General features: G+C 63.2%; 3 protein-coding genes. All 3 read left to right on the top strand.

From position 1 onward, the window contains the following. The first annotated feature begins 30 nt into the window (after positions 1-30). A complete protein-coding gene (locus tag ACKWJN_RS13975; RefSeq protein ID WP_408597869.1) occupies positions 31-38,268 on the top strand; it encodes a beta strand repeat-containing protein in 38,238 nt (12,745 codons plus the stop codon). Between the two features lie 26 nt (positions 38,269-38,294). Further along, positions 38,295-39,275 (top strand): DUF1566 domain-containing protein, encoded by a 981-nt coding sequence (locus tag ACKWJN_RS13970; RefSeq protein WP_408597867.1) that lies wholly within the window; start codon positions 38,295-38,297, stop codon positions 39,273-39,275. Positions 39,276-39,295: 20 nt separating this feature from the next. Next, the coding region (locus ACKWJN_RS13965) for a beta strand repeat-containing protein (protein WP_408597865.1) at positions 39,296-45,413 on the top strand (6,118 nt) is incomplete at its 3' end.

Here is a 45,413-nt window from a genome sequence, read left to right as displayed (position 1 = left end):
TCCTTCGTGGGCTTGGGCAACGACGTCAAAGTGGCGGCCACGAATGTGGCCGTGGCGGTCAACCAAGCCGATGGCGCAGCGACCACGGTGGTCGACTACGGCCTGAGCGACCCGGCCAACGCCAACAGCGCGCGCAACACGGTGATGCACATTGCCACCGGCACCACCAGCACGATGGCGCTCAAGATCGATGGCGCCAAGGGCGAGATGAAGCGTGCCAGCGGCCACTTGGTGCTGGACGTGTACGGCTTCTTCCAAGTCGAAGGTGACCTGGCGATCGAGAGCAGCACCGCCGCCGTCAAGCTGGCCAAACAAACCGGACAGAACACAGGCGAAGCGGTCAATGTCGATTTGCTGAGCGTGGGCGGCAGCAACTTGAGCGCCTTCGCGGGCATCAACGGCGGCACCGCCAACCAGCTGGGCCTGTCGATGACGGGCGTGAACTTCGGCTTGGCGCTGATGACCGAGCAGTTGGCCCCCAACAGCAACGCCGCCGCCCGCAAATGGACCACCTTGCAAGCCGATGCCGCGTTTGTGGGCTTTGTGGGCCTGGGCAACAACATCAAATTGCAAGCCACGGGCATCACCGTGGGCGTCAACCAAGCCGATGGCGCTGCGACCACGGTGGTCGACTACGGCTTGAGCGACCCGGCCAATGCCAACAGCGCACGCAACACGGTGATGAACATTGCCACTGGCACCACCAGCACGATGGCGCTCAAGATCGATGGCGCCAAGGGCGAGATGAAGCGCGCCAGCGGCCACTTGGTGCTGGACGTGTACGGCTTCTTCCAAGTTGAAGGCGACTTGGCGGTCGAGAGCAGCAGCACCCAAGTGACCTTGGCCAAGAAGGCCAACCAAGCCACGGCCGAGACGGTGAATGTGGACCTGCTGAGTGTGGGCGGCAGCAACTTGACGGCCTTCGCTGGTATCAACGGCGGCACGGCCAACCAGCTGGGTCTGTCGATGACGGGCGTGAACTTCGGCTTGGCCATGCTGACCGAAAAAATGGCCTCAGGCAGCACCACCCCAGCGCGCAAGTGGACCACCTTGCAAGCCAATGCCGGTTTTGTCGGCTTTGTGGGCCTGGGCAGCAGCGTCACGGTGCAGGCCACGGGCATCACCGTGGGGGTGAACCAGGCCGACGGCGACGCCACCACCGTGGTGGACTACGGCTTGACCGACCCATCGAACGCCAACAGCGCGCGCAAGACGGCGCTCAGCATTGCCACCGGCAGCACCAGCGCCATGGCGCTGACCCTCGATGGGTCCTTGGGTGAATACGTCCGCGCCACGGGCCATTTGAAGATTGATTTGTTTGGCTTTGTCCAAGTCGAAGGTGACTTGGCGGTCGAGTCGCGCGACACCAGCGTCAAGCTCGCGGCCAAGCCCGGCAAAACCGCCGAGGTGGTGGCTGTGGATGCGCTCACCATTGGCGGCTCGCACCTCAATGTGTTTGTCGGTGTCAACGGCGGCACCTCAGACGCCATCGGCTTGCAGTTGGTGGACATCGATTTCGGTTTGGCCATGTTGTCGTCCAAGAGCGATCCATCGCGCACCTGGACCGCGCTGTCAGCCAGTGCCAGCACGGTGGGCTTTGTCGGCTTCCTCGACTTCTTGCCCACGGTGCGCAACCTCCAGGTTGACCTCAACCAAGCTGGCCGTGACGGCGACCAAGTGGTCGACTTCAAAGCCCAAAACCTCGACATCCTCACCGGCACCGGCAGCCATGTGACCCTCAAGCTCGACGGCTCGGCGGGCGAGTTGTTGCGCGCCGAAGGCGACGTGACCCTCAAGTTGCTCGACTTTGCTTTGTTCCAAGGCCGCATCGGTTTTGAGAAGTACACCCCGTCATCGCCCTTGATCGTCAAGAACTCGAACGGCAGCGAAAGCTCGGTGCAAGCCGAGTCGATGATGGCCATCACCGGCACCAACATCACCGCGTTTGTGGGCTATGCCGATGGCGGTTTTGACACCAGCAAAACCCTGACCCAGCAAGCCGACCACCTGTATGGCTTTGGCGTTCAGGGGGTGGACTTTGGGGTCTTGATGACCAACGCCGGCGGCCAGTCCTACACCGCCGTCAAAGCGCGCATGGACAACGCCCGCTTGTATGGCATAGACCCCAGCATCTTTGAGTTGTCTGCCGATGGCCTGAGCTTCAACTACGCCAGCGCCAACCCCAGCAAAGGCGTCATCGACTACGCCAAGTCTTTCAACGGCGGCTTGGCCTTGGGCTCGGCTGGCCACATCGTGATTGACTTCAACAACCAAAAGATGGGGGTCTATGCAGAGCGTGCCACGCTGGCGATCTCGGACTTCTTGTACTTCAGCGGTGCCATCGGTTTTGAGAATGTCGATTACGCCGACCGACTCAAAAACAGCGCCGGTGCCACCGTGCGCGGTGCCAAGGGCTTCTCGATCGGCGGCGCCAACATCACCGCGTTTGTGGGTTATGCCGACGGCGGCATTGACCGCACCAAGACCTTGGCCCAGCAGGCCGACCATCTGTATGGCTTTGGCGTCGACAAGCTGAGCTTTGGCTTCTTGAGCCTGCAAGACCAAAGCGGCATCAGCTACGACTCGCTCAAGGCCCATGCCGACACGGTGGCGGTGTACGGCTTCAACCCCAATGACTTCCAGTTGACTGTGTCTGGCTTGGACATTGAATACAACAGCGCCTCCACCCCCGGCAAAGAGCTGGACTTCACGGGTGACAAACACCTGTCGGTGGCCACCGGTGCCACCCCGATCGATTTGGACTTCAAGGGCGACCGCTTGGGGGTCTTTGCCAACGATGCGTTGCTCAAAATTTCCAAATTCGTTTATGTGCGCGGCGCCATCGGCTTCCAAAAGGGCAGCTTTGGCGACATGGTCGACAGCTCCGGCAGCACGATTCGCGGCTTGGAGGGCTTCACCATCGGCGGCGACCACATCGACGTCTTTGTCGGCTTTGCCTCGGACGGCATCGATGGCTCCAAAACCTTTGCCGAGCAAGCCAGCAGCCTGTACGGCGTCGGTGCCGAGGGCATCAGCTTTGGCTTGATGAGTGTCAAGTCCAAGGCGGGCACCGAGTACACCGCCTTGAAGGCCCATGCCGACAGCGTGGCCATTTACGGCTTCAACCCCAACGACTTCCAGTTGTCGGCCACCGGCATTGACATCGCGGTCAACAACGCCTCGAACGAGCAAAAGACGATCGACTTCGCCGCCAGCTTTGCCAGCACCCACGGCTACTCTGTGCGCACCGGCGGCACCCCGGTGTTGCTGGACATGCGCAACGAGGTGTTGTCGGCCTCGGTGGCCAACGCCACCTTGCGGATTTCGGAGTTTGTCTACATCTCGGGTTCGTTCGCGTTCGAGAAAGGGGCCGAAGTCGAGCTGGCCGCCAACACCTTCTTGGGCACCATCGACCACGTCAAGGCCGAGGCCATGACCATCGGTGCCAGCCACGTCCAAGCCTTTGTGGGCGTGGGCGGGCCTTACCGCACCGACACCAACGGCGATGGCCACATCACCGTCGCGGATGAGATCAACCCCGCCGCCATGGGCTTGGTGGTGGACGACTTCAGCTTCGGCATGGGCATCTACAAAGCCAAGACGAACCTGGATGCGCCGCTGTCCAACGTGGTGGTGGGCACCAAGTTCACCGCCTTGCGTGCCACCGCCAACAAGATTGGCTTGGTGGGCATTGGCGACGCGTTCAAGTTCTCCCTGGACGATGTGGTGGTCGAGGTCAACTCCAGCAGCAACAAGTTGTTTGTGGCCGACTTCACCCGTGGCGGCAAGGTGGCGGGCTTGAGCGTGCCCACCGGTGACCCCGCGTCCCCGGTGTTGCTCAACTACACCAACGAGATCATCAGCGCCACCGTGGGCCATGCGGTGGCCAAAGTGGCTGGCGTGCTCTACCTGGAAGGCGGCTTCACCTTCCAAAAACGCATCATCGATGCGGTGGACTTCCACATCCCCGGCACCGCGATCCGCATGTCGGGCGACGCCTTGGTGGTCGCCGGTTTGAACGTCAGCGCTTTTGCCGGTATCCGTGGCCCCTACATCACCGACAGCAACCACAACGGCTCGTTCGCCGACGAAACGCCCAACACCGACGCCATTGGTTTTGCCATCGCCGACCTTGACTTTGCCTTGGTCATGATGTCGCCGTCTTTGGCAGGACAAACGGCCACCCAGGTGCAGTTCTTTGGCTTGACCGCCACGGCGGGCTATGCCGGTCTGGTGGGCACCGACCCCTACCTGACCCTCAACGCGCAAGACGTGGTGTTCCAGTTCAACGGCGCCTTTGCAGCGGGCTACCCCATCCCCATGGTGTACGCCGACTTCTCGTCCATCCACACGGGCGACCACACCGGCTTGGACATCCCGATTGGCAGCAACACGACGGCCTTCAACGTGAACTTCGATTCGAACTTCTTGCGGGTCGGCATGACAGCCAACCTCGGGGTGTTCAATTTGTTCACCCTGCACACGCATTTCGACTTCAGCTTCACGCTGCCGTCGACCGGCAGTTTGATTCCGACCATCGACCTCTCGAGCCTCAAAAACTTGTTGCCAGAAGTCTCGCCCTCGACGCCAGACTGGCTCAAGGACGCGATGTCGACCATCAAGAACATCAACTTGTCGATCGGGATCGATGGCATCAGCGGGGACATTGAAATCCCCAACATGAACATCAACCTGGGTGGCTTTGTTTACATCCAGGGTGACTTCAAGCTGAGCTTGGGCGTCAACTTCACCGCCGACGCCGCCACCGGCTTGGACCCCTTGATTGGCAAGTTGGTCGACAAAGCGGTCAATGCGGCGGCCAGCGCCATCATCCCGGGTCTGCCAGGCGACAAGGTCTTGAAGTACTTGCTGGATGTGTCCGACGACTACTCGGTCATGCACAACGTCAAGTTCAAAGGCGTGTCCTTTGGTGCCAGCGACGTCAACATCTTCGTCGGTGGCGGTCGCCCCGATTTCAGCCAACCCTTGGCCAACCAATCGGGCTTGGTGGGTTTTGGTTTGCAACACCTGGACTTGGCGATTGGCGTGTTCACCGCGCAGTTGCCCCAGTTCTTCAATGCCCAGTCGGTCACCTCGATTTACGCCAAAGCCGACGAGTTGGGTGCCTATGGCTTTGGCAACGTCCTCAAACTCTTGGGCCGCGACGTCAAGGTCGAGGTCAACACCGGCGGTGAAGTCTTGGGCGGCCTGTTCCGCGCCATGCCGGTGTACTCGGGCATGCGCAAGACCGACCCGATCTCGGGCATCACCACCGTCGGCTTGCCTGTGGGGGCAGGTGCCCACCCGATCACGCTCAACTTTGATGGCCATGAACTGATTGGTTTGGACATTGGTCTGGCCGACATCGTGGTGGCCGACTTCTTGTACTTGCGGGGTTCCTTGGCTTTCCGCAAGGGCGATGTGTTCAACGTCAAGGTGGAGATGAACGGCTTGAAGCCGCTGCTGCAAGACCTCAGTGCGGTCACTGGCTTGGGCATGGACTTCAACGACCTCAACATCAACGTCACCGCCATGACCTTGGGCGGCGCCAACCTGAGTGGTTTTGCCGGCGTGGGCGGGCCATACCGCTACGGCCCCGACCTGAACCACGACGGCATGTTGGACAACATCAACGCCGGTGCCGTCGGCTTGGCGATTGACAACGTCGACTTCGGCTTGGCCTTGATGAAGCCCTCCATCTTTGCCAACATCCAAGCGCTGGAAGCGTCCTCGCCTCAGTTTGTCTCGGCCAAGGCCAACATCGCCAACGCGGCCTTGGTGGGCATCGACCCATCGTTGATCTCGGCCAAGATGCAAGACATCGAGGTCAACATCAACACTTTCATGATGGGCATGACCTATGTGGACGCGGTGTTGCAGGTCTTAGGCCCACCTTACATCGACTTCAAACACAGCCAGTCTTTCAAAGACTTCACCGAAGACACCAACCACAACGGCGTGTTGGACTTGGGCGAAGACTTGAACGCCAACTTGCGCCTCGACCCGGGTGAAGACCTCAACGGCGACGGCATCTTGCAGCTCAGCGAAGACCGCAACCAAAACGGCATCATCGACACCGCCGGCTTTGCGCTGCCTGCGGGCGGCAACAACATGGTGTTCCTGGACTTCAACAGCGAGATCATCCAGGCCAAAGTGGGCTATGCCGAAATCAACTTGGCGGGCTTCTTGCAAATGTCGGCGTCGATGGCCTTCACCAAGCGCAGCGGCGAAGTGGTCACGCTCTCCAACGGCGAGCAAACCACCGTCACCACCTTGGCCATTGGCATCAGCAACGGCAACGCCTTCATTGGCATTCCAAGCTTCGAGGGCGGCAAGCCACGGGGCTACTTCTACGACAAGAACGGCGACGGCCGCATCCACGGCGACGAAACCAACCCCAACGCCGTGGGCATGGCCATCGTCAACCTGAACCTCGGTTTGTTGGTGGCGGCCGAAACCGTGATCAGCATGGCCGGCATGAAGTTGGGCGTCTACATCGCAGGCCAAGCCACGATCGACAAAGTGGGCCTGGTGGGCGTGCCCGATTCGGTGGTGCTCGAAGCCACCGGCTTGCGCTTGGACATCAACATGGGCGCGCGCTTGACCATCGCCACCGGTTTCCACCGCGACGAGGCCACCAATGCCGTGTCTTACGACAGTGGCAACGCAGGCGCCTCGTTCTCGCTGACCACCATCGATTTTTCCAAGAGCACCTGGATCGACCCGGGCACCACCAAGTACGACACCTCGGACGACGTGGTGCGCAAAGGCTATGCGATTGAAACCGGCGATCCTCAGCACCCCATCGTGCTGGACTACTCGGGCATTTACCTTCGCGTGTATGGCCAGGCCAATTTGAGCTTGTTTGGCTTGGTCAAAGCCCACGGTGTGCTGGACTTCCGCTTCAGCGAAGCCGATGGCTTGGTGGTGTTTGCCGACGTGGGCATTCAAATTGGACCGGACGCGTTCAACATCAGCTCGCACGCCACGGGCTTGTTGGTCATCAATTCCAAGGGCATTGCGGCCCGCTTGAAGATCGACCAAAGCATCGACCTCGGGCCGGTGGCCAAGATCTCGGTGCAGTTCGATCTGTCGCTCAACTCGTTTGGCACCCGCGTGGTCTACAACGTGCCGCCCGAGTTTGTCAAAACCGTGGGCTTCAGCGAATTCGTCATCGAGGCCTACCCACCCGGCAAGCCCACCTGGGTCGGCCCGTACGTGGCCTTGACGGGCAAGGGCGATCTGGACTTGTTCAGCGGCGCCTTGACCCTCAAGGGCGACTTTGCGCTGATTGCCTCGTTCTCCAATGGCGTGTTCCGCCTTGAGTTGGGTGTGTCCGCCGAACTGGCCATCGAGCCGATTGCCAAGTTGAATGCCACTGGCACCTTGGGCCTGGTGGTCGACGGCGACCATTCAGGCATTTACGGCAGCTTGGAGATTGGTGGCGCGGGGGCCGAGTCGATCTTGATCAACGGCGGCGACGCCTTCAAGGTCAAGGGCCGCTTCCTGCTGCAAATCAACACCACCAACCAAATTCAAAAAGCCCGTGGCCGCGATGCCAAGGGCAATATTTACGACCCCGTGACCGGCGACGTGGTGATGGTCGACCTGACGCCGCAGTCGCTGCGCATTTCGGGCCGCACCGAAATTGACATCGGCCCGCTGGCCATGAAGGGCGCCATCGATTTGCTGATCGACAGCCACGGCATCCAAGCCGCCATGGACGTGTCTCTTGACTTGGGTGCCTTTGGCGAAGTGGCCGTCACCGGCGCGGCCGCGTTTGGCCTGGACGCCAACAACGACCCCTACTTTGCGCTGTACCTGGGCTTCAAGATCCAGCTCGACATTGCCATCATCAAGATCAAGGGCAGTGCGATCTTGCAGATCAACACCAGCTCGCTGCCCTACACCACCTTGAACGGCCACACCATCGCGGCCCAAACCTACTTCGACCTGGCCATCATCGGCTCGGCCGATCTGTATTTGTTCAAGATCGAATTTGCCGGCCACATGAGCGTCATTGGTGACGTCTTCACCTTGTCGCTGGACGGCAAGCTGGACTTCTTTGGCGTGATGGAAGTCGAAGTCGGTGGCTACATCGACTCGCACGGCTTCTTCGAGTTCCACGGCAAGATCGAAATCGACATCCACCTGGGCCCCTTGCACCTGAATGCCGGCGCCAGCATGTTGCTGAGCAACCACCCCACACGCTTCCACGCGGCGGTGTGGGGCTCGCTGGACTTTGAGCTGCATATTGGTTTCATCAACATCGACTTCACCTTGGCGGGCTTCCGTGGCGAGATCGACATCACGCCTTCCAGCGCCTACTTGGCCGCCCGCGTCACCGTCATGGGCATCTCGGTGTCGGGCAGTTACCTGTGGTCGTGGGCCGATCCTCCGCGCATCAGCTACTTGCAAGACGACGGCACCTTGGTGCTCAACACCGGCGATGCATCGGGCCGCTACGGCGACAAGACCTACGACGACATCACCAACGAAGGCACCTCGGTCGAGTACGACGTGGCGACCGACAGCTACTTGGTGCGCTCTTTGGGCGTGGTCAACTACTACGCACGCAATAGCGTCAAGCGCGTCTATGCGCGCGGCGGTGCGGGCAACGACTCGTTCTACATTTCTGAAGGCGTCAATGCGGTGCTCGACATCGACGGCGGCGCGGGCAACGACAGCTTCCTCATCATGGGTGGCGCCGCAGGCAGCCGGGTGGTGGGCAATGTGGGCAACGACGAGTTCGTGGGTGGCGCGGTCAACGGCATCCAGTACTTTGGCGATGACCCGACCAATGTCTTGTCCAGCGGCAACGACCACTTCGCCGGTGGCCGCGCCGACGAGTACATCGACATGGGGGCGGGCAACGACACCATCTCGGGCGGCCCCGGCAGCGACACCATCATCGTGCGCGGTGGCAACACCAGCATCGAGACTGGCCCGGACAGCGATTTGATTTTGCTCACCCCCAATGCGGGCCACATCTCGATCAAAGGCGGCACTGGGTACGACACCTTGCGCGTCCTGCCGATGAACACCGAGGTGCCGCTGGAGTTGGGCGACCACAAGCTGCGCTACGGCGTGTCGTCGGGCGAGCTGGTCATCACCTTCAACGACGCCCTCGATGTGATCGAGATGAGCGACACCGCCGCCGTCACCCGCCTGACCACCACCACCGACGTCAACTGGGGCGCCACCGGTTTGTCTCTGTATGCCGCTGGCACAGTCGATGTCAGCCAGGCCCATTTCAAGGCCTCTGAGGGCTTGTTGAGCATCAGCGCCGACCGCTTTGTCGGCACCTTCAACACCGAGGTGGGTTCGATCAGCTTGGAGTCGCGTGGCACCCACGCCCAGGCGTCGGACATCACCGTCATCGAGCGCGACAGCTTGCGCGTGATCAACGACCGCTGGAATGCGGGCGGCTTGACCACCCACGACGGCCGCGTGTCGGTGTTGCTGCAAGACGCCGAGTCGCTGTTGTCCTTGGATTCGGGGTCGATCAGCACCTTCTCGTCGGGTCAAAACATCTCGGTGGTGGCCGACGACATCGACTTTGCCTCCGGCGACAACCACGTCTCGGGCACCGGCGTCTTGAGCCTGATGGCCCACACCCCAGGCCAGGGCTACCAAATTGGCGGTGCGGGCCAGTCGCTGTATGGCCGCGACCAGTCGATCGCCGGCAAAACCGGTTCCATGGCCTTGGGCATGCGCGACTTGTCGGCCTTGAAAGACGGCTTCACCGAGATCGACATTGGCGCCAAGACCACCGGTTCCAAGATGGTCATCGGTGACGTCAACGACATCACCGTGGGCGTGTTCGACTTCAACGCCAAATTCACCGACGTCGTCAAACTGGCCGCCGATGAAATCGTGGTCGCGGGCGATGTGGAAACCGCTGCCGCGCTGTACACCAACAGCCGTTTGCTGGAAGTGCGTCGCCAAAACTTCTACTCCCAACTCGGCGCCAACTCGGGCTTGAATGGCCCCACCTTGGACATCACGGTGTCCGAGCAAGCGCTGATCAGCGGTGTGTTGGTGGCCGACGCGTCGGTGCGCATCAACGTCAGCGGCAGCACGGGCCAAGGCGGCTATGTCTCGTATGGCGCTGAGGCCAACAGCTTGACCGCCGACGTGGGCTCGGTCATCCACACCACCCAAGCAGGCGGTCACATCAGTGTGCAGACCTCGGGCTCGGTCATCAGTGCCGCCGGTGTGTTTGCCGATGGGGCAGGGGCCTCCATCGTGATGGATGCGGGCGGCAGCATGACCCTGCTGAGCGGCGCCACCGTGGCCGCTGCGGGCAGCAACGCGTCGATCACGATGTCCTCGCAGGACTTCATGCACATGAACCCCGGCAGTGCGGTCACCGCCGGCGCCATCTTTGCCAACGGGTCACCCACCCCCACCCTGACCGGACCGGGCGCTTCGGCCTCTTTGACCTCGGTCGGTGAGATGACCTTGAGCGGCGACCTCACGGTGGCCGGTGCGTTGACGGTGTCTGCGGGCGAAACCCTCAATGCAGGCGCCAGCTACTTTGACAACATCGACGGCAAAGCCGTGCAAGTGGTGGCCACCAACCTGCCTGCTGCGCTCACCCAAAGCGGCCAAATCACCACCGGCCTGAGCCAGCTGGCCCAGGGCAACCTGAGCAGCGACTTGACGGCCCTGGTGCAGTCCACCGCCTTGGGCGTGAGCGGCTCGCTCAGCGTCACTTCGCTGGCCAACTTCACGCCCTTTGCCACCTTGAGCGACTCGCAAAAAGCCTTGGTGGCCACGCAACTCGGTTACACCCCGTATGCCAGTGGCTTTTACAACCCGGTCACCGGCGTGTTCCGCCAAACCTTGCAACAGGGTGGGGCGGTGGCCGCCACCGGGTACACCCAGTACAACGGGCTGACCTTGGTCAAAACCGACGCGGCAGGTCACATCCAAGTGGTGCAGGGCTTGGCGCAAGGCGTCTCGGCCGACTACAACAACGCCCAAATCGATTGGGCTGCGGCCGGTGTGTCCGCGCCTGCGGCAGGGGCTGGGTTTGACAGCCTGACCGGTGCCCAAAAACTGGTGGTGGCAGCGCACCTGGGCTATGTGTTTGACTACTACGCCATGCCTGGCGACCTGTGGGACGGTGGCGGCGATGTGCCGGTCAACCCGGTGGCCCGCCCCGATGTGAACGCCTCGTGGTTTGAGTTGACGAACCAACAAAAAGCCATCGTCACCGATTTCATCGACCACGTCACCAGCACGCCAGCACGTGCCACCGACCCGGCGCACCCGAACGACCCGACCAAGTACATCATGGTCGACCGTCCGGTGGTCAAGAACTTCTTCAACCTCAGCGCGGCGGCGGGCAAGCAGTTTGTCCAGACCTTCCAGCAAGGGGCGATGACCGACTACCAAAACGACAGCGTTTCCTGGGGCAGCGTGGCCAAGCCTGCGGCCAACACCAGCTTTGCCCAACTCAGCGATGCGCAGCAGCAAGTGGTGGCGTCTTCGTTGGGTTACACGGTTTACCGCAACGGCGTGTGGGTCAACCCCAATGCCTTGCCGCTCAACCAAGTGGTCACGGCGGTGGGCACGGCCGACTTCTCGATCGAGAGCATCGACTGGGGCGGCGTGGCCGCACCGGCCACCCATGCCACCTTCCAAGACCTCACGGCGGCGCAACAAAACTTGGTGCTCAAGTCGCTGGGCTATGCCGCCTTGCACAAAGAGGTGTTCGTCAATGCCAATGCCGAGCCGGGCAAGCAAATCCTCACCAGCCTCAAACAAGAAGCCGCCACCGACTACAGCCTGCAACACCTGAGCTGGGGCGCGGTCACCGTGCCGGTCGATGGCTTGCCGTTTGATGCGCTGACCGCCGAGCAACAAAGCGTGGTCATGGCCAAGTTGGGCTACACCCGCTGGAACGGCACCGTTTACTACAACGCCGACCAAGTGGTGGCCAAGCAATACCGCCTGAGCTTTGAGGAAGGCGCTGGCAAGGACTACACCAACGCGGGCATCCGATGGAACGATGTGGACGTGCCCGCCGCCGGCACCGACTTTGCCCATTTGACGGTCGAGCAACAAGCCCGCGTCTTGGGCCAAACCGGTTTTGTGCAGTACGGCTCAACGGTTTACGTGCGTGAGGCCAATGGCAGCACCCCCGCCAGTTTGCGCACCTCCTTCGTCGAGGGCCAAGGCGGCGACTACCGCAACAGCGACATGACCTGGGGCAGTGGCGACGCGGTCAAGACCAACCGCTGGTTGGTCACCGACAACGCCGATGCCTCGCGCCGCTTCATCGTGTATGCGCTCGACGCCAACAACGACGGCACCGCCGAAGCCCTGCAAATCCGCGAGGTCCATCCCTTGGTGGGTCAGCGTGGCTACGGCTTCTTGATGACGGGCACGGTCAACACCTTCGAGGCCAACACGGCGCTGGACATTTCGGTGAAAAACGCCGCCATCGTGCGCGGCAGCTTCAACCTGATGGGCGAGGGCTCCAGCCTGTCGATCCAGTCCGACACCTGGACCTACTGGGAAGGTGAAGCCACCGTGCCGGGCAACATCAGCCTGATCGGTGGCGTCAGCAGCGCGGGCGTCAACCTGAGCCACGGCAATGCCGATGGCACCAGCCTGTATGTGCACGCCGCGTCGAGCCTGTACTCGAGCGCCGCCGCTGGCCAAATCTTGTTGCAGGGCGGACGCGATGTCGAGATCCATGGCCGTGTGGTGGCCGGTGGCGTCAACAGCGCGCAAAACGGCATCGAGTGGACGGGCGACGACGCGCGCATCACGGTGGTGGCCGGAGAACAAATCTTGGTCGACACCGCGCTCACCGCCACCGGCACCGTGAGTTTGACCACCACCGTCGCCACCAGCTCCGACGATGCCGGCATTGGCGTGTTGGTCACCGCCGCAGGCGGCTTGACCGCCATGGCCCAAACCAGCAGCAACAGCGTGGGGGCTTCGGTCTTGGTGGATGCGGTGGGCGACATCAGCATCATGGGCCATGTCACCGCAGGGGGCGAGGTCAAGCAGGTGTATGCCAACGGACATTTGGTGTCTGAGACCGTGGACTGGGTCGACAAAACCTCCAACATCAACCTGCGCTCCTTGGGCGCGGTCTACTTGGGCGGCACCACCACGGCGCGCGACGGCAGCACGGCCGAGTTGGGCGGCACCTTCCAGGCGCACGACAACATCACCGTGACGGCAGGCATCAACAGCCACTACCTGGGTGTGCGCTTGCCAGGCAGCGGCAAGGTCAGCACCTACAACCCCGATGGCCGCATCGACATCACCGCCAGCGGCGACGCCTTGATCGACGGGCGCATGGTGGCTGGCGGCGAAATCGTCGACTACTACGACACCACCGGCGCCTACCTGGGCAGCATCCCGCGCTATTTCGAGGGCGACTCCACCATCACCATCGATGCGCGTGGCCAAGTGACCTTGGGCAAAGGCCTGGTCGCTGGCAAGCTGATCGCTGTGCGCGGCGGCGTGGGCCACACGACGGCCACCGTGCTGCACCCCGAGTTGGACGACGGCGTGGTCTTGGGCGGCAATGTGCGCTTGAGCACCTTCCGCGAAAACAGCGAAGTGCGCCTGAGCGCCGATGGCGACCTGACGGTGTCCACCCCCGCCTGGACGCAGGAAATTGTGGCCGACGGCTTTGCCGAGTTGGCCAGCGGCGCACTCGGTGGCAACGCATCGTTTGGCATCCACGTCCACACAGGCGCTCTGGCCAGCGACAACATCTTGGCCCAGGGTGTTGTCAACGTCAGCACCAGCCTGACCCAAGGCAACACTGACCTGCTGGCCCTGGTGGCCGATGTCCAAGCGGCGCTGTCGAGCATCGGCATCGCCGACACCGTGGTCAAGGTCCGCTTGGTGGACGGTCGCTTGCAACTGACCAGCAGTGGTTATCTGTTTGACATCTACACGGTGGCCGGCGGCAACGCCGAGCGCTTGGGTTTCAACCAGATCGCCACCGCTGTTTCCCTGCGCACCACCGGCGCCACCACCTCGGCCCGCATGGCGGCTTTGGAAGCCAGTGCCCGCGGCTCCTTGGTGACCATTGGCGACCCCTCCAAAGAAAGCGGCTCCATCAGCTTGATGGGCTACGTCAAAGCCTACGACGCCATCCACCTCAACACCTTGGTGCGTGCATCGGGCGCCCAAAGCGTGTTGTTGTCGTCCACCAGCGTGATGGAAACCTTGAGCGGCGGCATGGTGCTGACCCCGGCCGGCAACGCGGTGCTCGAAGGTGACCTGATCGCCCGTGGCCGCTACGCCGACATCGTGGTGCAAGCCAAGCAAACGCTGGTGATCAAGGGCAGCTTGACCGCGCAGCGCGACATCTTGATCAGCGCCGGCACCGAAGCCGCCGTGCGTGCGGGCGAGGTGAGTTTGCGCACCGAGGGCACCAGCCAGTTGCTGACCCTCGACGCCGGTGGCCGCATTGTGCTGACCGGCCTCAACGACGTGGTGATCGACAGCACCATTGGCAAAGGCAACCCCACCTTGGGTCGCTTGGACATCACCTCACAACAAGGCACCTTGACCCTGGCCCGCACCAGCGGCTGGTTGGAAACCGGGGCCTTGATGACCCTCAACGGCAAGAACGTGGTGGTCAACGGCGTGCTCAAGAGCAGCTTGGCCACGGCCGCGGCTTACGATGACGAAGTGACCATCCGCGCCACCGACGACGTGACCTTGTCGGGCACCTTCACCCTCAAGGGTTCGTTGCGGGTCGACGCGGGCGGCAACTTGTTTGCCTACGACACCCGCATCTTGAGCGACGCCGTGGGCCAGCATTTGCTGCTGAGCGCGGGTGGCAACGTGGGTGTGGGCACGGCCTACGGCAAGAGCGGCGGCGCGGTGATCGAAGCCAACACCGATTTGAAAGTGCAGGCCAAGGGCAACATCTTGATGGGGGCCGACAGCCAGCTGGCCACCATGGCCCACAGCAGCACCGCCTTGATCTCGGGCGCCAACGTGCAAATTTTGGGCGCGGTCATGGCCGGCGCTACGTTTGACCCCGCGCACGCCACCTTCAGCTGGAGCGGCAAGCTGGCGAGCTTGGACATCCAAGCCTCGGCGGGCTTGGTGCTGGGCAACACCAACGTGGGCGGCTCGTTGCGGGCCACCGGCCGCATCAATGTGCAGGCCGCTGGCGACAACCGGGGTGTGGGCATCGACATGTCGCGCGCCAGCGCCATCGTGTCGGACACCACGGGCAAATTTGACAGCCTGACAGCGGCATGGACCGAAGTCCAGGCCGGCGGCGACGGCAACATCGTGCTCAACAGCGACGGCAACATTTGGTTGCGCGGCAATGTCTCGACACCTGACGTGGGCGGCGACATCACCATCACCTCGCGCAGCCAGGTCATGATCGACGGCCTGATCTCGGCCAACGACCTCTTGACCATCACCGCTGGCACCCACAGCAGCAAAGTGGCGGTCTTGGTCAGCACCTTGGTGATGGACGGCGGCACCTATGTGTCGGGCGGTACCTTGGACACGGCAGCAGGCGGCACCATCAACGTGCTGGCCACCGACAGCGTGGTGATCAGCGGCGTGGTCGGCCAGCGCGATTTGGGTCTGGCCAAAGTCGGCTTGTTGCACATCGAGTCCACCGCCCAAGACGTCAGCGTCTACCGCAACATCGACGTGCGCGACCATGTGGAATTGCTGGGCGGCACCATCAGCGTGTTGGCCGGCAGCTATGTGTACGCCACAGGCCTGAACTCGGATGTGTTCATCCGCGCGCGCACCCAGTTGTTTGTCTCGGGCAGCACCAATGTGTCGCCCGCACCGTCCAACGACGCGCTGATCAAGGCCGACAAACTGGTGCACTTGGTGGCCCCCAACATGACGGTCAACGGCATTGTGCAAGCGGGCATCGCCGGCTTGGGCGCGGCCAACGGCTTGGTGTTGTTCAACGCCAACCAGTCGATCACCATCAACGGTGGCTTGGTGTCGTCCGATGGCGACATCCAGCTCAATGCCGGTGTCGACATGTCGTGGAGCCGCACCCGCCTGGAACAGGCCATCACGCAAGACCAGTTGATTGGCGGCAACATCACCATCAAGAGCGATGCCGTGTTGTCCACCGCCACCGGCAAGGTGCAGGTGTTTGCCGGCGGCGATGTCACGCTGGATGCGGCGGCCTCGGTGTCGGGCACCCGCACGGTCAATGTGCAGTCTTACCGCACGGTGGCCGAGACCATCGAAACCGTGACCGGTTACCAACAGGTGGCCGTGGGTCAGGTGCAAGTGCCCGAAATCACCTGGGTGCAAACCCCGATCACCGAGATCACCGAATACAAAGAGTTCAAGGTCGGCAGCGAGTACACGACCATGGACGTGACCCTGACGCAAATCGGCTACTACAACCCGAATGCCCCGGTCAACCGCCGCTTTGTCGAGTACTTGGTGGAAGGCCTTGACTACACCAACGCCAACGTCAACTGGGCCAATGCGGCCAGCGAGGCCTTGCCAACCCAAACTTCTACAGGCCCGGGCACGAACTACAAAGACCTGAACACCTACAAAGATTTCTCGCAGCTGTCCGATGCCCAACGCCAGGCGGTGTTGAACTTCACCGGCTACAAGCCGATCTTCCAATTCGACTACGCCAACGCGGTCATCAAGAAAACCGTCAACGGCACCGCTGCGGCCGATCAGGCCTGGACCCCCACCTGGGCGGGTGCTGCGCAAGTGGTGTACTTCATCGACGTGGCGGGTTGGAAAGACCGCTACATCCGCATGCCCAAGGGCGCCAACGTGGACATCTTGCGCGTCGAGAGCCAGGGCCAAACCCAGTACCTCACGGGCGACACCACCAAGGCCACCGCCGCCACCTGGGCCAGCGCGTCTGCGACCGCCGCCCAAGCCGCTGCCAACGACACCCAAAGCGATGGCACCTGGGTCACCGTGCGTCCCGCCACCAACAGCGCGGGTGAATACGTGGGGCAGTTCAAAGAGTACGGCCAGGTCGACTACACCCAGCAAACCTCGAACTACTACTTCCCGGTCAACGGTTACCCAGCGGGTTACAACGAACCCCACGCCGCCAACGAAGACGGTCGCGGCATGTGGCTGGAAACCTATGTCACCAACAGCGGCATCAAGACGATTGACATCCAAGGCCGTGACCCCGACTTGGCCACCACCTTGGCGCGCGACCCGATGTGGCAATACACCACACCGGGCAACATCACGGCCTACAAGGACGACAAGAACACGGGCGAAGCCGACTTGGCGAGCGCAGCCATTCGCACAGCCATGGATGCCTACCAGGGCACGCGCTTCACCGACCGCATCACTGCGGCCAGCACCTTTGTCGACGCACTGGCCCTGGACACCTCTGGTTTTGCGCTGGTGGCCAGCCGCAACCGCGCCAACCAGTTCAGTTTCGAGTTCCGTTACTGGAGCGACTGGTCTCAGTTGGCACGCTGGCAACAGGACAACCAAGGCAACGGGGGTGAGTACAACCAGGTCTTGTTCTACAGCGCCTACACCGGCAACGACCAACACGCGGTGAAACCTGACATGACAGGTTCGCGTGTGGCCGTCCTGATCAAAGACAGTGGCGGCTACAACTACCCCTCCATCGTGGACGGCAACGTCACCAATGGCGGCACAACCTTGCCTTCTTCGGGCCAAGGCTGGGACGAGCTCAAGGGCTCGGTGGATTACACCGACAACACCGGTAAAAAAGGCGGTTCTGAATTCAACATCTATGAGGTCTATGGCCGCAAAGAAATTCAGAAGTACATCACCGAGACCTACACCGACTACACCTACAACTGGAATTCCAACTGGCACCCGATTTACGACCAGCGGATCAAGCAAAACTTCAAGATGGTGTCGCAAGACCGCGACATCTTCCAGAAACTGCCGGTGGAACAAACCACCTACCAAGATGTGATGGTGCTCAACTTCAAAGACGTCACCGTTTTTGAAACACGTCCGATCACGCAAACCCAAACGGTGCTCAAGACCGAGGTGTTCAATGACACCGCCTCGGCCCGTTCCTTTGGCAGTGCTGGCAGTTCGCTGGCGGCCAACCAGATCAGCATCAGCGCTGGGGGCAAGGTCAACCTGAGCGGCAAGATCGAAGCCACCACCACCTTGACCATCGACGCCAAAGACCTCTTGAGCGTCAAAGGCCTGGCCACCACCACGGTGACCGATGGCAATGGCAACACACAAACCGTGCCGATCACGTCCACCCTCAGTGGCGACACGGTGTCTGTGCGTGCAGGCCGTTTGTTGAATGTGGACGACTCGGGGCAAATCATCTCGACCCATGTGGGCAGCAGCGTCAACCCGGTGATCTCGATCACCTCGGGGCGCGACATCACCTTGGGCGGCGTGGTGCAAACCGACACCAGCACCGACCTCTTGGTCAGCGCCGGCCGCGATTTGGCCCTCTCGGCCAAGGTCACGGCAGGCGGGGTCAACTTGCAAGCGGGGCAGGGCGTCTCGCAAGACGGCAGTGTGTCGGCCGACGCCGACACCGTGGTCACCGCCACCCGTGTGGGCCTGGCCCTCACCGCAGGTTCGGCCGGCGGCAACATCGTGCTCAACAACGCCACCTTCTCGGCCACCCATGTGAACGCGGGCCTGCTGGACCAAAGCATCGTGCTGACCGCCGCCATGGGCCGCATCGAGCAAGTGCAAACACTGCGCTCGGTGACCAGTGGCGGTGTGACCACGCAGCAGACCTTGCCCAGCGGTTTGTTGACCGCCAACAAGGTGCAAGCCCGCGCCGCCTTGGGCATCGTGCTCAACACCCAAGTCAGCGAGGCCGTGATGGCCCTGACCGATGTGGGCGACATCGTGCTCAACAACGCCGGTGCCTTGCTGTTGTCGGATGTGCAGGTGCTCGACGGCGCTATCTCGGTGACCAACGCGGGCAACCTGAATGCCCTCAAAGTGCTGGCCTTGGGCAACAGCGACAAAAACGACATCAGCTTGCGCACCCAGTCGCGCACCGGTGTCTCGGGTGCCAACAGCTCAGACTTGCTGATCGGCGCGGTCAACACCGGCGCCAGCAGCGGCGTGATCCGTGGTGACTTGGCGTTCTACGTGCAAGGCACGATCGCTTTTGCCAATGCCACTTCGCCGATCAAGGCCGATGAGTTGACGCTCGAAGTGGTGGGGCCGTTGGGCACCGCCTTGCTGCCGGTCTACACCTTGGTCAACAGCCTGAACGTGCAGACCAACGGCGTGGGCGATGTGTATGTGACCCAAGGCGCCCAAAACTTGAAGCTCAACAGCGTCAAAGTGGCCAAGGGCTCTTTGACGGTGGTGGGTGGCGCCAACTTGGACTTGGTCGATGTGCGCTCCATGTCCAACAGCGACGCCAACGACATCGCGATCCAGGCGCAAGGCTCGATCTTTGTGCGCAGCATCTCGGCCGGTGTGTACGCCACCAGTGCAACCGACAAACCCGTGATCTACAACGCCGATGGCAGCGTGGCCACCTACACCGCGCTGACCTCGTATGGCGACATCAGTTTGCGCGCCATCACCGGTCAAGTGATCGAGACCTACACCGACGCCGCGCCCGACATCGTGGCCGATGTGCTGACGATCCAGGCCGCCACCGGGGTGACCGGCATCGAGATCGCCGTCAACCGTTTGGACGTGGTGACCAACGCGGGCGACATCCAACTGACCGACTTGGACGGTTACTTGGAGAACACCACCGGCTTGGACGTGGTGCGCGCGGTGGTGACCACCGCACTGGCAGGCCAAGACGCCACCCACAACGCCAGTGTGAGCCTGAGCGCGGTCAACGAACTGCGCGTGGGCCAGCGCACCACCTTGGGCACCGGCGACTACAGCGGTCAGGTGCGCGGCAACAGCATTGCCTTGACCAGCCAAACCGGCAGCGTGATGGTGAGCCGTCCCACCACCGGGCCTGCGGCGCTGGTCTACAGCCGTGCGGTGTCGTTTGTGGCGGGCGACTCGGTCCAGCTCTACCAGTACTTCGGCGCACCCGAGAAAACCGAATACCGCGCCGGCACCTACTTCCAGTTTGGCGATGCCAGCACCCAGATCACACGGGCTTTGCCGAGCGTGATCAGTTCTGACACGGTGATCTTCCAAACCGGTGGCAGCTTGAGCCTGTCCGGCACGATCTCGGCCAACTTGAAGCTCGAGTTGGTGGCCGGCGAAGACTTGACCGTCAGTGGCAGCGTGTTGGTCAAGTCACCGCACTTCGACACCACCGTCGACAGCGACGGCAAGATCGACCAAGTCATCTTGACCGCCAAGGGCGAGCGCGCGGTCATCAAGACCTTTGACACCTCGACCGCGGTGTCCATGCCGACCGGCTTCATCAACATTCAAACCAATGACTTGCCGGCCTTGGACTTTGAGATCCGTGCCAAGCGCGACATCTTCATCGAGCTCACCGACAACGCAGCACCGGGCGGCAAGCGCAATTGGTTGCTCAACGGTTTCGTTGGCGGCTTGACCGGCTTTGACGCCGCCTCCAACATCACCTTGCGCGTGCAAGGTGACCTGACCGTGCAAGGCGGCATCGTGGCGGCTGATGTCACGGCGGGTCAGTTGTCGCTGCGCGCCAATGCCATCAGCTCAGACGGCGCCTCGGTCTTCATTGCGCAAAACCTGGTGGTCGACGTGCAAGGTTCGGCGCAGCTCAACACCTTGGTCGAGCACATCACGGTGGATTCGCGCAACGCGGGCGACATCAGCGTCAACGAAGCCACCGACTTGATCGTCGACCGCATGGTGGCCAACAACGGCCGCATCGATGTGATCGCGGGCGGCAACTTGTACGCCCGTGACATCCGCAACACCGCCGACTACAAAGACATCGTGGTCAAGTCGGGTGCGGACATTTATGTGGACTACATCGAAGCGGCCACCTCGGTCGGCGCGCTCAAGCGCGCTGGCACGGTCACGGTCGATGGCAAGGGCACGCTCTACGAATGGCAGACGGCCCAGTTGCCCACCGCTGCGGCGGTGACCCCCCTGGTCTTAGCGTCGGCCTCTGCGGCCCAATCGACCCAGGTGGTGTTCGCCAGCCGCACCGTGGTTGTGGCCGATACCTATGGCATTCAAATTGACAACCGCAAGTACGAGGTGGTGGCCACGGTCGGCAGCACGGTCAACAGCTTGTTGACGGCTTTGGCGGTCAAGATCACCGCAGGCGAGGCCAATGTGTCGGCCAAAACGGCCAGCGTGTCGGGCACCACTTTGACCCTCACCTCTGGCGTGCGCAACCTGGTGTTCACGCTCTCGGGCTATGCCTTGACGGCCTATGACCAGCGCTCGGCCGACCTGTATGGTTACCAAGTCAATGTGCTGGGCACCACCACGCTGGCTCCGTTGTACCTGTCTGACCCCTCCAAAGTGGGCAGCGGCGCGGAGATGGAAGTGCTGTTCACGGCACAGGGCAACACAGGCTTGACGACCGGCCCAACCACAGTCAGACAAACCGCGGCCTTTGCCTCGGGCGGCGGCATCCAAAGCAGCACGGCCACTTCGTCGGTGGCTGCGGGCAGCAACACCGCCCAGGTGTCCACGGTGCAGTTTGCCCGTGTCTTGGGTTCGCAGTACGCGTACTCGTTCACCGTCACCTCGGGTGGTGTGGCCCACAGCTACACCGTGCAACCCGGCACCGGCGGTTTGTCCAGCAGCGCCAGCTGGAGCGATGTGTTGGCGGTCTTCAAGTCCACCATCGAAGCCGACAATGTGCTGCACGTCGATGCCGACGACACCACCCGCACCTTGACCTTGACGGCCCTCACGGCCAACCAAGCTTTCACCGTGTCGGGCTTGCAAATTTTTGAATCGGCCAACACCCCGGTCGACAACGCCTTGGACTCGGTGGGCAACATCCCAACGCAGGCGGCGGGCACGGGCGGCTTGCAAGTGTCTGACCTGGCCTTCGCGCCGGCGGCCTTGTCGGCCACGGGCGTTTACAGCGTGGTGGTCAACGGCAATCTGTACGCGACCCGCGTGGGCACCGACACCCGCCTGGTCCTCACCGGCGCTTCGTTGGACGAGCGGTCCGTGAAATTCGATGCGCTGGCCTTGGGCGTGGACGCCAGCTTGGGCACCGCCTCGGTGGTCAACAAGACGGTGTTGGATTTCACAGGCTTGGCTTTCTCTTCAGGCACCGGCGTCAAGGTGTCCGATGGCGCTACCGCCTTGGCCACCACCACGGGGGCACAGACCTCGGGCAATTACCTGAGCTACCTGGCCACCACCATCAGCGCCGTGTCGGGCTACACCGCCACGGTCTCGGGCAGTACCTTGGTGGTGACCAAGACCAGCAGCTTTGGGGCTGTGACCGTGACCGACAACGCCGGTGGCGCCCTGGTGGGCCCCACGGTGGGCACCGTCACGCAAGCGGTGGACCTGTCGGGCATGACCTTCCAAACCGGCTCGCAGTACACCGTCACTGTGGCGGGCACGGCGTACACCGTGACGGCGTCCACCGGCACCATAAGCACCGTGGCGACCGCCTTGGCCACAGCGGTCAACGCGGGCACGGCCACCCACCACTACACCGCCACTGCATCGGGTACCGGCATCGCCTTGGTCTTGTCGACCGGGGCTGCCAGCGGCACGACCCTGACCGTGAGCAGCCTGGTCAGCTTGAGCGGCTCCGAAGCCGCTTGGGTGTCCAAGGGTTCGCAAGGCCCGGTGGTGGTGGACCTGTCCACCGTCACCGCCCAAACCGGCGCGGTCTACAAGCTGACCTTGGGCACCACCGTGTACAGCTACACCGCCTTGGCAGGCAACACCATGACCACCATCGTGGATGCCCTCAAGACACAAGTCAATGCGGGCGCTGTGGCCACTGCGGTGGTTCAAACTTCCACCGTGGCGCAAACCTGGGCCTCGGTGCTGGGCGACTTGGAAACCCAAATTGAGCGCGGCGAACTTGTCACGGTGGTGGTTGACGACGCCAACGCCAAGTTGACCCTGACCTCGACCAGCATGGCCGACCTGTTCACCATCGACGCCGTGGGCGCCGACAGCTTGGGCATGGTCTCGCGCAGCGGCTCGTCGGCCAGCCAATTGGCCACGGCCACCTTGGCGCAGCAAGCGGTGGTCAAGATGTCGGCCGCCAACGCGGTGGCCACCGGCGACAGCTACAGCTTGGTGCTGCAAGACACCACGGGTCACACCAAGACCTACACCGTGGCCGCCGACTACAAAACCATAGTCCCGGCCACCATGCCCACCAGCGTGAACACCACCGTGGGCACGGCCACCGTGGCACAGGTCACCACCGTCGATTTCAGTGGCACGTTTGCCACGGGCATGACGTACAGCGCCTCGTTTGCCAACTTTGACAAGCAGGTCTCGGCCAATGCCTCGGGCGCCAGTTTGAGTGCCGTGTTGTCCTCGCTGGCCAGCAGCCTCAACGCCAGCGCTTCTGGTGCTTTCAGCGTCACGGCCACGGCCACCACCTTGGTGTTCACCGGCCTGGCCGGCAAAGACTTCTATGCCAGCGCCTATGTCATGCCAATGGCCTTGGCCTCGGTGACCAGCAATGGCGCCGACGTGGTGTTCAGCAACTTCACCCCGGTGGTGGGCCAGAAATTCAACCTGGGCCTGGCCTGGACCGCCGCCGACGGCAGCGCCAAATCCAAAAGCTTCAGTGCCACCGCCACCAGCACCGACTGGTCCAGCATCTTGACCGCGTTGCAAACCGCTGTGGCCACAGAAGCAGGTTTCAGCAGCACCGTGGTGGCGGGCAGCCGCACCTTGCAAGTGCGCTCCACGTTCACCGCAGCTTCGGTCTCCAGCGTGTCGGTCATCTTGTTGAGCGTCAAAACCCAAGCCGAGGTCTTGACCGACTTGGCGACCTTGGTCAACGCCGACACGGCCACCACCCACGTCACCGCATCGGCCAACAGCTCGGCCAAGTCCTTGACGCTCACGGCCAATGCCAACAACACGCCGTTCATGGTCTCGGGCTTGGTCAAGTCCAACACCGCGTCGGTCACCGACAACGGGGCCACGCCCACCACCCAACCCGATGTGGCGGCGCAAATCTCGGACATCGTGTTCGACAACTTTGTGCCAGTGGCAGGCCAGCGCATCACGCTCACCGTGGCGCAAGTGGGTGCGGTCACCAAGACCTACACCGCCACCTTCTTGGCGTCTGACCTGACGGGCGCCACCGTGGCCGACCGCCAGGCCTTCTGGAACAGCGTGCTCACCCGCTTGAGCGCCAGCATCAACGCCGACACCAGCCGTGTGGTCGATGCGACCTTCACCGCGCCGACCTTCCAGAACATCACGCCCATCACGTTCGCGACGGCACCGGTCTTGCACCTGCAAGCGCGCGTCAACAACTTGGCCTTCACCTTGAGCGCGGTGTCGATCGACACGGTGGTGAGCCAAGTGGTGGCCACGCCCAGCACCACCGCCGTGGCCACGGCCGCCGGCACCAATGCCACCCAGGTGTCGAGCTTGGTCATACCGGGCACGCCCTTGGCAGAAACCATTTATGGGGTCAGCCTCAATGGCGCGGCTTACAGCTTCACCTCCCCAAGCCCCTTGGTGGGTGCCAACGATGCCGCCAAATGGACCACCATCCTCACGGGCATCAAGGCAGCCATCGACGCAGCCGGAGCGGCTTCACCGGTCAATGTGGTGCTCGACGTGGCCAACCATGCCTTGACCCTGACCGCTAAGCTGGCCAACACGGCGTTCACCGCCACGGCCAGCGTGACCGATGGTTCGGTGGGCAGCCCGTCCAACCCGGTGGCGGTGGCCGGCGACTATGTGTTGGTCATTCCAGACCGTTCATCGGGCAGCTTTGGTCTCAAGACCACCGGCAGCCTGACGGTGGTGAACTTGCCCACCCATGCGGGTGTGAGCGAACTCATCAACTTGGGCGCCGGCGACGTCAGCCACACCGGCGACTTGGTGGTGGTGTCTGACATCAATGTGGGCCGCGCCACCGGTGGCGGCTCGGTGCAATTGGCGGCCACCGGCGGCATCACCTTGGGTGGCATCGTCACCGCCAACAACTTGACCGTCACGGTGGGCGGCGACCTGAGCCTGACCTCGAGCGTGAACAACCTCAACGTCACCATGACCGCCAAGGGCGACCTCACGGTGTCGCAGACCGGCGCCCTGAATGTCTCGTCCATCACCATGGTGGATGGCGGCAATATCTCCATCGTGGCCGATGGCGACATCGTCATCACCGACATCTTGGGCACGGCCGGCAACGTCAGCATCACATCTAAGTCGGGCAGCATCACCATCGGACACTTGGTCCATTCGACCAACATGGTGATGTCGGCGGTCAACGGCACCGTCACCTTGGGCTCTGTGCTGCACACCATCGAAACCGACAACCTGTCGGTCACCGCCAAGGGCGCGATCGCGGTTTACGAGGCCGACGCCCTGACCATCAGCAGCCTGAGCAGCAGCGACCACCAAGAGGTCACGGTGGTGGCCGGTGGCGACCTCACCGTCAATGCAGCGGTGTCGGCCAGCACCAACAAGGCGGTGTGGTTGCAAACCACCCACGGCCTGCTGATCCTCACCGCACCCATCACCACGGTGACGGGTGACATCGACATCCAAGCCACGCTGGGCATCAAGATGACCGGCGACGCCGACTTGACCAGCACCAGCGGCAACGTCAGCTTGGTGGCGGGCAACGGCATCTTGGAGATGAGTGGCGAGACCGAGATCAATGCCGGCTCCGGCCTGGTGAGTTTGACCGCGCAGGGCAACATCACCTTGGGCAAACTGCGCACCACCAACATCGGGGACCTCACCATTGCGTCGGGCGCATTGATCGACGCGGCCGAAGGCAGCACCGACATCATTGCCGTCAACGCCCGCTTGGTGATCGATGCCGTGGGCGGCATTGGCACCTTGCTCAACCCGATTGAAATTCAAGTCGCTCGCTTGTCGATCAGCAACAGCGGCAGCGGAGAGATTGGCTTGCAAGAAGTGGATGGCTTGGTGATCGAGAAAGTCGAGCAGTCGGCCTCGGGTGGCGTGTCCATCTCGACCGTGGACGGCAGCCTGTTGGTCACGGGCACAGGCGTGACCGCCACCACCGGTGCGGTGACTTTGTATGCCGGTGGCACCCACGGCACCTTGCGATTGGATTCGGACATCCAGACCACCGGTGGCGATGTGTCGTTGACGGTGGAGGGCGGCGACTTGCTGCTGGCTGCGGGTGTGCACGTGGGCAACACAGGCGCCACCACCGGTGACATTGCCATCAAGGTCACCCGCGGCAGCTTGTTGAATGCTGGCTTGGTCACGGGGGCAGGTGCCACGCTGCGCTTGGACGGCTGGCTGGCCATCGACACCGACCCGAATGCGCCAGTGGTCGCGGCCTACGACCCACAGATTCAGTGGATCATGTCGCGCGGTTTTTACCACGTTGACGAGGTCAGTGGCGAAGTCACCGTGGCCAGATTGCCTGCCGAGTTGGTGCCCTCACACCTGGCCAATGGCACGGTGTTGCGCACCGCCGGTGGCGCGTTCTTGCAAACCCTGGGAACGCCAAGGCCTGTCCCAGGTGTCACGCCCGTGAGCTACGACGGTGGCCGCATCGACATCTCCGTGTTTGGCACCATCGGTCAGGGCGTGACGGGCTTTGATGTGTCGCCCAACAGTGCCTTCTTGGACGCCGAGATGTTGGCCGCTTCCAGCAGCACCCGCGATGGGCTGCAAGTCATCTCCACCGGCTCGATCGAAATCGAACCTGTGGGCGGTGACAACACCGCCTCGGGCAGCAAAGCCGGTTTGACGGCCATCAGCAGCTTGAGTGGTACCCAGTCGTTCTGCGGCCCGATCGACGCGACCGGCCAAAAAATTGGTTTGCGCGGTTTTGACGTGGACATTTGCGCCAGCATCTCCAGCGCCGACGGTGGCCTGGACTTGGTCTCGCTCAACACCACCGGCACGGTGTTGTTTGGCGATGCCAACGCTGGGCTGAGCGCCGGTGCTTACAAAGTGGACAACACCGAGTTGGGCTTGCTCAAGGCCGGCTTCTCGGAGATCGTGATTGGCAGCGCCTTGAGCGGCAACCAAGTGGTGATGGGCGACCCCAATGGCGCGCACCAAACCATTGCGTTCAACGACGATGTGTTCTTGCAAAACCCGGTGTTGGGCGGCGAGATCAACCTGAACGCACCGGTCACCGTGAGCGGCAACCTGCGCATGCAAGGCTCGGGCTTCACCACTTACTGGAATGGTTCCGCGCCTGTCACGGTGACCGACACCTTGTTCTTGGACGACTCGGTCATTGCCACCGGCGATGTGGTGGCGATTGCCGGTTCGGATGGCACGGGCGACATGGTCTTGGGCGGCAGCTCGGCCCACTTCATCAATGGCGACGCCACGGGCACGGCCGACAGCATGACGGTCAAGGCGCCGGGCAACATCACCATCACGGGCCGCATCGGTTACTCGTCCGAAGTGGGCAAAGCCGATGATCCGTTGTCGAGCTTCACGGTGGACGGCGTGCAGGTCAGTGCCGGCATCATCAACTTGCCCAACGATGTGACCTTCAAGGGCGACATCGCCTTGAACGGCGACTTGGTGGTCAAGGCCTCGGGTCGGGTGCTGTTTGAGGGCAGCATCCACATCACCGGCGGCAACCTGACCATCTTGGGTGCCTCGCAGGTCATCTTTGACCAGTCGGTGTCGGTGCAAGCCAACAGCGTCACAGGCAAAGGCAACCTGCTGATCGAAGCCAACGAGATCGACTTCTTGGGTGGCACGGGCTCGGTGCAGTCGACCGGCGGCACACTGACCTTGCGCTCGGCCGACCAGACCCTGAGCTACGAAGTGGGCGATCCACCCTACGCCGACCCCGCACGTTTGGAAATCTCCAACCGCGACCTGATGGCGCTGGCCGATGGCTTTGGCAAGGTCGTGATTGGCCGTGACTCGGCCGGACACGCTGCCGTGGGCTCGGGTGACATCCGCATCGGCGCGCGTTACCAAGCCGACCAACCTTTGGTGTGGGACAACCTCGAGGTCTACGCGGGCAGCATCGAAGTCATGGACATGCCGGCCAGCAGCAACTACACGCTGACGGTGGCGGGCACGATCACGCTGGATGCGGTGAACAACATCACCATCCAAAACCAAATTCAAGCCGGTGCCACCAGCACCAGCTTGCAAAACATGTCGATTTACTCCGCCCGTGGCGCTGTGTTGCAAAACGACTCGGTGTCGGCCTTGAGTGACCGCGTGTTGTCTGAGCCCCTCAAGGCGGCGCAGCTGACCATCCGTGCCGATGCCGGCATCGACCTGCCGTTCTTGATGACCACCCAAGTCACGGCCGTCAATGCCAGCACCGGCGACATCTTGCTCAACGAATTGGCCGCTGGCGGCAGCCTGAATGTGGCCTCGGTGCAGCAACTCGGCTCGGGCGTCTTGACGGTGTCCACCGAGGCGGGTGACTTGGTGGTGATGTCCAGTGGCACAGGTGTCAGCACCTCGGCCTTGGGCACGGTCTTGTTGTCTGCCGCCGGCACGGGCAGCCAGCTGAGCATCGACGCGGCCGTGGTGGCCAACGGCGGCAGCATCACCGGCCAAGCCACGGGCAATGTGGTCAACACCGCGATGTTGACCAACAGCACGGGCTTGATCCACCTGAGCTCCAGCGGCCAAGACGTGTTGCTGCAAAACAAGTTAGAGACCCAGGGCTTGATTTCGGTCGATGCCAAGCGTGACATCGTGATGCTCGATGGCACGCGTTTGGTGTCGGTCAACGCCAGCGACACCGGCTCGATCAGCTTGATCGCTGCACGCAACGTCAGCCTGAGCGTGTTGGAAGCGGATGGCAGCTTTGAGGTGGAAGCCACTGCGGGCACCCTCACCAACGGCCTGAGCAGCAGCGCCACGCCCAACTTGCTGGGCACGGCGTCCACGGCAGTGCTGCGCGCAGGCGCAGGCATTGGCTCGGGCACGCAAGCGGTGACCACACAGATCGCCAAACTGGCGCTCAGCAACACGGGCACGGGCGGCGTGTTCATCCAAGAAGCCGACGCGTTGGAGATCACTGGCAGCCACGGCACCGGCAGCAATGCGGTGGACGTGAGCGCCACGGCCTTGACCAACGAAGCCTCTGCCGAAGGTGCGTTTGTGTTGCGCTTGCTCACCGGCAACCTGACGGTCAGCGGCCCCATCAAGGCCTCGGGCAATGTCTTGCTGCAAACCGTCACGGGGACGGTCGACATCAAGTCGGACATCACGTCCACCTCGGGCAACCTCAAGCTGGCGTCGGCGGGCTCGATCACCATCGCCGACAGCCTGTACGACAACTACGCGCCGACCCTCAAGACCGAAACCTCGGGCCGCTCCATTGCCTTGAGCGCCACGGTCATCAACATGCAAACCGATGCGCAAATCTCGGCCAAAGAGGGCGAAATTTCCTTGACGGCCAGCACGGGCGACTTGGTGGTGGGCATCTTGACCACCGGGGGGTCGGGTTCGGTGTCCTTGATCGCCACCGTGGGTGCGGTGGTCGATGCGCAAAACGACGATGGGCTCACGCGCCGCGAAGTCAACATCACCACCGGTGACTTGAGCATGCGCGCGGTGGGCAACATCGGCACGACCCTGGCACAACTCGAAATCAGCGCCGACAACTTGGCCTTGTTCACCAGCCAAGGCAGCGTGCAGTTGCTGGAAAGCAATGCCTTGAACATCGGCGTGGCCACACCGGCTTCGGTCCAGATGGTGCAAACCAATGGCACCACCGTGGCCAGCACAGCCACGGCCGTCACCGGCATCACGGTGCAACAAGGCAGCATGAACTTGCGTGCGGGGACCAAGAACAGCGAAGTGTTGTCCAGCACCCAAGCCGTCAGCGTGTCCGGCAACGTGTTGGTGACCGCCAGCGGCGGCATGGACCTCAAAGCCGCGTTGACCAGCACAGCGGGCAACATCAGCTTGGTGGCCACCGCAGGTGACGTCAAGTTGGGTGTGGCGGGCGACATCACCACCACGGCCCTCGGCAAAACCATCGACGTGCAAGCCACCTTGGGTGCGATCACCCTGCTGGCCAGTGCCGGCGACGAAGCCACGCTCCAAACCAACGCGGGCAATGTGCGCTTGAGCGCGGCCACGGCGGGTAAGAACGTCTCGGTGGGTTTGGTGGACACCCGCAGTGCCGCTGGGCGCACAGGCGGCGGTGTCACCGACCAAAACAATTGGGGCGCGGTGAGCGTGCTGGCCGGGGGCTCGGTGCTCGACGCCAGCAACACCCCGGCGGTGGATGTATATGCCAAGAGCTTGCGCTTGGCAGGCGCCGGCGTGGGGGTCTTGGGCGCCACGGCCAATGCGCTGGAAATTGAAGTTCAAACCTTGGCCGTGTTGGCCACGTCAGCTGGTGTGGCGGTGTCCGATGCCAGTGCGCTGGACGTCGGCACCGTGGGCAACTTCACCATGAGCCGGGTCAAAGCCGATGGCACCATGGACAGCACCCTCATCACCGATACCGCCATCTCGGGGGTAACGGCCGCCAATGGCTCGGTGGCGATCACCGCCGCAGGCGCCTTGACCATCAGCCAAGCCGTGGCCTTGACAGGCACCACCAGCGTGGGCAACCTGTTGTTGCAAGGCACCGCCGTGACGGTCACGCCTGCACTCACCACCGCCGGTGGCTCGGTCAGCGTGTTGGCTAACACGGGCGATGTGACCTTGGGTGCCTCGGCCAACATCACGGTGGGCGGCAGCGGCACGGTCGACGTGCAAGCGGCGCAGGCCTTGGTGCAAGGCAACCTCATCACCACCGCCGGCAACGTGAGCCTCAAAGCCACTGCGGGTGACCTCACGCTGGGTCAGATCACGAGCAGCGCCGGTAAAGTGGCTCTGCAAGCCGGCGGCTCGGTGGTCGACGGCGACAGCGCGGTGGACGTGACCGCCCAGGCCTTGTACGTGAGCTCGGGCGCTGCCGGTGCCGTGGGCAGCAGCGGCGACGCGCTGGAGACTGCGGTGGACACCTTGTCCTTGTCGGCCGGCACAGGCGGGGCGTTCATCAGCGAGAGCGCTGGCCTGAGCACTGGCAACGTGTCGGTGGTGGTCAACCGGGTGAGCGCGGGCGGCGTGGCGCAAGCGCAAACCGCAGTGGCCACCAGCGGCGCAGGCTTGCAAAGTGCAGATGCCTTGGTGGTGCAAGTGGCTTCGGGTGACTTGACGGTCAACAGCGGCAGCACGGCGGTCGGCATCAACGCCAGCGGCAACCTTCGCTTGGGCGCTGCCGGTGCGGTGACAGTTCAATCGGCCATCACCAGCGCAGGCGCGGTGAGTGTGGTGGCCACGGCAGGCGACGTGACCTTGGGCGCTGCGGGTGACATCACCCTGAGCACCGCGCTAAAAACAGTCGACATCGAAGCCACGGCGGGTTCGGTGGTGATGCAGATCAGCGGCACGGGCAACGCCACCAACGAAGCGGTGATTCAAACCAACGCCGGCAATGTGCGCTTGATCGCCACGGCAGCCAACAAGAATGTGACCTTGGGTCTGGTCGATGCGCGCGCAGATGCAGACCGCACCCCCACAGCCGCGCTGACCAATCAAGCCACCTGGGGCTTGGTGAGCGTGGTGGCCGGTGCCTCGGTGCTCGACGCCGACAGCAACGCCGCCACCGACGTGTTTGCCTCGGGCTTGCGCCTGAGTGCCGATGGCGGCTTGGGCACCTTGGGTGCTTCCGGTAACGCGCTGGAGTTGGAAGTTCAAACCCTGAGTGCCTCAGCCCGCAACGGCGGCGTCAACTTGGCCGATGCCAGCGGCGTGACGGTGGGCACCACCGCCGCCGTGCGAATCAACCGCGTGCAAGCCGATGGCAGCCTGGGCCCGAACCTGACCGACGCGGCCCAATCGGGTGTCACGGCCGCCAACGGCTCGGTGGTGGTCACGGCGGTGGGCGACTTGGGTGTGAGCCAATCTGTGGCGCTCACAGGCACCACCAGCGTGGGCAGCCTGCTGTTGCAAGGCGCCAACCTGAGCGTCACGCGCGGTTTGACTTCTGCCGCTGGCTCGGTCAGCTTGGTGGCGACCACGGGCAATGTGACCCTGGGTTCTGCCGGCGACATCACGGTGGGCGGCAGTGGCACGGTGGATGTGCAAGCGGCTCTGGCCGTGACCATGACCAGCGCTGGCGTGGCCGGCACCACCAACGAATCGGTGATCACAGCCGCCGGCAACGTGAGCCTCAAAGCCACCGCCGGTGATATCACGCTGGGTCAGATCAGCAGCAGCGCAGGGAAAGTGGCCCTGCAAGCGGGCGGCTCGGTGGTCGACGGCGACAGCGCGGTGGACGTGACCGCCCAGGCCTTGTACGTGAGCACGGGCGCTGCCGGTGCCGTGGGCAGCAGCAGCGACGCGCTGGACACGGCGGTGGACACCTTGTCCTTGTCGGCCGGCAGCGGCGGCGCATTCATCAGCGAGAGCGCAGGCCTGAGCAGTGGCAATGTGTCGGTGGTGGTCAACCGGGTGAGCGCAGGCGGCGTGGCGCAAGCGCAAACCGCTGTGGCCACCAGCGGCGCAGGCTTGCAAAGTACAGATGCCTTGGTGGTGCAAGTGGCTTCGGGTGACTTGACGGTCAACAGCGGCAGCACGGCGGTCGGCATCAACGCCAGCGGCAACCTGCTGCTCAGCGCTGCCGGTGCGGTGACGGTTCAATCGGCCATCACCAGCGCAGGCGCGGTGAGTGTGGTGGTCACGGCAGGCGACGTGACCTTGGGCGCAGCGGGTGACATCACCTTGAGCACCGCGTCCAAAACGGTCGACATCGAAGCCACGGCGGGTTCGGTGGTGATGCAGCTCACCGGCACGGGCAACGCCACCGACGAAGCGGTGATTCAAACCAACGCCGGCAATGTGCGCTTGATCGCCACGGCAGCCAACAAGAATGTGACCTTGGGTCTGGTCGATGCACGCAGTGCGGCCGACCGTGGCACCTCAACTCTGAACAACCAATCGGCTTGGGGTTGGGTGAGCGTGGTGGCCGGTGCCTCGGTGCTCGACGCCGACAGCAACGCCGCCACCGACGTGTTTGCCTCGGGCTTGCGTTTGCAAGCCGGCGCAGGTGTGGGTGTGCTGGGCGCCACGCCCAATGCCATCGAGGTCGAGGTCCAAACCTTGAGCGCGTCGGCTTCTGACGGCGGTGTGGGCGTGACGGACGCCACGGCGCTGGATGTGGGCAGCACGGCAGAGGTGGGTGTGAGTCGGGTGCAAGCCGATGGCAGCTTGGGTGCTTTGCAAACCAGCGCCGCCCAACTGGGTGTGATGGCCGCCAACGGCTCGGTGGTGGTCACGTCGGCGGGTGCTTTGAGCGTGAGCCAAGCGGTGGCCCTGACAGGCACCACCTCGGTGGGCAGCTTGTTGCTGCAAGGCACCACGGTGACTGTGGGCTCCGGCTTGACCACCGCAGGCGGTTCGGTGAGCGTGATCGCCACCACCGGCAATGTGAGCTTCGGCGCAGCAGGCGACGTCACGTTGAGCGGCAGCGGCACCTTGGATGTGCAAGCGGCGCAGGCCTTGACCATGACCACGGCGGGCGTGGCAGGCAACGCCAACGAATCGGTGATCACCACCACCGGCAACGTGAGCCTCAAGGCCACCAGCGGGGACGTGACCTTGGGTCAAGTCACCAGCGCAGGCAACGTGGCGGTGCAAGCGGGCGGCTCGGTGGTCGACGGCGACAGCGCGTCCGATGTGACGGCCCAGGGCTTGTACCTCAGCTCGGGCAGCACAGGTGGCGTGGCCAGCGGCAGCGATGCGCTCGACACCACGGTGGCCACCTTGTCCTTGTCGGTGGGCACAGGCGGCGCGTTTGTCAACGAGAGCGCAGGCTTGAGCACTGGCAACGTGTCGGTGGTGGTCAACCGGGTGAGCGCAGGCGGCGTGGCGCAAGCGCAAACCGCAGTGGCCACCTCCGGTGCGGGCGTGCAAAGCACGGGCGCGGTGGTGGTGCAAGTGGCCTCGGGCGACTTGACGGTCAACAGCGGCAGCACGGCGGTGGGCATCAGCGCCAGCGGCAACCTGTTGCTCAGCGCTGCCGGTGACCTGAGCGTGCAGTCGGGCATCGCCCAATCGGGCAACTTGCTGCTGCAAGCGGCCTCGGTGACCTTGGGTTCGGGCATCAACAGCTCAGGGTCGGTGAGTGTGATCGCCACCAGCGGCAATGTGAGCTTCGGCGCTGCGGGCGACGTCACGTTGAGCGGCAGCGGCACGCTGGACGTGCAAGCGGCGCAGGCCTTGACCATGACCAACGCAGGTGTGGCAGGCAACACCAACGAATCGGTGATCACCACCACAGGCAACGTGAGCTTGAAGGCCACCAGCGGGGATGTGACCTTGGGTCAAGTCACCAGCGCAGGCAACGTGGCGGTGCAAGCGGGCGGCTCGGTGGTCGACGGCGACAGCGCCAGCGATGTGACGGCCCAGGGCCTGTACATCATTACGGGCAGCACAGGTGGCGTGGCCAGCGGCAGCGATGCACTCGACACCACAGTGGCCACCTTGTCCTTGTCGGTGGGCACAGGGGGCGCGTTCGTGAGCGAGAGCGCAGGTTTGAGTACTGGCAACGTGTCGGTGGTGGTGAATCGCATCAACAGCAGCGGCGTGGCGCAAGCGCAAACCGCCGTGGCCACCCACGGTGCGGGCGTGCAAAGCACGGGCGCGGTGGTGGTGCAAGTGGCCTCGGGCGACTTGACGGTCAACAGCGGCAGCACGGCGGTGGGCATCAGCGCCAGCGGCAACGTGTTGCTCAGCGCTGCTGGCGACCTGAGCGTGCAGTCGGGCATCGCCCAATCGGGCAACTTGCTGCTGCAAGGCGCCTCGGTGACCTTGGGTTCGGGCATCAGCAGCGCAGGTTCGGTGAGCGTGATCGCCACCACCGGCAATGTGAGCTTTGGCGCTGCGGGCGACGTCACGGTGAGCGGCAGCGGCACGCTGGACGTGCAAGCGGCGCAGGCCTTGACCATGACCAACGCAGGTGTGGCAGGCAACACCAACGAATCGGTGATCACCACCACCGGCAACGTGAGCTTGAAAGCCACGGCGGGTGACGTGACCTTGGGTCAAGTCACCAGCGCAGGCAACGTGGCGGTGCAAGCGGGCGGCTCGGTGGTCGACGGCGACAGCGCGGTGGACGTGACGGCCCAGGGCCTGTACATCATTACGGGCAGCACAGGTGGCGTGGCCAGTGGCAGCGATGCACTCGACACCACGGTGGCCACCTTGTCGTTGTCGGTGGGCACAGGCGGCGCGTTCGTGAGCGAGAGCGCAGGCTTGAGCACTGGCAACGTGTCGGTGGTGGTGAATCGCATCAACAGCAGCGGCGTGGCGCAAGCGCAAACCGCCGTGGCCACCCCCGGTGCGGGCGTGCAAAGCACGGGCGCGGTGGTGGTGCAAGTGGCTTCGGGCGACTTGACGGTCAACAGCGGCAGCACGGCGGTGGGCATCAACACCAGCGGCAACCTGTTGCTCAGCGCTGCCGGTGCGGTGGGCGTCCAAGCGGGCATCACCAGCGCAGGTTCGGTGAGCGTGCTCTCGACCACCGGCAACGTGAACTTCGGCGCATCAGGCGACGTGACGCTCAGCGGCAGTGGCACCTTGGATGTGCAAGCGGCCCAAACCTTGGTGATGGCCAATGCGGTCAACACCGTGGGCAACGTGAGCCTGAGCGCCACCACCGGCAGCGTCACGCTGAGTCAGATCACCAGTGAGGGCAACGTGGCCATTCTGGCTGGGGGCTCGGTGCTCGACGGCGATGCCACCGTGGACGTGACCGCCCAAGGTTTGTATGTGCGCACCGGCAGCAGTGGCGGTGTGGGCAGCAGCAGCGATGCGTTGGAAACCTCGGTCAACACCGTGTCGGTCTCGGCAGGCAGTGGTGGTGTGTACGTGGTCGAGACCTCGGGCTTGCTGGTCGACGGCGTGTCGGTGCAGATCAACCGGGTCAGCACCAGCGGCGAAGCCCAAGCGCAAGCGGTGGTCGGCAACACCTTGGGCCAATTGGTGGCCACAGGCGGCGGCGCCTTGTCGGTCAATGTGAGCGCGGGCAACTTGTTGTTCAAGGCCGGCTCTCAGGTGCAGACCACCGGCACGGGCACCATCAACCTCGCGTCCAGCGACGGCTCGGTGGTGCAAGAAAAAGGCAGCGTGGTCAGCAGCGATGCAGGCGCGGTGCAAGTCAATGCCAAAGACAAAGCGCAAATGACCAACGTCAGCACCGTCAGCGGTGACGTGGGTGTGTCGTCGACCCAAGGCGCGTTTGAGATTCCTGCGGTCGCCCCGGGCGAGGTGGTCGACTACGGTGGCAAGCCGGTGCGCATCCAGAGTATCGATGTGCAAATCAACGCGCCAGTGGTCAGCGCGGGCAGCAGCTTCGAGCTGACCTTGCCGGGCCAAAGCGTCAACCTCGGCAGCCTCAACAGCAGCAACTCGGTGACCGTGACGTCGATCCCTGTGGGTCAGGCCTTGCCTACCACGATTCCTTTTGTGTTGGGTGACCTGATGGGCGCCACCACCTCGGGTGTGTCGGTGGACCGCACCGAGGTGGGCTTCATTGGCAGCACCGACCCAACACAACAGCTCAAGTCCATCATCGTGGGCAGCCAGACGCCGGGTCAACAGATCTTGCTGCAGTCGGACAGCCAGCGCAGTGGCAGCCTGACCTTCAACGCGCCCTTGGTGCTGATCGCCTCGGGCTTGTTGGAACAAGGCGGCGTGACCACGGGCAGCTCGGTCAAGATCACCGGTGACATCGAGGGCAAGGGCCTGACGGTGTATGGCTCGGGTTCGACCATCACCTTCGAAGGCACCAACCTGACCGAGACCGGCGACATCAACCTCTATGACTCGGTGGTGGTCAACCAAGACACCACCCTGACAGCGCTGAATGCAGACATCATCATCCACGGCAAGATCACCGTCAAAGCGGGCGTCACCCTGACCTTGGTGGCCAACCATGTGACCCTGAGCTCGGGTGTGTTCAACGGCGTGACCCGCGGTGGCGTGGTGCTGCTGGACGACACCAGCAGCAGCACCGACATGGCCACTTTGAAAATCACCGCCAACGACTTGATGGTGGACGTCAGCGTGGACGGCGGTCAAGTGGGCAGCTTGGTCTTGCAAGGCGGCGTGTTGGGCAGCGGCAAAGAAGCCGAGCTGGCCGCTTTGGCCTCGGCCATGGTGGACAACAGCTTTGCCTCCCTGAGCTTGGGCGACAGCAGCACGGCCTTGAACTTGGGCCAGGGCGGTTTGTTGGCCGAGCAGGCCGACCGCGTGAGCTTGCTGGGCACGCAAGTGAGCTTGTCCGACAGCACGGGTGGCACCGCCACTTGGGCCTTGAACACCGGTGCACTGACGGTGCAAGCGGGCACCGGCGACCTGACGGTGAATGTGCAGCTGATCAGCACCCAAGCCACCGATGTCAGCTTGAGCGCCAGCTCTGGCAACGTGAGCATGACCGCTGCTGCCAAGCTGCGCACGGTCGGTGGTTCGTTGACGGTGCAAGCCGGTGGCGATGTGGTGGTGGGTGAAATCAATGCCAGCAGCACCCATGCGGCCCAAGTCGGTGGCGTGGCACTGGACAGCACCCATGGCGTGATTCGCGCCGCATCGGCCACCAGTGGCTTGGTGAGCGCGCAGACCGTGTCCTTGTACGGTTACGGTCCCAAGGTGAGCGACCTGGCATCGCAAACGGCGGTGCAGGTGCAAGCGCAACAACTGCAAGTGTCTGCCCCAAGCGGTCAGGTGGTGCTTGATTCGGGCGCCAACGGCCAGACCTACTACACCTTGATCAAGCGCAGCACCTACTACCGCGAAGCCACCGTGGTGGGCACGGCGCCGACCAACGTGGTGGTGGCCAAGTCGCAAGTGGCAGGCAACCCGCAAGCCGCTTTGCCCAATGTGAGCCAAGCGGCCGTGATGTCGATGGCCTATGCCAGCCAAGGCGTGTCTTACGGTCAATTGACCATGCGCACCACCGCCTTGCCGGTGTCCACGCTGGCGGGTGTGCGCTCTTACTTGGCGGGTGCCATGCAGGCGTCTACCACCCTGGGTGGCGCGATGAGCACGGCAGCGTCGGTGTCCGTGATGCCGGGCGGCACTTCTTCGGTCAGCCCCACAGACTTGTTGTCTGACCTTTCTTATGGCTTGTCTGCCAACACCTCAGGCGCGTATGTGCTGGGCAGTCCTGGCGTTCAAACCACCAGTGCCGGCGTCAAATCGACGCCCGTGCTGACCTTCGATTACGAGGCATGACGATGTTTTCTACACAGCAACTTGAGATGACCCCACCCCCCACCCACACCCTGGCTCGCCTGCGCGCATGGACCCAACGCGTGCTTGGCATGCTGTCGCTGCTGGGCTTGAGCGCTTGCTTGGTGGCTTGCGGCGGCGGCGGCGGTTCCACACCCCGCTTCACCTGGGACGCCACCACCTCGACGCTCAAAGACAACACCACCGGCTTGTATTGGAAGGGTGTGACACCCGGCGACACTTTGACCTCTGGGCAACGCTACCCGACGGTGGACGAATTGCTCCTGCTGACCGACAAGGCCACGCTGTCGGACATCCCCACCCAGTTTTCTGCCACCTTGCTCAACAACGATTTGGTTTTTGCCGGCGACATCAACTACAGCGCTGCAGGTGCCCTGTGGGCGGTGAGTTTTGCCTCTGATTCGCGAGGCCTTGTTTATTACGATGCGCAATCGACAGATAGGCCGACAGAGGGCAGCGCCAAGCAACCCGTCGTGGTGAGTGGCAGTGCGGCGGCTTTCAACCGCAGCCGGGCCAGCAGCAACTATGCCTTGACGACCAACCGTGGCGTGATTTACGACACCCAAAACGATTTGAGCTGGAAGATGTGCAGCGAAGGTGCTACGGCGGGTGTACTGAGCTGCTCTGGAACACCCACCCGATTCACTTTGTCACAGCTGACTCAGTTTCAAACCGCAAATCGGACGGATGGCTGGCGTTTGCCTACCAAGTACGAGTTAGAAGGATTGATTGATCGCTCAAGGGGTGAGTTGCTCACGCCTGCCACTTACATGATTAATTCCGATGTTTTTGATCCGCAAACCGACAGCAATACTTGGTGGACTTTTCCGGTTGGAATTCCTGGTGACTCTCGTATTTACTGGACAGATTCTCAGTTGAATGGTGGCGCCAATCATGTTGTTGTTTCATTCCGCACAGGAGCTGTTTTCTTACCCGATCCGACTTACAGCTCGTACTTCGTGCGCTTGGTGCGCAACGGCAAGTACTGAGCGCCGAGATTGAGATGCGCATGAAACATTCCAACACCCCATCCTCTGCACTCATCCGCAGCCCTCGCTTGGTCGGGTCGAGTCGCTTCCGGCTGGATCCGCTGGAGCCTCGGATGTTGTTGTCCGCCTCCACCTTGGCCGTGCTGGTCGACGCGCTGACGGGTACGGAGGTGTTGACAGGCCACATCCAAGAAGACGCCACCTTGTTGGCGCAGCAGTCGGCTCCTGCCGACGCTGGCATGGGTGGGTCGGCATTTGCCGCGCCCGTGGCTTCAACAGGCGATGCCTCGGTGCTAGACGTCGGGGCGTCGGTGCAGCACGTCAGTGGCGCCACGGTGCGCGTGCTGGCTGGCGTGACGGTGGATGGGTCGGTCGGCGTTTCTGCGGCCACCTCCATGGCCACCACCGGTGTGGCAGTGGCGTTTGACGAAGCCTGGGCCAAGGTGCGCCAGGCCCTGAAAGACCAACCGGTGGAGGGCTGGTTTGAGTTTTTCCCGGGCTCCGATGCGAGCCCGAATGCCGACTGGTTGGCACGCGCCACCACGGCGGTGAGCTTGATCGAGTCTGGGCAACTGCCTTGGACGCAAGTGGCGGTGTCGGGGTCGGTGCTGGGCCAAGCCTATGCGGCGTTTGCCGTGCAAGGCCAGAACGGCGCGCCCAGCATTTTGGTCAACCTCGACCGCATCCAGGCGCTCACCAACGAACGCGATTTGGTGACGGTGCTGGTGGAAGAAATTGGCCACGGCATCGACTACTTAATCAACGCGGCGCATGACTCGCCCGGTGACGAGGGCGAGTTGTTTGCCGCCCATGTGATGGGCGTGGCCTTGTCCACCGAGGTGCGCACGCGCATCTTGGCCGAAGACGACAGCACCCAAATTCAGTGGCTGGGTCGCTCGGTGCGGGTGGAGCAGGCGTTGAGCATCACCACCGATTCATCGGCCACGTCGGTGAGTTTCATGGCGGACGATTTGGTCACGGTGACCGGTGCCAGAACCGTGGCGGCCAGTGCCAACATGCAAATTGGCATCGACAGTTTCAGCACCCTCAACGGCGGCAGCAACGGCACCGACAGCTTGACGCTGAAGTCGAATGCCAACGTGGTGGTGAAGTCCCAAGTGGGCGACACCGATCCGCTCAATGGCTTGACCATCACGGGCTTGACCAGCTCAACGGCGCCAACCTCGGTGACCTTCAATTCCAATGTGGTGCTGGCAGGCGACTTGACGATCAACTGCAGCGGCACGGTGATTTTTCGCGGTGACTTGACCCTGACCTCGGGCAACTTGAGCATCACCGGTGCCACGCAAATTTTGTTCGATGGGGCCGTCTCTTTGGCGGGGGGCAACATCACCCTTGAAGGCAACCGGATTGAATTCCAGGGCTCTGACTTCCGCTCCGACGGTGCTGTGCTGACCCTGCGCCCAGCTTCGCGCACGGTCGACATCCGTGTTGCCGACCCGTATTCACAGGTGGCGAATGCGTTGGACTTGAACTACGGCAACGGCGGCATTTTGTCCAAGGTGGCGCAGCACTCTTTTTCGAAAATCGTCATTGGTTACATCGACAGCGACTTGCATGCGTTCAGCAACGCAGGCAAGGTCTACATCGGCGCCAACTCCACCGCCACGCAGGCCACGTTTTCGTCGCCCTTGGAGGTGTACGGTTACGACATCCAGGTGGATGACCTGCAAGGCAACATCGGTTTGGGCGGCTCCTCGTTCGTGGTCTATGGCGACTTGAAATTAGAGGCCTACCGCAACATCACCTTGTACAACGCGGTCGAAGCCAAAACCGTCTCGGGCTTCACCGAGACCCTCAAGCCCGTGACCTTGTTCGCCAAGACGGGTGCGATAGCGCAGCTCAACCAAGCCGACAACCTAGGTGGCGACGGCATCTCCGCCGAGGCCCTGCGCGGCAGCACGCTCACCGCCACGTCGGTGACGGGCATCAGCCTGATCGCCACCGAGTTCGACACCGTGACCTTGCTCAACAGTGGCGCCACGGGTGGCATCACCTTGCAAGAGACCGCCAACGGAGGAGCGCTCACCGTTCTCAAAGCGCAGATCTCCAACGCGGCCAACACCAGCAACATCGACATCTCCACCTTGGGTGGGGTGTTGACTGTGGCCTCGACCGGCAGCGGCGGGTCTGGTGTGACCACGGCCAGCACCACGACGGGCAACATCAGCTTGCGTGCCAAAACCAATTTGGTGTTGAACCAAAGCGTGACCGCGCCCGGCACCATCAAGTTGGTGGCGGTGGACGGCAGTGTCAGCCAGGCCGCCAGCCAAAGCCTCAGCGCGACCCGCTTGTTGATTCAAGCGGCCACCGGGGCGGGCACCACGACCCAAGCCTTGCAAGCCAGCGTGCAACAACTGCGTGGTTTGGTGACCACCAGTGGTGGTTTGTTTGTGGACACCCAAGGCGGTGTGGTGTTGGATGCGTTGGTCACTGGCGATGCGGTGTCTGAAAGCTGGGACTTGTTGGGTGGCACGTTTGCACTCAACGTCACGGGCAACTTGGCCCTGCGTGTGCTCAACGGCACGCTGGACGTCAACAGCACGATCCAAGCCTTGGCCGTGAGCGGCGTGGCCGCGCAAGCGGGCAACGTGCGTTTGCAAACCTCTAAAACTGTGGCTGCCAGCAGCGTGCTGACCGTCAATGCCGCGCTGAGTGCGCAAGGCCATGTGACCTTGTTGTCGGACAGCGATGTGGTGTTGACCGCCACGGGCGATGTGTCGCTGACCACCGCCGGTAAAAACTTGGACATCGAAGCCACGCTGGGCGCGGTGACGATGCAAATCAGCGGCACCAACGAAGCCGTGATTCAAACCAACGCAGGCAATGTGCGCCTCAGTGCGGCCACGGCGGCCAAGAATGTGACTCTGGCTCAGGTCGATGCGCGCAGCGCGGCCGACCGTGCCACCCCCGCTTTGACGGGCCAAGCCAGTTGGGGCTCGGTGAGCGTGATCGCCGGTGGCTCGGTGATTGACGCCGACACCACCGCCGCCACCGATGTGTACGCTGCCAGCTTGCGCATCAACGCAGGTGGTGCCGTGGGTGTGTTGGTGGGGACGCCCAATGTGCTGGACGTGGAGGTGCAAAAACTCAGCGCCGTGGCTTTGGCCGGGGTGGTGGGTGTGGCCGATGCGAGTGCGCTGGAAGTGGGCAGCGTGGCCGCTTTCAGTTGGAACCGCGTGCAAGCCGATGGCAGCGTGCTGGCCGGGACGTCCGATGTGTTGCAGTCTGGCGTGAGCGCGGCCGATGGTTCGGTGGTGTTGACCGCCGCAGGCGCGCTGAGCGTGACCCAGGCCATTGCGTTGACGGGTACACCGTCGAGCACCGTGGGCAATTTGTTGTTGCAAGGCGCAGACACGGGCGTGAGCCTGAGCGCGGGGGTGACCACTGCTGGTGGCGCGGTGAGTGTGTTGGCGACCGCGGGTGATGTGGTGTTGGGTATCTCTTCGGACTTTGCGACATCGAATTTGAAAGGCGACATCACCTCAGGGGCTGGCACCGTTGATGTACAGGCCACCACGGGCGCGGTGACGATGCAAGTCAGTGGCGCCAACAAAGTGAAGATTCAAACCAACGCTGCCAATGTGCGCCTGAGCGCGGCAACCGCTGCCAAGCATGTGACGCTGGGCTTGATCGACACCCGCAGCACCACAGGGCGCAGCGGCACGGGCGATGCCGACCAAGCCAATTGGGGCTCGGTGAGTGTGGTGGCCGGCGGTTCGGTGCTGGACGCCGACACCACGGCCGTGGATGTGTATGCCAAGAACCTGCGTTTGAACGCGGGTGCAGGCATCGGCGTGTTGGGTGCCACACCCAATGTGCTGGACGTTGAAGTGCAAACCCTGAGTGCTGCGGCTGCGGCGGGCGGGGTGGGCTTGGCCGATGCCACGGCTTTGGAGATTGGCACGCCCGCGTCTGTGGCGTGGAGCAGCGTGCTGGCCACAGGGGCAACCACGTCCGGTACGGCCGATGCCGCCCAGTCGGGCATCACCGCCGCCAGTGGCTCGGTGGTGGTCACGGCGGGTGCGGTCTTGAGCGTGACGCAAGCCGTGGCGCTGACGGGCACACCGTCGGCCACCGTGGGCCATGTGTTGCTGCAAGGCGCAGGCACCGGCGTGAGCCTGAGCGCAGGCTTGACCACCGCAGGTGGATCGGTGAGCGTGATCGCCACCGCAGGCAGCGTGACTTTGGGGGCAGCGGGCGACATCACGGTGTCGGGCAGCGGCACGGTGGATGTGCAAGCGGCGCAGGCCGTGACCATGACCAACGCCGGAGGCGCAGGCACCAACAACGAAGCGGTGATCACCACCAGCGGCAACGTGAGCCTCAAGGCCACGGCCGGGGATGTCACGCTGGGTCAGATCAGCACGCCCACGGGCAAAGTGGCCATTCAAGCGGGTGGCGCCTTGGTTGACGGCGACACCTTGGTGGATGTGACCGCGCTGGGCCTGTATGTGAGCACGGGTTCTGCAGGCGCTGTGGGCAGCGGCAGCGATGCGCTGGACACGGCGGTGGACACGCTGTCGTTGACGGCAGGCAGCGGCGGTGCGTTTGTGAGCGAAAGCGCGGGCTTGGACACGGGCAATGTGTCGGTGGTGGCCAACCGGGTGGGTGCAGGCGGCGTGACGCAAGCGCAAACGGCCGTGGCCACCAGTGGCGCGGGCGTGCAAAGCACGGGCGCCTGGGTGGTGCAGGTGTTGTCGGGTGACTTGGCGGTCAAAGACGGCAGCACGGCAGCGGGCATCACCGCCACGGGCCATGTGTTGCTCAGCGCCGCAGGCGCGGTGGGCGTGCAGTCAAGCTTGACCAGCGCCGGCTCGGTGAGCGTGGTGGCGACAGCGGGCGACGTGACCTTGGCTGCCGCCGGCGACATCACCTTGAGCACGGCGGCCAAGACCGTGGACCTGGAGGCCACCGCAGGTGCGGTGGTGATGCAAGTCAGTGGCAGCAACAAAGCGGTGATTCAAACCAACGCGGGCAACGTGCGCCTGAGCGCGGCCTCGGCCGCCAAAAATGTGAGCTTGGGTTTGGTGGATGCGCGCAGCGACGCCAACCGCACCGCCTCTTCGCTGGCCGACCAAGCCAACTGGGGGGCGGTGAGTGTGATCGCAGGCGCTGCGGTGCTCGATGCCGACACCAGCGCCACCGATGTGTACGCCGCCAGCTTGCGCCTGAGTGCGGGCACTGGGGTGGGCGTGTTGGGCGCGACGCCCAATGCCTTGGACATCGAAGTTCAAAAACTCAGCGCGGTGTCGCTGGCCGGTGCGGTGGGTGTGGCCGATGGGAGTGGCCTGGAGGTCGGCACGACAGCCGCCGTGAGTTTGAGCCGCATCAAAGCCGATGGCACGCTGGACACGGCGATGACCGACGCCGCCCAGTCGGGTGTGAGCACGGCCAATGGCGCCGTGGTGTTGACCGCTGCGGGCGCCTTGAGCGTGACGCAAGCCGTGGCCCTGACGGGCACGGGCAACTTGTTGTTGCAAGGCGCGGGCACGGGCGTGAGCGTGACGGCTGCCTTGGGCACCGTGACCGGCTCGGTGAGTGTGGTGGCCACGGCGGGCGATGTGGTGTTGGGTTCTGCCGGTGACATCACGGTGGCGACCAGCGGCACGGTGGACGTGCAAGCCACCGCCGGTGCGGTGACGATGCAACTCAGTGGTGCCGACGAAGCCGTGATTCAAACCAACGCCGCAAACGTGCGCCTGAGCGCCGCAGCGGCGACCAAGAATGTGACGCTGGGCCTGATTGACGCGCGCAGCAACGCGGACCGCACGGGCTCGGCCCTGACGGGGCAAGCCAGCTGGGGTTCGGTGAGTGTGATCGCGGGTGGGTCGGTGATCGACGCCGACACCACCTCTGCCGCCACCGATGTGTACGCGGCCAGTTTGCGCCTGAATGCAGGTGGGGGCGTGGGCGTGTTGGGTGGTTCGGTCAACGGGTTGGAGGTGGAAGTCCAAAAACTCAGCGCCGTGGCTTCGGCCGGGGCGGTGGGTGTGGCCGATGTGAGTGCGCTGGAAGTGGGCACCGCAGCGGCCGTGAGTTTGAGCCGGGTGAAAACCGATGGCACGCTGGACACGGCGATGACCGATGCGGCCCAGTCGGGCCTGAGCGCGGCCA

The organism is Limnohabitans sp. (assembly GCF_046052825.1).
Lineage (GTDB): Bacteria > Pseudomonadota > Gammaproteobacteria > Burkholderiales > Burkholderiaceae_C > Limnohabitans.
This window is presented reverse-complemented; position numbering and strand designations above follow the sequence as displayed.

Bases quoted from the DNA above. Each gene is read 5' to 3' on its own strand.
- ACKWJN_RS13970 (WP_408597867.1), top strand. From the start codon at position 38,295: ATGACCCCACCCCCCACCCACACCCTGGCTCGCCTGCGCGCATGGACC.